The sequence below is a fragment of the Gilliamella apicola genome (genome assembly GCF_003202655.1).
GTDB classification, from domain to species: Bacteria; Pseudomonadota; Gammaproteobacteria; order Enterobacterales; family Orbaceae; genus Gilliamella; species Gilliamella apicola_R.
Genome location: NZ_QGLR01000009.1, coordinates 692060 through 749730, shown reverse-complemented (window position 1 = coordinate 749730; position 57671 = coordinate 692060). Strand labels below are relative to the sequence as shown.

At 33.4% G+C, this 57671-nt stretch carries 47 protein-coding genes, 1 tRNA gene, 1 other RNA gene and 1 pseudogene (2 of these 50 running past the window's edge); 20 read left to right on the top strand and 30 right to left on the bottom strand.

Features of this window, described 5'->3' with window-relative positions; genetic code table 11:
- Together DKK70_RS08080 and DKK70_RS08075 are read left to right on the top strand one after the other, a co-directional pair.
- Nucleotides 1–728: the 3' portion of an SDR family oxidoreductase gene (locus tag DKK70_RS08080; protein ID WP_110433507.1), read on the top strand. Its footprint begins 43 nt before the window's first position; the window shows 728 of its 771 coding nt (coding positions 44–771); the start codon falls outside the window, past its left edge; its stop codon occupies nt 726–728.
- A gap of 27 nt (nt 729–755) precedes the next feature.
- Entirely contained in the window at nt 756–1625 is an 870-nt protein-coding gene (locus tag DKK70_RS08075; protein ID WP_110433506.1) for a co-chaperone YbbN, read from the top strand.
- Between the two features lie 253 nt (nt 1626–1878).
- Here DKK70_RS08075 and map read toward each other — a convergent pair whose 3' ends face one another.
- Nucleotides 1879–2667, bottom strand: coding sequence for a type I methionyl aminopeptidase (map, locus tag DKK70_RS08070; protein WP_110433505.1), 789 nt, complete (start codon nt 2665–2667; stop codon nt 1879–1881).
- Nucleotides 2668–2878: 211 nt separating this feature from the next.
- Between map and rlmC the strand changes: the two genes are divergently transcribed.
- From rlmC to DKK70_RS08040, 6 genes and pseudogenes are all read left to right on the top strand, one after another.
- A complete protein-coding gene (gene rlmC / locus DKK70_RS08065) occupies nt 2879–4021 on the top strand; it encodes a 23S rRNA (uracil(747)-C(5))-methyltransferase RlmC (RefSeq protein ID WP_110433504.1) in 1143 nt (380 codons plus the stop codon).
- A 350-nt stretch (nt 4022–4371) separates the two neighbouring features.
- The gene (locus tag DKK70_RS08060; protein WP_110433503.1) at nt 4372–4662 is read left to right on the top strand and encodes a hypothetical protein; all 291 of its coding nucleotides are present in this window, start codon (nt 4372–4374) and stop codon (nt 4660–4662) included.
- 63 nt (nt 4663–4725) lie between these two features.
- Nucleotides 4726–4956 (top strand): annotated as a pseudogene (locus tag DKK70_RS17505) (ATP-binding cassette domain-containing protein); the annotation flags it as partial.
- Between the two features lie 44 nt (nt 4957–5000).
- Nucleotides 5001–5531, top strand: coding sequence for a HugZ family pyridoxamine 5'-phosphate oxidase (locus tag DKK70_RS08050; protein WP_110433501.1), 531 nt, complete (start codon nt 5001–5003; stop codon nt 5529–5531).
- A 208-nt stretch (nt 5532–5739) separates the two neighbouring features.
- Nucleotides 5740–7311, top strand: a complete 1572-nt coding sequence (gene gshA / locus DKK70_RS08045) for a glutamate--cysteine ligase (protein WP_110433500.1) — start codon at nt 5740–5742, stop codon at nt 7309–7311.
- The gene (locus tag DKK70_RS08040) at nt 7304–8092 is read left to right on the top strand and encodes an endonuclease/exonuclease/phosphatase family protein (protein WP_110433499.1); all 789 of its coding nucleotides are present in this window, start codon (nt 7304–7306) and stop codon (nt 8090–8092) included. The genes gshA and DKK70_RS08040 overlap by 8 nt, the downstream gene beginning before the upstream one ends.
- On the opposite strand, the gene DKK70_RS08035 is transcribed toward DKK70_RS08040, so the two are convergent.
- From DKK70_RS08035 to rnhA, 3 genes are all read right to left on the bottom strand, one after another.
- A complete protein-coding gene (locus tag DKK70_RS08035) occupies nt 8064–9149 on the bottom strand; it encodes a transglycosylase SLT domain-containing protein (protein ID WP_219999719.1) in 1086 nt (361 codons plus the stop codon). The two genes, DKK70_RS08040 and DKK70_RS08035, sit on opposite strands and share 29 nt — an antisense overlap.
- 216 nt (nt 9150–9365) lie before the next feature.
- Complete coding sequence (gene gloB / locus DKK70_RS08030) at nt 9366–10094, bottom strand: hydroxyacylglutathione hydrolase (RefSeq protein ID WP_110433497.1); 729 nt, start codon at nt 10092–10094, stop codon at nt 9366–9368.
- Between the two features lie 72 nt (nt 10095–10166).
- Nucleotides 10167–10640 (bottom strand): ribonuclease HI, encoded by a 474-nt coding sequence (gene rnhA / locus DKK70_RS08025; protein WP_110433496.1) that lies wholly within the window; start codon nt 10638–10640, stop codon nt 10167–10169.
- A 174-nt stretch (nt 10641–10814) separates the two neighbouring features.
- On the opposite strand from rnhA, the gene dnaQ reads away from it, so the two are divergent.
- Together dnaQ and DKK70_RS08015 are read left to right on the top strand one after the other, a co-directional pair.
- Nucleotides 10815–11546, top strand: a complete 732-nt coding sequence (gene dnaQ, locus DKK70_RS08020) for a DNA polymerase III subunit epsilon (protein WP_110433495.1) — start codon at nt 10815–10817, stop codon at nt 11544–11546.
- Nucleotides 11547–11659: 113 nt separating this feature from the next.
- Nucleotides 11660–11736, top strand: a tRNA-Asp gene (locus DKK70_RS08015).
- A gap of 293 nt (nt 11737–12029) precedes the next feature.
- On the opposite strand, the gene DKK70_RS08010 is transcribed toward DKK70_RS08015, so the two are convergent.
- The gene (locus DKK70_RS08010) at nt 12030–12314 is read right to left on the bottom strand and encodes a helix-turn-helix domain-containing protein (RefSeq protein ID WP_110433494.1); all 285 of its coding nucleotides are present in this window, start codon (nt 12312–12314) and stop codon (nt 12030–12032) included.
- 346 nt (nt 12315–12660) lie between these two features.
- Here DKK70_RS08010 and DKK70_RS08005 point away from each other — a divergent pair, with 346 nt between their 5' ends.
- Nucleotides 12661–13026 (top strand): YbaN family protein, encoded by a 366-nt coding sequence (locus tag DKK70_RS08005; RefSeq protein WP_110423482.1) that lies wholly within the window; start codon nt 12661–12663, stop codon nt 13024–13026.
- A gap of 76 nt (nt 13027–13102) precedes the next feature.
- Here the strand turns inward: DKK70_RS08005 and DKK70_RS08000 are convergent, their stop codons facing one another.
- Nucleotides 13103–14152 carry a dihydroorotate oxidase gene (locus tag DKK70_RS08000; protein WP_110433493.1) on the bottom strand — a complete coding sequence of 350 codons (1050 nt, stop codon included), beginning with the start codon at nt 14150–14152 and terminating at the stop codon, nt 13103–13105.
- Between the two features lie 519 nt (nt 14153–14671).
- On the opposite strand from DKK70_RS08000, the gene DKK70_RS07990 reads away from it, so the two are divergent.
- The 3 genes from DKK70_RS07990 to DKK70_RS07980 all read left to right on the top strand — a co-directional run bounded on the left by DKK70_RS07990 (nt 14672) and on the right by DKK70_RS07980 (nt 19974).
- Nucleotides 14672–17443, top strand: coding sequence for a flavocytochrome c (locus tag DKK70_RS07990; protein WP_110433491.1), 2772 nt, complete (start codon nt 14672–14674; stop codon nt 17441–17443).
- 30 nt (nt 17444–17473) lie between these two features.
- Entirely contained in the window at nt 17474–18436 is a 963-nt protein-coding gene (locus DKK70_RS07985) for an FAD:protein FMN transferase (protein WP_110433490.1), read from the top strand.
- 77 nt (nt 18437–18513) lie between these two features.
- A complete protein-coding gene (locus tag DKK70_RS07980; protein ID WP_110433489.1) occupies nt 18514–19974 on the top strand; it encodes a DASS family sodium-coupled anion symporter in 1461 nt (486 codons plus the stop codon).
- A 69-nt stretch (nt 19975–20043) separates the two neighbouring features.
- Here the strand turns inward: DKK70_RS07980 and DKK70_RS07975 are convergent, their stop codons facing one another.
- From DKK70_RS07975 to DKK70_RS07960, 4 genes are all read right to left on the bottom strand, one after another.
- Nucleotides 20044–21588: a Ppx/GppA phosphatase family protein gene (locus tag DKK70_RS07975; protein ID WP_445972078.1), complete on the bottom strand. Its 1545-nt coding sequence runs from the start codon at nt 21586–21588 to the stop codon at nt 20044–20046.
- Nucleotides 21579–23636, bottom strand: coding sequence for a polyphosphate kinase 1 (gene ppk1 / locus DKK70_RS07970; protein WP_110433488.1), 2058 nt, complete (start codon nt 23634–23636; stop codon nt 21579–21581). The genes DKK70_RS07975 and ppk1 overlap by 10 nt, the downstream gene beginning before the upstream one ends.
- A 113-nt stretch (nt 23637–23749) precedes the next feature.
- Complete coding sequence (pykF, locus tag DKK70_RS07965) at nt 23750–25162, bottom strand: pyruvate kinase PykF (protein ID WP_110433487.1); 1413 nt, start codon at nt 25160–25162, stop codon at nt 23750–23752.
- A 329-nt stretch (nt 25163–25491) separates the two neighbouring features.
- Complete coding sequence (locus tag DKK70_RS07960) at nt 25492–25911, bottom strand: META domain-containing protein (RefSeq protein WP_110433486.1); 420 nt, start codon at nt 25909–25911, stop codon at nt 25492–25494.
- A 73-nt stretch (nt 25912–25984) separates the two neighbouring features.
- Here DKK70_RS07960 and hrpA point away from each other — a divergent pair, with 73 nt between their 5' ends.
- Nucleotides 25985–29854, top strand: coding sequence for an ATP-dependent RNA helicase HrpA (gene hrpA / locus DKK70_RS07955; protein ID WP_110433485.1), 3870 nt, complete (start codon nt 25985–25987; stop codon nt 29852–29854).
- Nucleotides 29855–29899: 45 nt separating this feature from the next.
- On the opposite strand, the gene DKK70_RS07950 is transcribed toward hrpA, so the two are convergent.
- The 18 genes from DKK70_RS07950 to DKK70_RS07860 all read right to left on the bottom strand — a co-directional run bounded on the left by DKK70_RS07950 (nt 29900) and on the right by DKK70_RS07860 (nt 50970).
- On the bottom strand, nt 29900–30952 hold the full coding sequence (locus DKK70_RS07950; RefSeq protein ID WP_110433484.1) for a YdgH/BhsA/McbA-like domain containing protein: 1053 nt from the start codon (nt 30950–30952) through the stop codon (nt 29900–29902).
- A gap of 47 nt (nt 30953–30999) precedes the next feature.
- Nucleotides 31000–31713, bottom strand: coding sequence for a helix-turn-helix domain-containing protein (locus DKK70_RS07945; protein WP_110433483.1), 714 nt, complete (start codon nt 31711–31713; stop codon nt 31000–31002).
- Nucleotides 31714–34420: 2707 nt separating this feature from the next.
- A complete protein-coding gene (locus DKK70_RS07930; RefSeq protein WP_110433481.1) occupies nt 34421–36367 on the bottom strand; it encodes a peptidase U32 family protein in 1947 nt (648 codons plus the stop codon).
- A gap of 98 nt (nt 36368–36465) precedes the next feature.
- Nucleotides 36466–37335: a protease HtpX gene (gene htpX, locus DKK70_RS07925; protein ID WP_110433480.1), complete on the bottom strand. Its 870-nt coding sequence runs from the start codon at nt 37333–37335 to the stop codon at nt 36466–36468.
- A gap of 212 nt (nt 37336–37547) precedes the next feature.
- Nucleotides 37548–37643: signal recognition particle sRNA small type (gene ffs, locus DKK70_RS07920), an RNA gene on the bottom strand.
- Between the two features lie 142 nt (nt 37644–37785).
- On the bottom strand, nt 37786–38079 hold the full coding sequence (locus DKK70_RS07915; protein WP_034882129.1) for an integration host factor subunit alpha: 294 nt from the start codon (nt 38077–38079) through the stop codon (nt 37786–37788).
- A gap of 5 nt (nt 38080–38084) precedes the next feature.
- Entirely contained in the window at nt 38085–40472 is a 2388-nt protein-coding gene (gene pheT, locus DKK70_RS07910) for a phenylalanine--tRNA ligase subunit beta (protein WP_110433479.1), read from the bottom strand.
- Between the two features lie 16 nt (nt 40473–40488).
- Nucleotides 40489–41472: a phenylalanine--tRNA ligase subunit alpha gene (gene pheS / locus DKK70_RS07905; RefSeq protein ID WP_034882132.1), complete on the bottom strand. Its 984-nt coding sequence runs from the start codon at nt 41470–41472 to the stop codon at nt 40489–40491.
- An 81-nt stretch (nt 41473–41553) separates the two neighbouring features.
- Nucleotides 41554–41610 (bottom strand): pheST operon leader peptide PheM, encoded by a 57-nt coding sequence (pheM, locus tag DKK70_RS17500; RefSeq protein ID WP_122983220.1) that lies wholly within the window; start codon nt 41608–41610, stop codon nt 41554–41556.
- 67 nt (nt 41611–41677) lie between these two features.
- Nucleotides 41678–42031 carry a 50S ribosomal protein L20 gene (gene rplT / locus DKK70_RS07900; RefSeq protein WP_024496189.1) on the bottom strand — a complete coding sequence of 118 codons (354 nt, stop codon included), beginning with the start codon at nt 42029–42031 and terminating at the stop codon, nt 41678–41680.
- 31 nt (nt 42032–42062) lie between these two features.
- Nucleotides 42063–42260, bottom strand: a complete 198-nt coding sequence (rpmI, locus tag DKK70_RS07895) for a 50S ribosomal protein L35 (RefSeq protein WP_034882133.1) — start codon at nt 42258–42260, stop codon at nt 42063–42065.
- 83 nt (nt 42261–42343) lie between these two features.
- Entirely contained in the window at nt 42344–42883 is a 540-nt protein-coding gene (gene infC / locus DKK70_RS07890; protein ID WP_034882134.1) for a translation initiation factor IF-3, read from the bottom strand.
- Nucleotides 42884–42910: 27 nt separating this feature from the next.
- Entirely contained in the window at nt 42911–44836 is a 1926-nt protein-coding gene (thrS, locus tag DKK70_RS07885) for a threonine--tRNA ligase (protein WP_034882135.1), read from the bottom strand.
- A 291-nt stretch (nt 44837–45127) separates the two neighbouring features.
- Nucleotides 45128–46015, bottom strand: coding sequence for a carbohydrate kinase family protein (locus tag DKK70_RS07880; protein ID WP_110433478.1), 888 nt, complete (start codon nt 46013–46015; stop codon nt 45128–45130).
- Complete coding sequence (locus DKK70_RS07875; RefSeq protein ID WP_110433477.1) at nt 46008–47414, bottom strand: hypothetical protein; 1407 nt, start codon at nt 47412–47414, stop codon at nt 46008–46010. Before DKK70_RS07875 ends, DKK70_RS07880 begins: the two co-directional genes overlap by 8 nt.
- A 49-nt stretch (nt 47415–47463) precedes the next feature.
- Nucleotides 47464–48480, bottom strand: a complete 1017-nt coding sequence (locus DKK70_RS07870; protein WP_110433476.1) for an ABC transporter permease — start codon at nt 48478–48480, stop codon at nt 47464–47466.
- Between the two features lie 3 nt (nt 48481–48483).
- A complete protein-coding gene (locus DKK70_RS07865; RefSeq protein WP_110433475.1) occupies nt 48484–49974 on the bottom strand; it encodes a sugar ABC transporter ATP-binding protein in 1491 nt (496 codons plus the stop codon).
- A 51-nt stretch (nt 49975–50025) separates the two neighbouring features.
- Complete coding sequence (locus DKK70_RS07860) at nt 50026–50970, bottom strand: sugar ABC transporter substrate-binding protein (RefSeq protein ID WP_110433474.1); 945 nt, start codon at nt 50968–50970, stop codon at nt 50026–50028.
- Nucleotides 50971–51221: 251 nt separating this feature from the next.
- Between DKK70_RS07860 and DKK70_RS07855 the strand changes: the two genes are divergently transcribed.
- Together DKK70_RS07855 and DKK70_RS07850 are read left to right on the top strand one after the other, a co-directional pair.
- Nucleotides 51222–52316, top strand: a complete 1095-nt coding sequence (locus DKK70_RS07855; protein ID WP_110433473.1) for a GntR family transcriptional regulator — start codon at nt 51222–51224, stop codon at nt 52314–52316.
- A 317-nt stretch (nt 52317–52633) separates the two neighbouring features.
- Nucleotides 52634–53134 (top strand): hypothetical protein, encoded by a 501-nt coding sequence (locus tag DKK70_RS07850; RefSeq protein WP_110433472.1) that lies wholly within the window; start codon nt 52634–52636, stop codon nt 53132–53134.
- Between the two features lie 71 nt (nt 53135–53205).
- Here the strand turns inward: DKK70_RS07850 and recO are convergent, their stop codons facing one another.
- Nucleotides 53206–53898 carry a DNA repair protein RecO gene (recO, locus tag DKK70_RS07845; protein WP_110433471.1) on the bottom strand — a complete coding sequence of 231 codons (693 nt, stop codon included), beginning with the start codon at nt 53896–53898 and terminating at the stop codon, nt 53206–53208.
- A gap of 153 nt (nt 53899–54051) precedes the next feature.
- Between recO and DKK70_RS07840 the strand changes: the two genes are divergently transcribed.
- The 3 genes from DKK70_RS07840 to DKK70_RS07830 all read left to right on the top strand — a co-directional run bounded on the left by DKK70_RS07840 (nt 54052) and on the right by DKK70_RS07830 (nt 57505).
- A complete protein-coding gene (locus DKK70_RS07840; protein ID WP_110433470.1) occupies nt 54052–55680 on the top strand; it encodes a Na+/H+ antiporter in 1629 nt (542 codons plus the stop codon).
- Nucleotides 55681–56187 (top strand): ubiquinone anaerobic biosynthesis accessory factor UbiT, encoded by a 507-nt coding sequence (ubiT, locus tag DKK70_RS07835; RefSeq protein ID WP_181415947.1) that lies wholly within the window; start codon nt 55681–55683, stop codon nt 56185–56187. It abuts the gene before it with no gap.
- A gap of 256 nt (nt 56188–56443) precedes the next feature.
- Entirely contained in the window at nt 56444–57505 is a 1062-nt protein-coding gene (locus DKK70_RS07830) for an alpha/beta fold hydrolase (protein ID WP_110433469.1), read from the top strand.
- Nucleotides 57506–57658: 153 nt separating this feature from the next.
- Here the strand turns inward: DKK70_RS07830 and DKK70_RS07825 are convergent, their stop codons facing one another.
- On the bottom strand, nt 57659–57671 hold the 3' portion of the coding sequence (locus DKK70_RS07825) for a hypothetical protein (RefSeq protein WP_110433468.1). 467 nt of this gene lie beyond the right edge of the window; the window shows 13 of its 480 coding nt (coding positions 468–480); the start codon falls outside the window, past its right edge — the gene reads right to left on this strand; its stop codon occupies nt 57659–57661.

Below are 57671 nucleotides of genomic sequence, written 5' to 3'. Positions count from 1 at the left end.
TGATTTCAGCTATCGCATTGAAAAAACGAGGTTATCGTGTTATTGCTTCATGCCGTAAAGTAGAGGATCAAAAAAAATTAATTGAGCAAGGTTTTGAGACCGTTCTGTTAGATTTAGATAATCCCGACTCCATTATTCAAGCCTCGCAAGAAGTGTTAACTTTATGTGATGGTAAATTATATGCTTTATTTAATAATGCTGGATTTGGGGTATATGGTCGATTAAACACCATCAGCCGAGCACAATTAGAGTCACAGTTTTCAACCAATTTTTTTGGTGTTCACCAACTAACGCAACTACTGTTACCAGCAATGCTTGAGCAAAATGAAGGCCGAATCATTCAAACAAGCTCGATTGTTGGAATTGTGGCGACGCCGGGTAGAGGGGCTTATTCTGCCAGTAAATATGCCTTAGAAGCATGGTCAGATGTATTACGATTAGAATTAGCTAAAACGAATATAAAAGTTTGTTTAATTGAGCCGGGTCCTTTAAAAACCTACTTTTCAAATAATGTGAATCAGACTGAAAAAGAGAACATTGTAAAAAATCCACCGATTGCTAAACGCTTTACCTTAGCGCCAGAGGCAGTTTTGCCATATCTATATCATGCATTAGAACATGCTAAGCCGAAAATACGTTACAGGGTAACTAAAGTAACCAAATTAGCGGCTATCGCTAAACGTTTGCTTCCCGACCGATTAATGGATAAAATTTTACAAAATAAATAATCATTTAAAATATTTATAGGATAGATTATGTCAAATCAATTTATTTTTGATGTTAATGAGCAGAATATTCAAGAAATTATCGAAAAATCAATTAATAATCCGGTATTATTCTACTTTTGGTCAGCTAGAAGTCCTAATTATCAAGAAATGACCAATATACTAACCAAATTAGCCACCGAGCATCATGGACAATTTATTTTAGCTAGTGTGAATTGTGATGAGCAACAAATGCTGGTAGCACAATTTGGTATAAGAGGCGTTCCAACGGTCTATATGTTTCAAAATGGTCAACCTGTTGATGGTTTTCAAGGACTACAATCTGAAGAAAACATTAAAACATTTTTAGCCAAAATTTTACCGAATGAAGATGAATTAAAACTGGTTGAAGCGCAAAAATTATTTAATGAAGGGCAATATGCTCAAGCTCTACCATTATTAAAGCAAGCTTGGACTACCTTAACAGATCATTTAGGCAAACCAAGATCTGATATTGCTTTTATGTTAGCGAAAGCACAAATTGAACAAAAACAACTCTCTGATGCTAAAGAAGTATTGGCAACAATACCTTTACAAGATCAGGATTCAGCATTTCATGGTTTGCAAGCAGAGATTGAGTTACTTGAGCAAGCAGCAAATTCACCTGAGTTACAGCAATTACAAGCTGAATTAGCAAAACAGCCAGATAATGTGGAATTGATGATCCAACTATCATCACAACTAATGCAAGTAGGACGACACGAAGAAGCATTAGAGCTATTATTTAAACCGTTAACTAAAGATCTAAATGTTGGCGACGGACAAATTAAGAAAACGCTACTTGATCTGCTAGCAGCCCTAGGTACCAATAATGCATTGGCGAGTAACTATCGTCGTAAGCTTTATACACTATTATATTAAAATTTATGAAACCAAAGTATAAAAGATTTTTTTGGCGTTTTTTTTTGGGATTATTTTATATGTTAAGCGGAGGTATTTCTTCGCATCCTTTGTTTCGACAAAGTATTCAAACTTTGCAAGAAAAGATACATCGAAGTAAAGTTGATGAATTAAACCAAAAATTAGCGGAAAAAAATTCAAATCTAAGACATTTAGGTTAAGTTTTATAAAAAGGGAGATTCAACAATTGAAAGCATTGTTGAATCTTTTTTATTTAGTGTTCGATAACGCGAGGAAAGTTTTCATTACTGCGAAGAGTTAAAACCTCAACACCATTGTCTGTCACGAGAATAGTGTGCTCATATTGCGCAGAGAGTCCATGATCTTTGGTTTTAACTGTCCAACCATCTTTCATGGTACGTGTACGCCAATCACCGGTATTAACCATTGGTTCAATAGTAAAAGTCATACCTGGTTTTAAAATTACGCCACCATCATCAGCATCATAATGCAGTACTTGAGGTTCATCATGATATACCTCACCAATACCATGACCACAATATTCCCGTACTGAAGAGAATCCAAACTTATCGACATATTTTTGAATGGTTTTACCAATTTCTCTTAATCGAAGTCCTGGTTTAATAATTTTTATCGCTTCATATAAGCTTTCTTGAGTGACTTGGCAAAGTTTTTCGCCAGCAACGGTTGGTTTACCCGCGATGTACATTTTGGAAGTATCACCATGATATCCATCTTTAATTACGGTGACATCAATATTAAGAATGTCACCATCTTTTAATTTTTTATCAAAACTAGGGATACCATGACACACTACATCATTAATAGAGATGCAGCTGGTATGTTTAAAACCATGATAACCAATATTGGCAGGAATAGCTTTTTGAACATTCACAATATGTTCATAACAGATTTTATCGAGCTCACCAGTACTAATTCCTGGTTTAACATAGGGTTCGATCATCTCTAAAACTTCAGCAGCTAATTTGCCAGCGATACGCATTTTTTCAATTTCGGCGGGGGTTTTTAACTTAATAGACATTAATGTGTTCCTGTAATTTTCATGGTCATATCCTATCATATACCGCTATTTCGTCAAAGCATAGCGATGGATAATTCCTCATCATTAAAAGTTTAAGTTTTTCGAAAAAAAAGTTGAGTAATGGTTTTTTTGTGTATAAAAAAAGAAAACTAATACAGCTTGAAACCGTTTAATAATATAATAATCTATTATAAGAAAAGGTTTCAATAAGATGCAATGTAACTATTATCAAGAAAAAAAGTGTTTATCTTGTCATAAAATTAATCAAGCGTATCATTCTCAATTAACTGAAAAACAAAATTATTTATTGCAAACATTAGCAGAGTTTAATCCAAAGCAAGTAAATCCCCCTTATGCTAGCCCTGAATCAGGATTTCGCAATAAAGCTAAAATGGCGGTATTCGGCACAGTTGAAAAACCAATATTAGGTATTCAAAATGATAATGCGGTGATTGATTTGTGTGATTGCCCGTTGTATAGCGCCAATATGCAGCATATTCTAAAACTAGTGCGTACCTATATTCGTAAGCAAGGATTAGTTCCTTATAATATTAATAAGCGAAAAGGTGAATTAAAATTTGTCATCATCACCGAAAGTAGGATAGGTGATGAAAGTTATTTTATGTTGCGATTTGTTTTAAAATCTGAAAAATTTGTCGATAAAATTAAAAATAGTTACCAACTTTTACATGATAAAATAAATAATTTACAGGTTGTTACGATCAATATCCAACCAAATCATGCCGCTATATTAGAAGGAGATGAAGAACTGATTTTAACGGATAATCCTTTTTTAGCATTCCAATTAAATCAAGTACCTTTATATATTAAATCGAAAAGTTTTTTCCAAACCAATAGTTATATAGCCGAAAAACTCTATAAAACAGCCAGTGATTGGGTGGCGAACTTGAATGTAAATTCGATATGGGATCTTTTTTGTGGTGTTGGCGGTTTTGGTTTGCATTGTATACAACATGCTAGCAGTCATCACATCCAATTAACTGGAATTGAAATTAGCCCAGATGCGATTGAATGTGCTACTAAATCCGCTGCAAAACTTGGTTATGACAAACTTAATTTTAAATCACTAGATGCCACTAAGTATGTGACTAACGAACAAAGTATTCCAGATTTAGTCTTACTTAATCCGCCTCGACGTGGCGCAGGTAAGACCTTAATTCAATACTTGCAAACTATAAAACCTAATTATGTTTTATATTCCAGCTGTAACTTAACCTCAATGGCCGAAGATTTACGACTTTTGACCGACTATCAAATGATTAAAGTTCAATTGTTCGATATGTTCCCACATACTTCACATATGGAAGTTTTGGTACTATTGCAAGCAAAATAACTCGTCACTAATTTAGGTCAGTTTTTATTGAATTATGATTAAAAATATTATTCAGCAAAAAAACTGACCTACTTTTATGTTCCCCATCTAGTTAGCTTCAATTAAGTAAATATCGATTTTGGGATTCTCACTATTTCAATTGTTTGGCGCCAATCTAGCTATTATTAATTTTTTTCTTGCTCATAAGCTAGGTAGTCCATTACAAACTATATTAATTCAACAGCAACATTTAGAAGCAAATTATCGTTTTGCTTTGACTCGATTTGGTGAATCGTAAGAACCAATCGCACTATTCAAGTTTTCACCAATATCAACCAGTTAAATAATCAGAATTTATTCAAGATGAATTTTTGATTGAAGATTTGACTGTAAAAAACAGATGGAACCATTCTGTTAAAACTACCGAATTTTATCTTAATAAAGTCGATTCAGTTGTTTTATCTGGAACATCTGATATTGGTAAATCGACTTTTTTTAAAATAATATCAGATCTTTATCCCCATTATGATGGGGTTATAAAAGTAGCAAAAAGGAAAATTTTATTTTTATCACAGGATGCATATTTTCCTGTTGGCGGATTAGCTCATGCAACAAGTTATCCTGAACCATTATTGGAAAACGATTTAAATTTTATTAAATAACTGCTTTTAGATGTGGGGTTTTCTGCTGAATTTATCGATTGAAATTTACTTAACGATAATTTAAAAACACTTTCCGGTGGTGAAAAACCTCGTCTGATTATTGCAAGAATTTTAACGCATAAACCTGATTGGCTTTTTATGGATGAAGCAACTAATGTTTCAGATAAACAGCCCGAAAAGCAATTGCTGAAATTGTTAAAGACAAACCTACCGACAAGTAATTTTATTATAATTTCTCATACCGATATCGCGAACTATTTAGATAAATGTTATCAATTAAATTTATCACGATAAATATAAATTATTTAACTCAATAATCAATATAACAAGGAGTAATAATGGCTGAGTCTAAAAATGAGATTGTTGAAAATACAATAGAAAATTTACATGAAACAGTACACACAATAATATTATCCACGATAACTGAAGCAGGTGAGGTTGATACTAGTTATTCACCTTATTTCTTTGATGGTAATGATTATTATATTTTGATATCAGATTTAGCTCCGCATGGTCAGAATATTAAAGCTAATCCTAAAATATCTTTTTTAATTATTGATGACGAATGCAATACAAAAAACATTTATGCGCGTAGACGACTATCCTTTCATGCCACAACAGCCATTATTGCAAGAGATTCTGAGCTTTTTGATACCGTCATTGATCGGTTAGCCAAAAGGGTAAGTAAGATGGTTTATATGTTAGCAGAAATGAAAGATTTTAATTTATATAAAATATCACCAACAGTAGGTAGATTGGTTTTAGGTTTTGGAAAAACCTATATTGTTGATCATTTAAATAACCTTATTACACCGGTTGATGAAGACTATGTCGCTAATCAGAAAAGTGAACAAATGAGTAAACAATAGCATTTTTTAGTCTAGGCAAGTAAATAAACTAACCATTATTTATTAACTAGATAATGGTTTTGTTATTAGCGATTTTCAGATAATTAATTCTTTTTTGCCTATATATAGATGACTATTTTCTGGCAATTAGTGATGAAATGACCTATATAAACCATTAAACTATGCTAAAATTAAACTAATTTGAACTGAATTTAGGAAATATACAATTATGATTCCTGATGTTTCTAAAGCACTGAGTTGGTTAGAGAAGCACTACACTATTTTACAGGGTATTCAACGTGGGCTTGAACGTGAAACATTACGTATTTTGCCTGATGGTTCGCTATGCAAAACACCTTTTCCACAAAAAATTGGAGCGGCATTAACCCACCCATGGATCACCACTGATTTTGCTGAGTCCTTGTTGGAATTTATCACACCAGTTAATACCAATATTGATTATATGTTAACTTTTTTACGTGATTTACATCGCTATGCAAGTGTGAATATTGGTGATGAGCTAATGTGGCCATTAAGTATGCCATGTTTTGTGGCTAACGAAGACGATATTATCCTAGCTCAGTATGGAACGTCTAATGAGGGCCGTTTTAAAACTGTCTATCGTGAAGGTTTGAAAAATCGTTATGGTGCAATGATGCAAACTATTTCTGGTGTTCATTATAACTTTTCATTACCGATGGCATTTTGGCAAGCAAGAGATGGTGTAAAGAACAGTGAAGAGGGGAAAGCGGTTATCTCGGAAGGTTATTTTACCTTAATACGTAACTATTACCGTTTTGGTTGGGTTATTCCTTATCTATTTGGTGCATCACCTTCAATGTGTTCTTCGTTTATACAAGATCCTGAGAAAGCAAAAGCCTTTATTGAGCAAACCAATGGTAATTGTTATCTACCTTATGCGACATCTCTTCGTTTAAGTGATATTGGCTATACTAATAATGCACAAAAACAGTTAGGTATTACTTTTAACCATCTTGATACCTATGTTGAGGGATTAAAAAGAGCGACTAAAACCAAATCACCTGAATTTAGTAAATTGGGGATTAAGGTTGACGGTCATTATCGTCAATTGAATGATAATGTTTTACAAATTGAAAATGAATTTTATGCTCCGATTCGCCCTAAACGTGTGCCACGATCAGGTGAATCACCTTCGGATGCGTTGTTACGTGGAGGTATTGAGTATATTGAAGTTCGTGCACTTGATGTTAATCCGTTCTCACCAATCGGTATTACCGAAGAGCAGATTCGCTTTATCGATCTATTCTTAATTTGGTGTGCATTAGCACCAGCACCTGAGATGAGTAGTGGTGAATTAGAATGCGCAAAACTAAATTGGAATCGAGTTATTATGGAAGGGCGTAAGCCTGGTTTAGAAATCGGCATGGGCTGCGATAGTTATCGAGAGCCTTTAGCTAAAGTGGGTCATGATCTTTTTAAAGACTTATTACGTGTTGCCGATGTATTAGATCATCAAGATGACAAGCAACAATATCGCAAAGTTTGTGAAAGACTTGATGTTATGTTTGATCAACCAGAATTGACACTTTCAGCAAGAACATTAGAAGCTATAAGTGATTTAGGTACCGCTAAATTTGGCTTAGTTTTGGCTAATCAATATAAAAAGCAGCTTACTTCAGAACCTTTACAACTATTAACTGATGGCGATTTTGTTCAGCAAAGAACCTTGTCGATTGAAAAGCAGCAGAAGAAAGAACAAAATGACACTATGTCATTTGATGAATATTTGCAAAAGAAAATGAACGGCGTAAATGTTTAAAAATCGCGACTATACATTAAGATATCTTGGAAATAGTGATGTTGAGTTAATATTGCCTAATCATAAGGTGGTTCATAATGAACCATTAATTGATCAGACCACATTTTCGGTTTTGGTTTGGAATATCTTTAAACAGAAAAGGGCAAATTGTATTCATATTCTTGAACAATATGCCAATCAAGCAAAATTAATATTATTACAAGAAGCGCAAACTACACCGCAATTATTAAATTTTATCTCTGAACATAATAAGCTTGCAGATCATGTTCCTGCTTATTGTTTTAATGAAATTTTTGCTGGGGTAATGACGATTACCGACTCAGCACCAAGTAAGATTTTATCGTTTAGAGAAAAAGAACCTTTCATTCGTGTACCTAAATCGGCCTTAATTACCGTTTATCCAATTAAAAATTCAACTCAACAGCTGTTAGTTGCTAATATTCATGCTATTAACTTTAGTATTGGGGTAAAAATTTATCGCCAACAAATGTATATGCTATTGAATTATATAAAACAACATAATGGACCGGTTATTTTGGCTGGGGATTTCAATGCTTGGAGTCGACAACGATTGAATCTGCTTTATCATTTGGTTCGTTCGATAAAGCTTAAACCAGTAAATTTTGCTATTGATATTCGAAAGAGGTTTTTAGGAAGGCCGTTAGATTTTGTATTTTATCGAGGGTTAAAACTTGATGCGGCCAAAATTATCGATACCGCCGCATCAGATCATAATCCATTGTTTGTTAATTTTAAATTGGATTTGAATTTACCAACTTAATTTTTAACACATCGCCTTCTTTAACACGTCCATTTTTCAGTTTATTCCATTGTAGAAGATCGGTGATTTTTACCCGATAATTTTTGGCAATCGAATAAAGATTATCACCTGCTTTAACTTGGTAGGTGATTTGCTTTTTGCCATTTTTTAAGACAGTTTCGGTTTCCTTTGTGCTAACGGTACTGTACTGAATAGTCGTCGTAGTCGTTGATTTAATTTCAAATGGCATACTTTTATGTGGTACATCTTCTAAAAGCTCAGTAACTTTATTCGTAACTAGATTTTCTTTTTTTAATTTTTTAAATAGATTTTCTGCATGAGAATAAGGAACTAATAGATGGAAAGGACCACTTACTGTTTGTTGCAAATAACCGGCATTGTATGTCATTAAATCATTTAGCGATAATCCAGTATATTTAGCTATTTTAGCTAATGAGATATTTTTAGACATATCAATTCTGACTAAAGAATTTTGATAGTTACAATCGGGCAATTTGATACCATAGCGTTTATTATTTTTAACAATATCGATAATAGCTAATATTTTTGGTACATATTGCATGGTTTCTTGTGGTAATTCCAAAGACCAATAACTAGTTGGTAATCCTTTTTCCTTGTTTTTTTCTATGGCTCGTCGGACACGGCCTTCACCAGCATTATATGCCGCTAAAGTTAACAACCAGTCACCGTTAAAACGGTTATTGAGGTTTTGTAATAGCGAAATTGCAGAACCTGTTGACGCAATTAAATCACGACGACCATCAAAGGTATTGCTATTTATTAAGCCATATTCTTTTGCTGTAATCGGCACAAATTGCCATAAACCAGCAGCCTGAGCAGGTGAGGTAGCTAAAGGATCGTAGGCACTTTCAATCAATGGAATTAAAGCAAGTTCAACAGGTAGATTATTTTTTCGTAACTGATTGATGATGTAATATACATAAGGTTCAGAGCGCAAAGCAACGTTTTCAAATCTCTGTGGATTGCGTAGTAAACGTTCTCTCTCGGCAACAACACGACTGTTATTTGGCACACTGACATTAATTTGCGTCAGCATGTAATGCCAAGGATTTTGTGTCACTGAAGCGTAATTAACACCACCCCTTTTAACGCTTGAATTAAATATTGATTTAGAATTGTATGTTTTTGAGCCAGCAGTGTACCCTGAACCAGGATTCTGACACCCGACCAAAAAAGCACATAAAATTGTAAATATTAATAATTTTTTCATTAGTTTATAAGTTTGGACATTAATTTAAGCGAAATATTATACCTAAAAAATATCCTTTTGGCTCCTAAAAAAAACAAACAGTTCTAACTCATTGTTACAAATGAATTTATTCTGTAAAAATTTCTCTTCACAGCGTAAAAATAAGTTGATCTGCTTTTCTTGGGTTAAAATAGACGGCAAAGTGATGTTCTTTTTGCGAATAAACTTATCATACTCGAGAATAGCTTGATCATCAGGAACCATCATTTTGGCAAAGTCCAAATTAGCTAAAGTATATTCGTGTCCAGCACAAACAAGCGTATCATCAGGAAGTTGCTTTAATTTATTAAGCGAGCTCAGCATTAGCTTATAATTACTCGCAAAAATTCTACCACAACCAGCAGAAAACAAGCTATCACCACAAAATAGATATGGCTGACAATAATAAGCTAGATGTCCTAATGTGTGTCCCGGTACTGAAATAATATCAAATCGAAAATCGCTAATTGATATTTTAGCTAACTTATCTAGATAGTTAATCTGCAAATTAATTTCACTAGGCCCGTAAACTTCAATATCGGGATAAGATGCTTTAAGCTCGCTTACCCCGCCAGTATGATCGATATGGTGATGCGTAAGTAAAATTGCAAGGGGACAGAGGTGATGTTTTTTTAGATAACTAATAACGGGCGACGCCTCGCCTGGGTCGATAATGACAATTTGTTTATCGTTGTTTTCAAGCAACCAAATATAATTGTCTTTTAAAGCTGGGATCACATGTAATTTATACATAGTGTTAGCACCTTGTTAGTTATTTAAACAGTTAAATAGGTATCTAAAATGTTATCTTGAAATTTTATCTGCTCAATCCGTGGATGATGTTTCAAAAATGGTGTCATGTAAGCTTGGTGATTCTGCTTGCGTTTTAGCAATAATATCACAACGTTCGTTTTCAATGTGACCGGCATGACCTTTAACCCAAATCCATTCGATATGATGTGATTTAACTAGTTCATCTAAACGTTGCCATAAATCAACATTTTTAACTGGCTGTTTGTTTGCAGTTTTCCAACCATTCTTTTTCCAACCATGGATCCAATTCGTAATACCATTACGTAAATATTGACTGTCAGAATAAAGTTGAACTTCACACGCTTCTTTAAGCTGTTCTAAAGCAACAATTGCTGCTAATAATTCCATTCGATTATTGGTGGTTTTATAATAGCCATTAGATAATATTTTTTCTGTCTGTTTATATTTTAAAATCGCAGCATAACCACCCGGTCCAGGATTACCTAAACAAGAACCATCAGTAAAAATTTCTATTTTTTTTGCCATACTAAATAAACTTTTGCCTATTGAATAATAATTAGGATTGAATATTGATAAACCATCGGTGATGCTGCCTGACCACCGACTAAAGCACTGTGGGTATCAACATCAGCACGTTTTGGTGTTAGACTATACCACTAAATTGTTAATTTCCCAATTCTAGAAAAAGAAGAGTATAACGTGATAACACATTCAACACGTCAAATTGTATTAGATACAGAAACAACAGGTATGAACCAAGAAGGCAATAATCACTATGAGGGGCATAAGATTATTGAAATTGGTGCTGTTGAAGTATTAAATCGACGCTTAACTGGCAACCATTTCCATGTTTACATCAATCCAGAACGTTTAATTGATGAAGGAGCCTTTAAAGTTCATGGCATCAGTGATGAATTTGTTAAAGATAAACCAATATTTAAAAATATTGCTCATGATTTTATTAAATTCATTGATGGTGCCGAATTAGTCATTCACAACGCATCTTTCGACGTTGGATTTATGGATTATGAGTTTCGCCTTTGTGGGTTAAATTTCAAAACAGCCGATCATTGTATCGTTACCGATACATTAGCAATGGCGCGACGGTTATTCCCAGGTAAACGTAATAACTTAGATGCCCTTTGTGAACGTTATGAAATTGATAATTCACATCGTACCCTACATGGCGCTTTACTTGATGCCGAGATCTTAGCTGAAGTATATTTAGCTATGACTGGTGGACAAACCACGTTGGCTTTTAGTGCGGAAGATAACCCATCAGCAATATTAAATAACACCGTCAAAAAAATTGAGCGTAATGGAACTCGATTATCAGTGATTAAAGCGAATGAGACTGAGCTTTCTGCCCATGAATCAATTTTAGAGAAAATTGATAAAAAGAGTGGTGGGGCATTATGGAAAGTGCATTAATGATTGTTTTCTATGCAATTAAACATAATTTTAAAAAATTATATTGACGAAAATAAAAATAATCTTTAATATCACGCCTACTTTGATGCCGAGCATTGAAGAGTCTAAAAAGCGGAGCGGTAGTTCAGTTGGTTAGAATACCTGCCTGTCACGCAGGGGGTCGCGGGTTCGAGCCCCGTCCGTTCCGCCAATTCTTAAAAGTTTTACTCAATTTGTGTATAATACAAAAAATTATATAAAACCATCCATATAAAATTTATAACATTTCTTGATTAATTTTACTTCAACCTATTTATTGTTAATAAATACAAAATAAATTTCGTAACAACAAATTAATTTTTTATACCCTTTTTTTAGCTCTAATTTTTCACAAAAGGTGGGGCATATTTTGTTGAATATCCAGCTGGTTATTTAAAGAGCTTATTAGTTGAGATTTAGATATAAATTGATATAAAAAACGGAGATATATCTTAGTTGTAGGTTTTATTTTAGGCTAAAATTTAATTTCACATTACATGCATTAAAATATTTCAGAATTGCTTTAAAATTTGTATTTAAAGGTTTACCCTCAATACTTTTTATTCTGGCAAAAGAAACACCTAAACGCTTCGCTAACTCAGTTTGAGATAGCTGAGCATATTCTCTTGGTGAAAGTAATAATTGTATTAGTTTCCATTTCTCTTCAGCTTCATCATATGCCGCTCGGGCAACAGGATTGGCTAATGCTTTTTCCTTAAGTTCATCAAAGGTCGTATTGTGTTTTGTCATCGTCAATTATCTCCTATAACTGTATCCTTATTTATCGTATCTTAATCAATATTGCTCTGTTATTTAACTAATTCATGTAAACAAAGCTAATTCACGATTATTGATATAATAAATCTGAACCAACTAATTTTAATTTGAAATATAGGTGATATCACAACATGAAACTAGCTTAGCTGTGATATTTCGATTTAAATTTTCTATAGCCACTTATATTTAGTCTCTCTCTAAAAATGGGATTCGAGCCTCATTGTTCTATCATTTGATATTTAATTGTAACTTTCTCTATCTATTTATGTTATCTTCAACAATTATTTGTATAAGTTAAAGTTATTTTAATTGATTAGAAATGTTAAAAAAATCACTATTTATTTTTCTTGGTGGGATCTCTTTTGCTTTAGGTACGGTGGGAATTTTTGTTCCTCTGTTGCCTACAGTACCTTTTTATTTGCTTACTGCATATCTATGGTTAAATAGTTCTGATCGCCTTTATAACTATTTTACCCAAACGCGTTATTATCAAACTTATGTACAAAAAATGATTATCGAAAAAAAGATTTCAAAAACAGGATTAATAAAAATGTTAACCATGGTATTTATCATTTTATTAATTCCATTTATTTTATTTAATTCTTTGCATGTTAGGATTATTTTGTTAATCGTTTTTCTTGCTCATCTGATATTTGGTTCTTATTATTTTTTAAGGAAGAAATAGGGGGCATAAAAAATTACAGGGCAACAAAGTTACCCTGTAACAATATAAGCATGATAAATCACATTACTCATTTATCTTAAAGACTTTTTTTGATTTCGATTGCCAATAATGGATTCCACATAGCGCCAGTTGCACTCATAACAGCATCAGCCCCATTATTGATAAATTGGTGATAATGTTCACTGTTACTCACGCCACCCACACCGATAATGGCAAATTTTAAATCCATTTGTTTACGATATTTATTAAGTCGACTAACCATATCTAAACCCGCCCAACGAATTGCGTCACCACAGATTCCCCCTTCTTTGCGGTTTTCCCCCAATGCTGGATGTCCATTGGCATCTACAGGTTTTGCTGATAGGGTATTAATTGCACTTAACCCATCAATTATTTTGCCTACTCGAGTTAATAATGAAACAATTCTTTCATCATCAGGGAAGTAAGCTAATTTTAAGATGAGAGGGCGATCCGGTACCGCATTTTTGATTTCATTCACAATGCGTTCAACTCTATCTACATCAAAACAGAGTAGTTTACTTGCGCCTTCATTCGGGCAACTCAAATTGGCTTCTAAAATTGGCGCATTGGTTTCTCTGACTAATTTAGCAGCTAATGCATAATCCTGCTCAATCGCGCCATTACCTTGAGTACCTTGGAAGCTACCTATAACACATTGCCCAGTACCGGCTGCCTTGACTGCATCAGCCATATCAGGTTGCCAAATATCCGGAGCAAATGATGGGACACCAAATGAATTGGTTATGGATAACGGTTGACTATAATTAGTATCAGCTAAAACAGTGTCTAAATTGCATGTAAGTTTGCCTTTAGGGTGAACCGATAAGACATTAGGTAATGGATGGCATTTATGTAATTTAGTTCTAACTGTTTTATAGACACATAAATCGAATCCATAGGCAAAAGCAGCTTTAATATAATTTGCATTCAATAGCGGTCCGGCAGGCTGACCAAATGGAAGATTGACTTCAACATTTAAGAATTTGCTTGGTTTAGTAGAAACTTGTTCTGCCTTGTCTAATTCGGCAAAAAGGCCAAAAGGGCCTTTGGCATAATTATCTTCATAACTGATAGTTGGATTATAAAAAGGAATCAAAGGTTTCATGCTATCTCCTGTTTATGGCTGTACTTGAAGTGGTATTGATTAATAATTTGATATAAAATTGAGAGGTAAAATTTATAGATATAAAAAATCCTCCATAAAGGAGGATCCATATTCAAAATAAAAAGACAATTTAATTTTACTTTTGTTATTGGTTTTTTTGTTTGCACCACAAGCATAATCAAATTCTCTTTTCTAAATTTGATAAGCATTCTAGCTGAATAAAAATAAACTACAAGTGATAGATGTTAAAAAAATTGCAAGTAAATGAAATAGTTACAGTGTTTTTTTTTAGACTAGTATACCTCCCATAATAGGTTGACGATTTCAAAGTAATAAAAAATAGACAACCATTTAAAGCTGTATTAGCAAATTGCTTTATAAATTATTAATAAATATAAGGAATTTTTTGTCGAAAAAATGATATTTAGCGACTAATGAAACTTATGTAAGTGGAGAAGAAAAATTTCGGATGCTATGATCCATATTAACATTTAAATATTAATGATTAGGTATTGAAATATGAAAAACAAAGATATTTTTAAACCAGTACTGTTACCCAATGGTATTACTCTAAAAAATCGCATTATGATGGCACCAATGACCACATGTTCGGGATTTTATGAAGGTTCAGTCACTCATGACTTAATCGAATATTATCGAGCAAGAGCTGGTGAAATTGGCACAATAATTGTTGAATGTGGTTTTGTAGATAATAAGGGATTAGCTTTTCCAGGTGCTATTGGTTTAGATAATGACGATAAGATTGAAGGCCTTGCTAAGGTCGCCAAAGCTATTAAAGAGAAAGGCTCGAAAGCGGTTATTCAAGTCTATCACGGTGGTAGAATGGTTGACCCTAAACTCATCGGTGGCCAAAGTCCTGTAGGACCAAGTGCAATAGCGGCACCAAGACCCGGTGCAGCTACCCCTATAGAATTAACCGCTGAAGAAGTAGAGCAGATGATAGATAAGTTTGGTCAAGCGGTTCGCCGTGCTATTCAAGCTGGATTTGACGGAGTCGAAATTCATGGCGCTAACACTTATCTCATTCAACAATTTTATTCACCTAATTCAAACCAACGAAATGATAAGTGGGGAGGGAGTCGCGATAACCGAGCACTGTTTCCACTAGCAATCTTAGATATTACTCATGAGATGGTAAAACGCTACGCAAATCCTGAATTTATTGTCGGCTATCGTTTTTCACCAGAAGAGTTAGAAGTTCCCGGTATTCGTTTTGACGACTCTATGTATCTGCTTGAAAAGTTGGCTGAAAAAGGCTTAGATTACATTCACTTTTCAATGGGAGCAATCTTAAGACCATCAATCGTTGATACCCAAGATCCGACACCATTAATTAATAAATATGTGGCAATGCGTTCGGCAACCTTAGCTAAAATACCGGTTGTTGGTGTTGGTAATGTGGTAAATGAGAAAGATGTTGAAGCTGCGTTAGAGAATGGTTTTGATTTAGTAGCTGTTGGGCGAGCTTGTATTGCTTATCCTGATTGGACAGATCGTATTAAAAAAGGCGAACAACTTGAACTCTATATCAACAGTGATAAACGTGAAGAACTTAATATTCCTGAACCTTTATGGCATTTTTCATTGGTTGAAAGCTTAATTCGAGATGTAAATTTAAATGTTAAAAAATTCAAACCGGGTAATTATCAAGAAACTGTCAATGATGAATCTTATGATTATGTTATTAATGTTGAACTTGGTAAAGATTTCATTAAAGATATGCAATTAGTCAACCCGACTAATTATGATAGTGAAGTTTTAAATAACTTTTCGGAAATCAAACATCGCATCATTGATTCAAACAGTCCTCATGTGGATGCCATTTCAGGGGCAACATCACAATGTGAAGCTTTCAAAAAGGCCGTAACCAAGGCTATGACTCAATCTAACAAAGAAGCTATTATTGCCGAAGGTGGTGATCCTAATACTAAAGCCTATGATGTTGTGGTTGTCGGTAGTGGTGGTGCAGGTTTGGCCGCGGCTATTCAAGCTCACGATCTTGGTGCAAGTGTAGTTGTGGTTGAAAAGATGTCAGTTATTGGTGGAAATACTAATAAAGCTTCAGCAGGTATGAATGCCGCTGAAACAAAATTCCAAAAACTCAAAGGCATCGTGGATAGTAAAGATCTATTTTATAACGAAACCATGACCGGTGGTAAAAATAAAAATAATCCAGAATTATTACGATATTTCGTTGAAAATGCCCCTGATGCCATTGATTGGTTAGACAATAATGGGATTGAACTTAGTGGGATTACGACAACGGGTGGTATGAGTGTCGATCGTACGCATCGTCCAGCCAGTGGCGCAGCAGTTGGCGGTTATTTAATTAGTGGTTTAGTTAAAAATATTAATCGTCGAGGTATCGAAGTCATGCTTGATAGCAATGTGACTGAAATTATTACCGAAAATCATCAAGTTGTTGGTGTAAAAGTTACCGAAGAAGATGGTTCGATTCAAACCATTAAAGCTAAAGCCGTGATTATTGCAACTGGTGGATTTAGTGCTAACCGTGAAATGGTTGAAAAATATCGTCCTGACCTCAAAGGATTTGTCACGACTAATCACAAAGGCGCTACTGGTTCGGGGATCATGATCTTGGAAAAATTAGGTGCTGGCACGGTGGATATGAAAGAAATACAAATTCACCCAACAGTGGAACAAACGACTTCTTATTTAATCTCTGAATCAATTCGTGGCGGTGGTGCTATTTTGGTATCACAAATAGGCAAACGTTTTGTTAATGAATTAGATACTCGAGACAAAGTGTCGGCCGAAATTATCAAATTACCAGAACACTATTCTTATATTTTATTTGACCAACAAGTTCGGGATGAAAACAAGGCTGTTGAAGAATATGTTTCCCACGATCTCGTGGTACAAGCTGATTCGATCAATGAGTTAGCACAAAAACTCTCAATTGATGCAAATACGCTATCGAACACCATTGAACGCTATAATCAATTTGTTAATACCAAACAAGATGAAGATTATGGAAGAACAACGGGAATGCGTCATCCAATAAATAAAGCCCCTTACTATGCAATTAAGATTGCTCCTGGTGTTCATCATACTATGGGTGGTGTGACTATCAATACTCATACGCAGGTACTCGACACTGCTAAAAACGTTATCCAAGGTGTATTTGCCGCAGGTGAGGTTGTTGGTGGGGTTCATGGTGCTAATCGTATAGGTGGTAACGCCGTAGCGGATATCATCATTTTTGGTATGCAGGCTGGAAGGCAAGCTACAGACTATATCCATCAATAAATTGCCAAATATTTCTTGAGTCTATTTAACATGGTTAATTCACGTTATGAATATACTCAAGCGATGATGGGAACAACGGTATCATTAATGCTTTTTGAGCCAAATGATTTCGTTGTTCAACTTGTGTTTAAAACCATTAATCAGCTTGAAGATAGGTTGACTGTTAATCGACCAATATCCGAAGTGATGTTAATTAATAATGCAGCTGGAAAGCATCCGGTAAGGGTTAGTCATGCCGTTTATTCGCTTATCGAGCAAGCTTGTAAAATAAGCTTAATGCCAAACAGTTGTTTTAATGTCGCTATTGGTCCATTAGTTAAACTCTGGAAGATAGGTTTTAATGGTCATCAAGTACCCAATAGCGATCAAATAGTGAATAAAAGATCATTGATTGATCCTAATGATATTCAACTTGATGCTAAGTCATGTTCAGTCTTTTTGAAAAAAGAGGGAATGGAAATAGATCTAGGTGCGATAGCTAAAGGTTATATTGCTGATGTGATTAAAGAAGTTTTACGACAAAATGATATCCATCAAGCAATAATTAATTTGGGCGGGAATGTGTTAACAGTAGGTGAATCGCCGATTGATAGCCAAGGTTATTGGCATATTGGACTAAAAAAACCTTTTTCCTCAATTCAAAATGAACTAGTTGGTTTAATTAAAGTTAAAAATAAATCTATCGTTACTTCTGGAATTTATGAACGTTACTTTATTCAAAATCATCATCTTTATCATCACATTCTCGATTCTAAAACCGGTTATCCTTTAGATAACGAATTAGAAAGTGTGACGGTGATTTCTGATACCTCACTTGAGGGTGATATTTATTCAACACTTTTGTACGGTTTTGGTTCAATTAAAGGATGTGAGTATTTAAAAAAACATCGCAATCTGTCGGGTATTTTTTTATTGAAAAACAAAACAATAAAATTGGTAAACCCAGACAATTTTGCTTTTCAACTTCTTAATGAGACATATCAAATAAAATAAATATTTTCAATAAGATATGTTTATAACATTTCATTATGAATTTGAACAAATTAATTTTTAATTAAAAGGAAAATACTATGAATATAGCAAAGAAACCGCCAGTAAAATGGCTTCCACTTCTCATTATTGCGGGGATATCTGCATTATTGTGGCTTTTGGTATCCCCACCAGAGGGTATTAGTTTACAAGGTTGGCGAACCAGTATTATATTTGTTGCAACCATCGCCTGTATTGTGGCCGAAATTATGCCTATTGGTGCTATTGGTTTATTAGCCATTACGGTTTTTGCTGTATTAAGACCATCAGGTGCTGAAACAGCTACGGATGCAATCAAAATTTCTTTAAGTGAATTAAATAGTAGTTTAATTTGGCTTATTGTTATCGCCTTTATGATTGCTAGAGGATTTATCAAGACTGGTTTAAGCAAACGTATTGCTTATTTTTTAGTTAAAATTCTAGGAAAAAACACTTTAGGTTTAGCTTATGGACTATCAGTAACCGATGTGGCTTTAGCGCCAGCAATTCCGAGTACTACTGCTCGAGCTGGTGGGGTTATTTATCCAATAGCAGAAGCTTTAGCGATAAACTTCAAATCCAACCCGAAAGATGAATCAAGAAACCGGATTGGGACATTTTTGATGTTAACCATTAGTCACGTTAATGACATTACTTCAGCAATGTTTTTAACTGCTTTTACCGGAAATTTATTAGCAGCAAAATTAGTCACTTCATCTCTTGGGATCACCTTAGGGTGGGGACAATGGTTTATAGCAGCTATAGTTCCTTGTTTGGTTTCATTTATTGTTATTCCTTTAGTAATTTATTTCTTAACCAACCCAGAGTTAAAGAAAACCCCTGAAGCGCCAAAATTAGCTGCTGAAGAACTTAAAAAAATGGGGGCAATCACTATTAAAGAGATCATTATGGGCTCTACCGTGATTCTACTTTTAGCACTTTGGATCTTTGGTAAAAATGTCGGTATTGATTCAACTACAACAGCATTTATCGGTTTAACCATTTTAATCTTAACTGGTGTATTGAGCTGGGATGATATCAAAGGTGAAAAAGCTGCATGGGATACCTTAATTTGGTTCGCCGCACTGTTAATGATGGCTGGTCAAGTAAATAAACTTGGCGTAACTAAGTGGCTAGGCGATACCATCGGAAATGCAGTAAAAGGGCATTTGGGTGATAGTAGCTGGGTTTTAGTTATTGTAATTTTATGCATCGCTTATGTTTATTTGCATTACTTCTTCGCAAGTGGTAACGCGCATATTGCTGCATTGTTCCCTGTGTTTTTATCTGTAGCAATTGCATTAGGTGTTCCACAAATGATAGCTATTTTTGCTTTGGTAATTTGTACTAACTATTTCGGTTCAATTACGCAATTTGCTAATGCACGAAACCCATTACTTTTTGCTGAAGGTTTTGTACCAGTAAAAACTTGGTGGAAAGTTGGATTTATTTGTAGTGTGGTTAACCTAATTATTGTCTTTACCATCGGTATATTATGGTGGAAAATTATTGGATTAGGTTAATATATTCGATAACCAAAACCGCCAAAGTAATGGCGGTTTTTTAATTAATTGTTAGAATAATAAGTCAAATTAGAAGGTTTCAATTGATAACTTCCAATCATTAACCGCTTTCCAATATTTTTTTTCTTGTTCTAAATCTAATAAAATCAAACGATTATTTTCAACAAATTGTTTATTAATGGCTAACGTTACTTTGGTTGATTTTTCTTTGGATAAAATTAACTGAAAAGCATTTAAGTCTAAATCAGTATTGCGTTGGTTATTAATCAGGATTGATAACCTTAAAATTTGTAACATTGCCATAATATGTTTGAATTCAAACAAGCTAAAATAAGGGAATTCCTCGATGTTAATTGATTTACGATGATAACGAACTAAGGTGGATAACAACAGCTGCTGTTCTTCATTAAATCCGGGTAAATTACTATTTTTTAATATATAACTCGAATGTTTATGAATAGAGGAATAGTTTATTTTCAGACCAACTTCATGTAATTGAGCTGACCAATATAAGATTGACTCCACACTATGCGGTACCATCATTGAGGTTTGATCTTTCCATTGAGAGAAAAAATACTCTGCCGTTTTTACAACTTGTTTTGCATGACGTTCATCAATATTATAATGTTGTGATAGTGACTCGGCGGTGGTTTCTCGTATGTCACGATAATTTGGACCACCGATAAGTTCATACAATACACCTTCACGTAAAGCACAAGGACTAAATTGCAGTTGTTGCAAACCTAATGCATTAAAGACACCACTAAATATAGCAAGCCCACTGACAAAAACATTCTTTCTTTCATCAGATAAAGAAGGGTAGTCAATAGCATGAAAATCATTAAATTCTAAAACATAACTGATTAAGTCTTCTAAACGTTTTGGGGTAATAATCCCATCATTAACCCCAAGATCAAGTAAAATATTATAGATACTTTTGATGGTACCTGACGTGCCAAAAGCAGCAGTAATATTTTGTTTTTTAATTATATTAATTAAATTTTCGACTTGTTGTTCTGCGGCTAATTTTGCTTGTAGAAAGGAATCTTTATCGATTTTTTTTTGTGGAAAATAGTGTTTAGTATAGGTTACGCAACCCATTGGTCGACTGGCAACAAGTATTGGTTTTAGATTATTACCTTTACCTATTGCGATTTCAGTTGAACCACCACCAATATCAATAACAAATTTAGTATCATTTTCGTTGGTTGACTCGGCGGTCATTGTACCGAGATATATCAATCGTGCTTCTTCCTGTCCAGAAATTATTTCAATAGGATAGGGTAAAACTTTAGCCGCTTCATTCAAGAATTTGTGTCTATTGGTCGCAATACGTAGGGTATAAGTGGCGACAATTCTGACATTTTCTGGAGGAAATCCGTTTAATCGTTCGGCAAATAGCGCTAAACACTCTATTCCTCGCTGAATACTTGATTCACTCAATTCATTATATTCATTTAATCCAGTGGCTAAATGAATATTTTTTTTATTTTTATAGATGATTTGCCTAGCCCCATCTATATTACGGACTATAACCATGTGAAAACTATTAGAGCCTAAATCGACGACAGCATATTCATTGAATTTGTTCACGTTTAAAATCCTTAGACCGATGATTCCATCTGTTTTAAATAATCATAAATGGCATGTTGCGCCCTTACTTTTTTCTTATTACCTCGTTGAACATAATTATTCATATTATCTTTATCAATAATTCTAGCTTTTACATTATCGTTACATTGCAAATTAAAAATGTCATGAATAGTTGTTTTCAAAATGGGATCGAAAATTTTAACCCCCACTTCAATTCGGTTATCTAGGTTACGAGGCATCCAATCAGCTGATGAGATATAAGTATCTTTTTTACCATCGTTTTCAAAAATATAGACCCTAGCATGTTCTAAATATTGATCCACTATACTAGTAACATAGATATTTTCACTTAAATTAGGAATTTGTGGTACTAACACACAGGTTCCTCTGACAATCATCCTAATTTTGACACCAGCACAAGAGGCTCGATAAAGTTGATCTATCATCTCTTTATCTGTAATAGCATTAAGTTTTAAATAGATCCCAGAAGGTTTACCTAATTGGGCATTATTGATTTCACGCTCAATGAATTCATAAAAACGCTGGCGGGTGTTTTGCGGAGATACGAGTAGATGATTAAATGAAACTGGTTTGAAAGGATTTTCAATAAAGTTAAATACTTTGATCACTTCATCAGTAATAGCCGGATCGGCGGTTAACAATGAAAAGTCGGTATAAACGCGTGCGGTTTTTTCGTTGAAATTACCCGAACCTATATGGGCATAACGAACAATTCTATCGTCTTCTTTTCGATCAATTAAAAATAATTTAGCATGAATTTTCAATTTTGGTTGTGAGTAGATAACTTTTATACCACTTCGAATTAACCTTTTAGCCCATTTTATATTAGCTTCCTCATCAAATCGAGCTTGCAGTTCAACTACTACTGTCACTTTTTTACCATTATTGGCGGCATTTATTGCCGCATGAATAAAGCGAGAATCTTTAGCAACTCGATAAATATTCATACGAATATGAGTGACAGCAGGATCAAACGATGCTTGTCGCATAATCTCAAGCACATGACCAAATGAATAGTAAGGGTAATAGAGCAATACATCACGATCTTTGATGGTTGCAAAAGCATTGCGGAATTTTTTAAATCGATTATAAGCAAGACTAGGTAAACGTTTATTGAGTAAGTTTTTAACACCAAGATCGGGAAAATTAGCTAAATCTTTGAAGTTAGGATAACGACCGCCAGGCATGGCATCTTGTTCGGTTAATCTTAATTTATTTATCAATAATTCAAATAATGCTTTAGGCATATCTTTTTGATAAGTGAAGCGTACCGGTTGTGCCGTTAATCGTTGCTTTAAACCTTGAGACATGAGTTCAAGTAAGCTATCAAGTTCAGTATTTAATTCATATTCAGCATCACGATTAATATTAATCGAATAAGCATTTAATTCTACAGCATCAAAAAAAACTTTAAAAATATCCGCTAAACAATAACGTAAAATGTTATCTAAAAAGATGATTGATTTATTTTTGGTGGAAACTTCTGATGGCAATAGTACAAAACGCGGAGCATTATCGGTTGGCAGTTCGAGTAATGCATAACTAATTTTGTCTTTACAAATAATTTCAACGGCTAAATAAGCATGATCATCTTTTAAAAATTGAATTAATTCAGTATGACTATCGAGAAGAATAGGGGTGATGTACTGCCTCAAATTTTGTTTATAATAATTTTTTATCCAAGTTTCTTGGTAAGAGGTAAGTTGTCTTTCATTTATTAAAAAAATCTGATTCCTTGCCATTTCTAACAATAGCTCGTTATAGAGCTGATCAAACTGTAACTCAAGTTGAATGACTTTTTGAGTAACCTGACGTAACAAATGTTTAGCATTTGAGGTGGATTGAGCTTGTTCTTGCTCAATAAGGACATATTTTTTTAAATTTGCAAATTGGACTTTATAAAATTCGTCAAGATTACTTGAGTAAATGCCTAAAAAACGGATTCTTTCTATAAGAGGATTACTTTCATCAGCAGCCTCTTGTAACACCCGTTGATTAAATGACAACCAACTTAACTCTTTGGGTAAATATACTTTTTCTATTATCATTTTTTTATTATGTCCATTCCACTAATTTCATAGATAACAGAATAGCGGAAGTTAAAAAAAAAGCTAGCATATAGCTAGCTTTTTATTATTCATTTAAACAAAATTAAAAATGATTAAATGCGATGAACAGAAGTTGTGTTAGTTGTTCCGCTTGGAACTAATGCACCTGATACCATAACAATAGTATCACCTTGTTTCGCATTACAAATTTTAACTGCCATTTCTTTACCTAAACGGTAGAAATCGTCTGTTGAATTAATTGCATCAATTAAGATAGGCTCAACACCTTTAGATAATGCTAATTGATTAACAGTTTTTTGGCTTGAAGATAGTGCCAAAATACGAGCCGTTGGGAAATAATGGCGAAGTTCACGAGCTGATTTACCACTACGAGTTGCAACAACTATCAATGGCACATTTAATCGCTCAGCGATTTCTACTGCACCACAACATACAGCAGCAGTAATACGTAATGTTTCTTCTTTGGTTGTTAACTCTAATTTAGCTGGAATAGTACCATCAGTACGTTTACAAATAGTCGCCATTACATTAACTGCTTCAAATGGATATTTACCTTTAGCACTTTCACCAGATAACATAACTGCATCTGTACCATCAATGATAGCATTAGCAACGTCACCCGCTTCAGCACGAGTAGGGCGTGGATTTTTGATCATTGAATCTAACATTTGCGTTGCAGTAATAACAGGTTTTGATGCTTTGTTACATTTTTTGATCATCATTTTTTGAGCAAAAATCACTTCTTCAACCGCGATTTCTACACCTAAATCACCACGAGCAACCATGATACCGTCAGATGCTTCTAAAATTTCATCAAAATTATCTAAACCTTCTTGGTTTTCGATTTTAGAGATGATTTTAATTTCTTCACCGCCGTGAGCTTTAAGATGAGCACGGATATCTTCTACGTCAGAACGTTTACGGATAAATGATGCTGCAATAAAATCAACGCCTTGCTCGCAACCAAAAATTAAATCATTTTTATCTTTTTCAGCAAGTGCAGGTAATTTAATTGAAACGCCAGGTAGGTTAATACCTTTGTTTTCACCAAGGTCACCGTTATTTAATACTTTACAAATAACTTCGTTACCTTTGATTTCTTGAACGTCCATAGCGATTAAGCCATCATCCACTAACACACGGTTACCTGGTTTTAGATCTTGTGCAAAACCTTTATAAGTAACAGCTACACGTTCTGAGTTACCCACTACATTTTCATCAGTGGTAAAAGTGAAAGTTTGACCCGCGACAAGTGATACATCATTACCACCTTCAAGCTTAATAGTTCGGATTTCAGGCCCTTTAGTATCTAGCATAATAGCTGCTTTCAAGCCAGTTTCTTGCATTACTTCACGTAAGTTTTTAATTCGATTACCATGCTCTTCAAAATCACCATGAGAGAAGTTTAAACGCATTACATTCATGCCTGCATTTAATAATTTAGTTAACATCTCTTTTGATTCGGATTTTGGACCTATAGTACAAACAATTTTTGTCTTTTTCATAATATTATCTACTAGTTGTTAAAGTTAATGTTCAAATTTGAATAAATGGTTTTAATTAAAAATATTTAAACAAAAAAAACCAATGCTAGCGCATTGGTATAAAAGGGGGAAGAGTAACCTTTTTAAGTTACTCTTATAAAAAACCTTATTTAAAGAATTAATTAATTTCATCAAAAACGGCATCCTCAAAACTTTTTTTATTATAGTCTTATCGACATTTTAAATAAAGTTTTTTATCAAAAAACTAGACATCATTTGCTTAAGAAACAGTAAAATTTCAATCTTGTATAAAATTTCAGCTTAGAAGTTTTAAAATGTATTCAGTTAAATTACATCAGATCCTTAAGTTGGTAAATTAGTTCATTATCTTTATTTTTTAGTATTAGTTGTTCTTTATTTAAACTAACTGATGCTCCATTTTGAATTAATTGAGTAATAATAGTATCTAATTTATCCAATTGGTTATCTTCACAAACCAAGTGCGTTATATTAAATATAGGACTTATAATCGTATCATTAATTAATCTTACTTTGGTTGTAAAATAATTACACATTTGTCCTGAAATGTTCATGTTTTCACCAAATTCAAGTTCTGCGTGTTTATCGGGTGAAATATCTTGACCATTAGCTTTAATTAACACAAAGCGGTGGTGCATCAAATCTTCCGCTTTAACCTTATTGGATTGATCACAACCTGTCATTATCAGCGTTCCTGAAAGTAGTACAGCTGATAGTAAAGTCTTTTTCATCTTAACTCCTAATAAAAGGTTAAATTTGTTATAATGAATTTAATTAAAAATTGGATACGATTATTTTACTTTTATGTTAACTCAACAGCAAATTAAATCTTTAGAATCAATGACTTTCTTAGATAAATACAAAATAAGAAAGCTTTCAAATAAAACATCAAATTTTAACGATATTCAATCAGCTATCAATCAAGCTGTTGAACATTATCATGACCGATTAAAATCGTTACCTAATCATATTAATTTTCCTGAAAATTTACCCGTAGTCGATAAAAAACAGACGATATCCGAAGCAATAAAAAATAATCAAGTTGTGATTATTGCCGGAGAAACCGGTTCAGGAAAGACCACACAAATACCTAAAATATGCTTAGAATTAGGCTTAGGGATCAAAGGTCTTATTGGTCATACCCAACCGAGAAGATTAGCTGCTCGCTCGGTTGCAAATCGTATAGCAGAAGAATTAAAAACTGAAATAGGGCAATTAGTTGGTTATAAAGTTAGATTTTCAGATCATATCAGTGAAACTACCTTAGTTAAACTTATGACTGACGGGATTTTATTAGCAGAAATTCAGCAGGATAGATTATTACTTCAATATGATACGATTATTATTGATGAAGCTCATGAACGTAGTTTAAATATTGATTTTATTTTAGGATATTTGAAACAATTATTACCTAAACGCCCTGATTTAAAGGTCATTATAACCTCAGCGACAATAGATGTTGAACGTTTTTCTAACCATTTTAATCAGGCGCCCATTATTGAAGTATCCGGTAGAACCTATCCTGTTGAAGTCAGATACCGCCCAACTAGTTTTACTGAGGATTCGGAAAACGATAAAAATAATGATTTTCAACCTATTATTGATGCAATCGATGAATTATCAGCTGAAAGTGCCGGGGATATTTTAATTTTTCTAACAGGAGAGCGAGAAATACGTGATCTGGCTGATACATTAAGAAAATTAGAGCTCAAGCATACCGAAATTTTACCTTTATATGCGAGATTATCTGCATCTGAGCAAAATCGTATCTTTCAACCACACACTGCAAGGCGAATTGTTTTAGCAACAAATGTAGCCGAAACATCTTTAACGGTTCCTGGTATTAAATATGTTATCGACCCGGGTTTAGCCAGAATTAGTCGTTACAGCTATCGTACCAAAGTTCAACGATTACCGATTGAACCTATTTCTCAAGCGTCAGCCAATCAACGAAAAGGGCGTTGCGGTAGAACTTCCGATGGTATTTGTATCCGTCTATATGATGAACAAGACTTTTTATCTAGACCGGAATTCACTGACCCCGAAATTCTTCGAACCAATTTAGCTTCAGTTATATTACAAATGACATCATTGGGATTAGGTGATATAACCGCTTTTCCATTTGTTGAGTCTCCTGACTCTAGGTATATTCGTGATGGGGTACGATTATTAGAAGAATTAGGCGCTATATATAGTAAACATCATCATTATCATTTAACCGAAATAGGGCGGATTTTATCGCAATTACCCATTGATCCCAGATTAGCTAGAATGTTAGTTGAGGCAAGAAGATTAGGTTGTATAAAAGAAATAATGATCATTACGGCGGCATTATCTATACAAGATCCTAGAGAACGGCCTTTTGATAAACAACAAGCTTCAGATGAGAAACATCGTAGATTTGCAGATAAGGAATCTGATTTTATCTCACTGATTAATTTATGGAACTATGTAGCAAGTCAACAAGCTGAGTTGTCTGGTAATCAATTTAGACGATTATGTCAAAAAGAATATCTTAATTATCTTAGAATTCGTGAATGGCAAGATGTTTATACGCAAATTAGGCAAACAGTTAAACAACTCGCATTTCCTATTAATAGCCAATCAGCCGATTACCGATCGCTACATACGGCACTGTTAAGTGGCTTGTTATCACATGTTGGGATGAAAGAAGTTGAAAAGCATGAATATATTGGTGCACGAAATATTAAATTTGCTATTTTTCCAAATTCAGCCATTTTCAAAAATCAACCAAAATGGTGTATTGCTAGTGAACTTGTCGAAACCAGTCGATTGTGGGGCAGAACGGCGGCTAAAATTGAAGCAGAATGGATCGAACCGATAGCCAAACATCTCGTAAAATATAGTTATAGCGAGCCTAGGTGGTCTAAAAAACAGGGAACGACTATTGCTAATGAAAAGGTCACTTTATTTGGTTTACCAATTGTTGCCAGCCGCATAATTAATTATAGTAAAATTGATCCAATATTAAGTCGTTCGTTATTTATTCGCCATGCTTTAGTTGAGGGCGATTGGCAAACTAATCATAGTTTCTATAAACAAAATCAAAATTTAATTAATGAAGTAGAAGATCTTGAACATAAATCTCGCCGTCAAGATATTCTAATTGATGATGATGACCTATATGATTTTTATGATAAACGAATAGACAAATCCGTTATTTCTGCAAAGCATTTTGATACTTGGTGGAAAAACAAAAAAAATGTTGATCCTGATTTTTTGAATGTTGAAAAGAATATGCTGATTAAACAATCAGCACAACCAGTAAAACTTAATGATTATCCTGATTTTTGGTATCAGGATAATTTGAAATTACCATTAACTTATCAATTTGATATTGGTAATGAGCGTGACGGTGTAACAATTTCTATTCCGCTTAATGTCTTAAATCAAATAAAAAATAGAGGATTTGACTGGCAAGTTCCAGGTTTTCGCTATGATTTAATTATTGCTTTAATTAAATCTTTGCCTAAATCATTACGTAAAAGTTTAGTTCCAGCACCTAACTATGCGGATGCATTTTTAACTAGAGTCAATTCGATAGAGCATCCTTTACTTGAAACATTAGAAAATGAATTTAGAAAAATGACGGGAGTAAGAATCAAACCAACAGATTGGCAGTTAGATCAAATTCCCAATTACTTAAAGATGAATTTTAGTATTGTAGATCACAACCGTGAAATTGCTTTTGGTAAAGATCTGATGAAGCTTAAAGAACAACTTAAAAGCGAAGTTCAAAAGGCTTTATCATCATTGACGCAAAAAAAATCTTTACCAATAGAGCAAAGTAATATTACCGATTGGGATTTTGGAGTGCTACCAAGTATTTACGAAGAAAAACAGAATAATTACACGATCAAGGCTTATCCTGCAATCATTGACAACCAAAATTCGGTTAGCATTAAACTCGTTGATTCACTTGAAGAACAAAGGCGACTGACAATGCTTGGAATTAGACGATTGTTGATTTTAAATATTCCGTCACCGATAAAATATCTACATGAAAAGTTACCAAATAAATCTAAATTAGGTTTATATTTTAATTCGTTTGGTACGGTACTTAATCTCATTGATGATTGTATTGCATGCGGGGTAGATCATTTAATCGAAAAGAATAATCAGAAAGTGCATAATCAAGAGCAATTTCAACAACTGTTAATTTATACTAAAAATCATATCAATGAAACCGTAGTAGATATTGCAAAACAAGTAGAATCAATATTAACTCTTCATTTTAATATTAATAAGAAATTAAAAGGTCGAGTTGATTTATCCTTAGCATTTGCATTATCAGACATAAAACAGCAAGTTGGTGAATTAATTTATAAAGGTTTTGTTGCCAAAACAGGTTATGACAAATTGCATGACATTTATCGCTATTTATCGGCTATTGAAAAACGTTTGGAGAAACTTGGTACTAATGTTGCCAAAGATAGACAAGCGATGAGTGTAATAGAAGAAGTGAAAAGTGAATATCAAACTTGGGTGAATAATTTGCCAGAAAATCAAAAATCATTGAGCAAAGTTACTAATATAAGATGGATGATAGAAGAACTTAGAGTTAACCTATTTGCTCAGCAACTGGGAACACCTTTTCCAATTTCTGCAAAACGGATAAAACAACAAATCGAAATGGTATCTTCTGAATTGTGATAAAAAGTAGAGTTGTAAAAAAGGGCGTTTAGACGCCCATTTTTATTATTTATAAAGATCAACAAATACTGTGATATTTGGTCCTTTTGAATCGTGAGCAATTCGAGCTATGTGGTAATATTTTGCTCCGCCTTCAATAGCACGTTTTCCGGCCTGATAGGAAATTTCCTGATCAGTCACATAATATCCTCTGAATTTTATTGTATCAAAAGCAACCATCTTAGCAGCAGTTGCGTCATTAAGTTCCTGAATTTTCCGCCCATCAGACAAAGTTACCGTGTAACGATTAACTCTTTGAGGTTCAGTAACGACAGGATTGCTTGTTCCATTATCTGAAGGTGTTGCAACTTTAGCCGTTGTGGCTGTAGTTGAGGTTGTAGTTGTATTTTTTTCAATAACTTTATTGTTAAATTTATCTGCATAATATTTTTCATTGAATGCAGAAGGGGAATAATAACCAGGTTTTTCAACTTGCATTGCAGCTTCACCACCTTGAGCTAAGGCCAATTGACCAGCCTCAGAATCATAAGGGATTGCATTTTCAGGTTGTAACTTACGTTCTGGAGCATCTTTTTTAAACAAATAAGCAGCTATTTGTAAATTACTCCCTAATTCTGAGCGAGAATCGATATAGAAACCATATGCACCTTGAGCTGATGCTTCTTTAGCTATAGCTTGATTTATATCATAATCAGTTGGGAAGTAACCACGGATACGCACAATATTAAATGGTTCTAACCGAATAGCTTTTGATTTTGGATATTCATATACGCCTTCAAATTTACGTAAAGTTTCTGTTTTTTCGACAGCTTTAGGTGCATCTGATTTGTATAATTTTGCATAAACAATACGTAATGTATCATTAGAAGGACTAATATTAGTTGTTGTTATATAAAAAGAAGCCGCTCCCTCGTTATCTGCAGCTTTTGACATAGCCATAACGTAATCGCTATCTGTATAAAATGCACCACGAATAGTGATACTTTTAAAAGATTGCATACTGTTGGCTTGTTCTTCAGTTAATTGCTGGGCAGCAAAAGAACAAAAAGGCACAAGCGCGACAGTAGTTGCGATAATTGTTTTTTTTAAACTTGTCATATAAAAAACCTTACAATAAATTTTCCATTATTTTAGCACAAATAAATTCAATTTACTAAATCTATTAAAGCTTCCAAATTATTAATATATATATATTTCCCCTTAGCTGTTAAAATATTTTGCTCTTGCATTTTTGATAAATTACGGCTAACAGTTTCAATGGTTAATCCTAAGTAATTAGCTATTTCAGCTCGACTCATTGCTAATTTTATGCTTAAAGACGTATGTCCTCTTTGTTGATATCGAAGATAAAGAGAGTAAATAAAAGTGGCGAGACGTTCATCGGATTTTTTCTGAGAATAACATAGAACCAATTTTTGATAATTATAAATATCAGCACTTAGTAATTTCAATACTAAATCTCTAACATCTTTATGAGTATCAATCATGTTCATCAATTCATCATAATCGAGTTCACAGATTAAGGTATTGCTTAACGCTTGAATATTATTATTATGAATTTTTGTTGAAATAGCATCTAATCCAACAATATCTCCGGGTAAATAAAATCCATTAATTTGTTCATTATTTTCAGGTGTTGTTACAAAAGTTTTGAGAGCACCAGAGTGAACGATGAAAAATTTTTTTAATGGTGTTTTTGCTTTAACTATTATTTCTTCCTTGGAATAAGATTTTTTACGTTCTAAAACACTACTTAATGTATTGTTGAGTAACCTTGGAACACAAAGTCCGCTAATACTACATAACTCACAAGGAACAGAATAACTATTGGAACGTAATGTCTTATAAATACTATGCATATTATCCTAAATATAAACGCAATAAATTTGGGGGTGATAAGGGTACCATATATTGCGAAAAAACAAAAACTACCCATTTCTTGTTTATTTTATAATTCAATAAAAAGAAAAGGAATCGAAAATCACCTTTAAATTTATAACTTGTCATTAAAATAAGTTATTTAAATAATATAAATCAATTTATTGAAAAAAAATAGTGTTATACAGATTTAAAGTTGATTATTGAAGATAATTCATTTAATGAATTCTATTTAATATTTATTATTTAACATAATATACATTATGCGAACTAATATATATTTATAAGCAGCCAAAGTTATGATGCAAATTTAAATAACAAAAGTTTTTCATTGTTATCATAAAATGATATTGGTTCTTAATACCAAGCTGGGCATCGTTTAAAAAAAATAATATCAATAACTCTATACATCGATATTACATTATTTTTCTGTTGTTGTAGATTCTGTAATTGCAGCTTACTTAAACAAACTTACTCAAACCAATCGATAGTAAATTTTGCTCATATTGATAACAGTCATTTAATAATTAATAATGTGTGAATATGACATTTTAAAGTTCTACAGAGAGATACTCAATTATGTTATGATTTTTTAACCCAACACTTTTAATCAATTATAAAGGAATATTTTATGAATTATTATAAAGAGGTTTTCTTCTAAGTATTTTAATACATTAGGAGAAAATATTTTGAAGTTTAAACAGCAATATCGAAATAATTATGAAATTACATATAACGAAAAAGATAAACCAGTAAGATATTACCCTTATCTTCGTAATTATATATTTAAATGTTTTAGTACCAAACAAGAAAAAAGTGCTTATTTTCTTCATATAATTGAATATAAGCGCTATAAACTAAAAATTAGAACATCAAGAGGAAAAAATTTACCCAATCCGTATGATGATTATAGTTCAAACGCATATAAATTGTTAAAAAGCTGGAAACACAATTCAAAGAGAAAAAAACAGTATCATAATTGTTAATTTCTTTAATGCACATAATAATGTATTTTTATTATGTGCATTAATTTATAATAAACATTAGTTATTTTAGCTATTTAAGTAAAATATTATAAATACTCTATTGTTAGTATCCAAACCGAGTAGAAAATCATGTTTCTATTATTTAATTGCTAGCATATTATTTATTACTTTATGCGGTCTTTCTGTGTTATACATCTCTAACTTCTTTTCGATTATTTTTCTTAGTTGTTCAGATCTTTTCGATATGTTGGGTTCAATTATTCTATATAGCCGTATTGATAAGGATGACCTGGTTTAATTTAATCTAGGGGGACTCCATGTGATTATGTCGAGCTTATGAATCTGTTTGAGGTAAATTCTGCCCCATTATCAACGTGTATTTTTAATTAATAATAACCATAGTATTCGCTAGGTTGTCTAAATAACGGGTAACTCTACCTGCCGATAAAATAACGTTAAAGATTATAAATCGACGAAATTTTCATTACTATCACACATAAAATCCATTGACCAACATTCTCTTAGACTACTTGGTACTTATAATGGCTCTGAATAATGTTGTACAATTGTTTATTAAAGATAAAGCCGATAACCCCCTTTATGATTCCACGTATATCCCAGTTTCCTGATTTCCAAAATACTTATCTGTTCTTACGAGCTGAAGTAACACTATAGCTTTTTTATTGTTTCTTGCTGAAACCGAGAAGTTAAACTTAATTAGATATACATGTATTTGAGTTTTCGATTTCAGTTTCCAGTTGTTTTTAACAGCTTAATATCCGAAAAATGCATACTACTATATTTATCTCGCCATTTATAAAAATATATTGCCATAGTATATTGACGGTAAAGTTCTTTAACAGGAACACCTGCTTTAGCTTTTTTTAATAATATCTAGACTATTTTGGAGCCCTGATAATTTTTTTCATACTGAAATTCTCCTTAAAAATATTATCGAGAATTTGCCACTTTTTTATGTACTATTTTAAGAGATGGTTACACAATACATCTACTTGACTAAAAAATAAAACGCTATTTGTTCAGAACAAAATTCAAGATGGTGTTCTAATTCTTTTTTGAATAAACTTCGATATTCAACTGTTTTTTATCTTCTTCCTATGTAATTTATTATCAATAATAGTTAAATAAATATATAATTATCATCTAATTAGATAAATTAAATTTCTGTATATAATGCAATTTTTAACCTTTTATTATTTTTTAAACTAGCAAAAACATACAATATTATTGTCACTAAATTTATTATTTGCATAAATTTACCTTATGACAAATGTTGTAAAATTGTTAATTCCCCCATTAAAGCTAGCGACATTATTAAAGCATAAAATTTTAAACAAAATGTCTCAGTGGATATTAAGTATGGAGGGATAATTAGGAATAAATTTAAAAGGCAGTATTTGCCTTTATTTATTAATTCCAATACCGCATATTGGTCAATATGATAAAACAATAAAATGAAAAATATAATTATAATGGTTCTATTCCCTTGTTAAGTTACTATAAGAAGGAATATTACCGCCCTTTCCTTTTTAAAATAAATTAATATAAATCAATATGTTGTAGTTAGAATAATGTATATTATGTTAAATATATCACATTATTACGAACTAAGACCTAATTTATTATTCATCTAAATATTCATCAATAATTACTTTTTAATAACAACATTTTAATAACAAAATCAATTATTTTTTACCAATAAAATCAGTTCGCTACCTGGAGGCGATTGTTTAAAAATATGTGTTTTAATCTTACCCCAAACTTGCATTTCACAAGCCTTACAATTAAATTTTAGGATTAACTCTTCATTATTATTCTGAACCAATTTCATTGGAGTTACTTTGGTTTTAACTCCTTGAATGCCTTTTGCTTGTTTGGGACATAAATTAAACGCAAATCTAAGACAATGCTTGGTTGTCATTAAAGGCACATCATCTTTAACTTCATGCGCTTCAAAGGCACTATCAATCAATTTCACGCCATGTGTAGCATAAAATTCACGAGCTTTATGATTATAAACATTAGCCAAAAAGCTTAATTGCTGTTCTGGATATGTTGGCGCTGGGTAAACTTCTGGTTTACGGTTATTTCTACAATAATGATTTAATCGTTCTAATGTTAATTTATCAATAATATCTCGTCTTAATTGGTTTAATTGACTGCTCGGAATAAAATAGATACTTTTTAAATTAATAATGATTTCCGATAGATAATATGATGTTTGGCCTAACTTAGATAAACTGTCTCTAATAGTATTAAGTGCTTTATCTTGTTGTTTGGCGAGTTCAAATTGGCCTTTTAGTTCAATATTAACGCAACAACCCTCTTCGCTTGTTGCGAATAATTGTATACTATTTGCGCTATTTTTAAGCTCAAACTTCACACCGATTCGGCGAGAACTTGATTCTTTTAATAAAATTTGTTGCCAATTATGATCCAAATTACGATTAATTTGATAAGGTAATTTTATGGAATGTAAGGCATTAGGTATTTCATTAGGAAATACTCGATAAAGATTATTAGCAATTTTTTCTACTTTATCTGCTCTAAAACCTAAAATTTCTCGTTTAATTAATACATTTAAACCATCACCATTGATTAACGTATTTTCTGATTTGATATCAATTGATTGTTTAGCAATTTTTATGATTTCACCTATAGGTAAACCAATAAATTTAGGAGAATCAAAAGCACCAATGTTGGGTTGTCTACCACGAACAAAATAATCGGTAGATCCTCGATGAAATGTTCTATTTGGATCAGGAGTAAAAAAGTGTTCAGTTTTGCCACTTGATGCTGCTATAAAATCTGTGTTCTTTTCTAAAATTTCATCCAATTTTTTACGATAAAATGCGGTAATATTTTTCACATAACTTAAATCTTTATACCGACCTTCAATCTTAAAAGATCTTACTCCTGCTTGTATTAGCTGGATTAAGTTGTCAGATTGGTTATTGTCTTTCATTGATAAAAGATGTTTTTCATATGCTACAATTCGACCTTGATCGTCTTTCAATGTAAATGGTAATCGACAAGCTTGAGAACAATCACCTCGATTAGCACTTCTACCTGTTTGAGCATGAGAAATATAACATTGACCAGAAAAGGCAACACATAGTGCTCCATGAATAAAAAATTCAATATTGGCATCAATTTGTTGATGGATGTTTGCTATTTCGCTTAAATTTAGTTCTCTAGCTAAAACTATTTGAGAAAAACCAACATCTGAGAGAAATTTAGCTTTTTCCGGCGTTCGAATATCCATTTGGGTACTAGCATGTAGATCGATTGGTGGAATATCCATGGCTAATATGCCCATATCTTGAACTATTAAAGCATCTACACCGGCATTATATAGCTGCCAAATTAGTTGTCTTGCAGCTTCAAGTTCATTGTCATGAAGGATGGTATTTAAAGTGACGAAAACTTTGACATAAAAATGATGAGCAAATTCAACCAATTTAGCAATATCATCTATTGAATTACCTGCATTATGACGAGCACCAAAATGAGGACCGCCGATATAAATAGCATCAGCTCCATGTAATATAGCCTCTTTTGCAATTTCTATATTTTTTGCTGGACTAAGTAATTCTAGTTTATTGTTAGTGATATGTTGCCGATACATATAAAATTCTCTGGAAATATAGCATTAGATGATAATTACAATATAAAAATGGCAAATAGGATAAATATTTGCCATTAGTGTTTTTTTAATCAAATTTTTTAATCAATGTAAGATTGATTACGTAGTGCTTCAATACGTTTATCTAAAGGTGGATGTGATAAAAATAATTCAGAGAACTTAGCTTTCTTTTCACCATTGATACAAAATGCCAATATTGAGGCCTCTTCGTTGGGTTCATGGCTTATTTTTAGTTTCTCTAATGCGGCAATCATTTTAGCTGCGCCCACCAATTTGGCTGAACCTGCATCGGCATGAAATTCTCGATAACGTGAAAACCACATAGCAATAATACTTGCCAAAATACCAAATATTGTCTCAAAAATCATAACGATAACATAATAGGCCAAAGTTGATAGTCCTTCACTTTTCTCTTCCAATACTTTTGTTACCATTGAAGCAATTATTCGTGAAATGAAAATAACAAAAGTATTAAGTACACCTTGTAAAAGTGTCATAGTCACCATATCACCATTAGCTACATGACTCATTTCATGCCCTATTACGGCTTCAGCTTCGTCTTGGGTCATCGCTGACAATAGACCAGAACTTACTGCCACCAATGAATTATTTTTTGTTGCTCCTGTTGCAAATGCATTAATATCATTAGCTTGATAAATTGCAATTTCTGGGGTTTTTATTTTAAGTATATTAGCTTGACGACTAACAATATCCACTAACCATTGTTCTTGAGCGTTGCGAGGATCTGTAATTATTTTCCCACCTACAGCCCGTAGAGCCATTGTTTTGGATAAAAGTAGAGAAATAAAAGAACCACCAAAACCAAAAATAGCTGCAAATATGAGTAATCCTAATGTACTATGAGCATTGACCCCAAAAATACTTAAAATTATACCAAATACAAACATAACAGCTAAGTTAGTTAGGATGAATAATCCAACTCGCATCATAAATAATTCCTCAATACTTTTTTCTAAAATAAATAATTTTACTTAATAAAATAAATAAAATTTAAAATATGATCGCAAAAATGTTTCGTTACTACAACCTCTTTGATAGGAAATTTTTAAAGGATAATTTAAATGACTATTGAATAGCCAACACCACAATGGGGAGCAGTAACTTAATGTTAGGATTCAGGTTTTAACTTTTTTGGAGGAGACCCTATCAGCCACATCCCACACACATATTTTTTACTTTGGCTGCTTCCTTCCGGACCTGACCTGATGAGCAAAAAAATGTTGCAAGAGGACCCATAGAGCCTCCATTGAAGAGGCAGTATTATGCTTTAATTAGCAATTTATTACAATACTTTTTTATAAAAAAAATTAACCTTTCTGTCGTGTAATAACAACAGAAAGGCTATTACTTACGAAACGAAATTTAAGAACTAATTTAATTTATAAAGTTAAATTTTTCTCGATTCGTTCTCTAAATTTAATACCAGGTCTAAATGTCACAACTCGTCGAGCTGAGATATCAACACTTTCCCCGGTTTTCGGATTACGACCTGGTCGTGAATTTTTATCACGAACAGCAAAATTGCCAAATCCAGAAAGTTTAACAGGCTCACCTTTTTCTAAAGCAACTCGAATTTCTTCGAAAAAAAGTTCAACTAGGACTTTAGCTTCTTGACGATCAATATCAAATTTATCGGCAAGTCGATCTGCAATATCAGCTTTAGTTAATGTCATAATTATTATTCTCTTAATTGGGCATTAAAACGATTTTGTAAAGCAATAATACATTTGCTTACAATGTTTGTTATATCTTCTTCTTCCAGTGTACGTGATTTGTCTTGTAAAATCAAACTGATAGCAAGGCTTTTCTGGTTTTTTTCGATATTTTCACCTTGATAGACATCAAATAAATTAACTTTTATAAGCTGTTCACCACCAGCACGCTTACACTCAGTAATAATATCTGCTGCTGGTATTGTATTTGATACGACTACAGCTATATCACGCTTGTTAGACGGATATTTAGATAATTCATGAGCAACAGGAACTCTTTTGCCATTAATTTTATCTAAATTTATTTCAAAAACAAGCGTTTTACTATTTAAAGATAATTTTTTTTCAATTTCTGGATGTAAAACGCCAAAATTGCCGATAAGATCGTCATTTATGTAAATTGCTGCACTTTGGCCTGGATGTAATGCCTCAAGTTCTGATTTTCTATATTCGACTGTATCATTACAACCTAAAAGAGAGAATAGTAATTCTAAATCCCCTTTTAAGTCGTAAAAATCGATATGTTGTTTAGGTAATGTCCAGTGTTCTTCATAGAGGCTACCAGTCACAACACCGGAAAGCATCAATTCTTGGCGAACACCAAATTCACATGAGCTGTCAGGGATAAAACGCAAACCCGTTTCAAATAATCTCATTCGAGATTGTTGGCGGTTTTGGTTGTATAACACTGCATCTAATAATCCAGACCATAAGGACAGACGCATAACCGACATTTCACTCGAAATTGGGTTTGGTAATGTAATTTGTGCTTGTTGTGGATGTAATGCTTGTTGAACTTTAGGATCAACAAAACTATAAGTCACAGCCTCTTGATAACCTTTATCAACGAATAAATTTTTTACTCTAGATAAAGGAATTATACTTTCTGGTTTTGGCTTCATTACAGATTCAATCTTCAAATTTACATTAGGAATGTTGTTATAGCCATAAATCCGAGCGACTTCTTCAACTAAATCTTCTTCAATTTGTAAATCAAATCGCCAACTAGGTGATTTCACCGTCCAAACGTTTTCGTTATAAGAAACTTCACAACCTAATCTAACTAAAATATCGGTAATTTTTTGAGTTTCAATTGAATAACCAATAATTCGATCTATTTTATTTCTACGTAATTGAATTGTAGCTTGAGTAGGAAGTTGTTGTTGGTTGGTAACTTCAATGATTGGACCAACATCACCACCACAGATATCAACAATCAATTGAGTTGCTCTTTCGATTGCAGTTGATTGTAAATAAGGATCAACACCTCGTTCATATCGATGAGAGGCTTCAGTATGTAAGCCATATTCACGTGCTTTTCCTGTTATAGCTAAAGGAGAAAAGAATGCTGATTCAAGGAAGATATCTTTAGTTGTATTAGTAACACCTGATTTTTCCCCACCCATAATACCAGCTATAGCTAAAACTTTTTGATGATCGGCAATTACTAATGTTTCTTCATTAAGTTCAACTTCATTACCATTGAGTAACACAAGTTTTTCTGCTTGATTCGCATAACGAACAACTATGCCCTTTTCTATCTCGGCTAAATCAAACGCATGCATTGGGTGACCAAGTTCTAATAAGACGTAGTTAGTAATATCGACAATTGCGTCGATAGAACGAATACCACCACGACGTAATTTTTCTCTCATCCACAGTGGCGTGGTTGCATCAACATTGATATTTTTAATGATTCGGCCTAAATACCGAGGGGCAGCTTTAGCTTCATTAACTTGTATTGACAAAGTATCTTGAATAGTAGGCGTAACTTCTTGAGTTTTCAATTCTTTAACTGGAATATTATTCACAGCAGAAATATCTCTTGCAACACCAATGATGCCGAAACAATCAGCACGATTTGGTGTTACACTAATATCAATCATTACATCATCTAAATTTAAATATTGTCGTATATCTTGTCCTAAAGGGGCATCCTCTGGTAATTCAATAATTCCATTATGATCGTCGGAAATGCCTAACTCAGAATAAGAACACAACATCCCTTCCGATGGTTCACCTCGAAGTTTTGCTGCTTTGATTTTAAAATCACCAGGTAATACAGCGCCAACTGTGGCACAAGCTACGGTTAAACCTTGACGACAATTAGGTGCACCACAAACAATATCCAATAATTCTGGTTTACCAATATCTACTTTGGTCACTCGTAATTTGTCAGCATTAGGATGTTGTTTACATTCAACAACTTTACCCACTACTACACCGGTAAAATCACCAGCAACTTTTTCAATATCATCTACTTCTAAACCAGCCATAGTTAACTGGTCAGCAAGTTTTTCGCTACTTATTTCTGGATTGATCCATTCACGTAGCCAACTTTCACTAAATTTCATGTTTTGATCTCCAGAATTAATTAAATTGTTTTAAAAAACGTAAATCATTTTCAAAGAAAGAACGTAAATCAGTGACACCGTAACGCAACATGGTCAATCTCTCTATTCCCATTCCAAATGCGAAACCACTATACACTTCAGGATCTATCCCTACATTGCGTAATACATTAGGATGAACCATACCGCAACCTAAGACTTCTAACCATTTACCATTTTTAGCCTTAATATCCACCTCTGCAGAAGGTTCCGTAAAAGGGAAATATGCTGGTCTAAATCTGATTTCCATATTATCTTCAAAGAAACAATGAAGGAAATCATGTAACAAGCCTTTCAAATGGGTAAAACTGATATCTTTATCAACCAATAAACCTTCCATTTGATGGAACATTGGCGTGTGGGTCTGATCGTAATCATTACGATAAGTTCTTCCTGGGGCAATGATCCGGATTGGTGGTTTTTGATTTTCCATAGTTCGGATTTGAACTGTTGAAGTTTGGGTACGTAATAAACGTTTTGCATCAAACCAGAAGGTATCATGATCAGCACGAGCAGGATGGTGTGCTGGGATATTTAATGCATCAAAATTATGATAATCATCTTCAATCTCTGGTCCAGTCTCAACCACAAAACCTAGTTCACCAAAAAATTCCACTAAACGATTAATTGTTTTAGTAACCGGATGTAATCCACCTAATTCAAGTGATTTGCCTGGAAGTGTGATATCAATAGTTTCATTTGCTAGTTTTGCATTAAGAGCTTGACGCTCTAAGAAATTACGCTTTTGATTTAATAATTCAATAACTTGTTGTTTAGCATCATTAATCTTCTGACCTACAGCTGGTCGCTCATCGGCGGAAACATCACGTAAAGAAGCCATTTGCATGGTAAAATAGCCTTTCTTACCAAAATATTCTACACGAATCTGCTCGATGGTATTAATATCGTTAGCACTTTCAATAGCAGATTTGGCATTGTTTACCAGTTCAACTAATTGAGACATACAGTTCTCCTGCTTATTATTTATTACATAAAAAAAGCCTCTTCTGAGGCTTTTATAATTATTTTTCGTTTTTCATTTGCCTCATGAACGAATAGCAATACTGAAGCTAAAAAAGAAACGAAAGATAACTAGATTCATAATCAACTCTTAAATAATTAAGATTATAAAACATAAAAGCCGAGATAACTCGGCTCTTATAAAGCTATTAAAGTGCAGCTTTTGCTTTTTCAACTAATGCAGCAAATGCATTTTTATCAAATACTGCAATGTCTGCAAGGATCTTACGATCGATTTCAATTGAAGCTTTCTTTAAACCATTAATGAAACGGCTATAAGAAAGACCACATTGACGAGCAGCAGCATTGATACGTACAATCCATAATTGACGGAATTGACGTTTACGTTGACGACGGTCACGGTAAGCATATTGTCCTGCTTTAATTACTGCTTGGAAAGCAACACGATATACACGTGAACGAGCACCATAATACCCTTTTGCTTGTTTTAAAATTTTCTTGTGACGTGCACGAGCAATAACACCACGTTTAACACGAGCCATAAACTATATCCTCTAAATAATTAATCAATATTTAAGCGTATGGAACACACGCCACTACTAAACCTAAATCGCCTTTTGACACAGTAGTCAAACCACGTAAATGACGTTTACGTTTAGTTGATTTTTTAGTTAGGATATGGCTCTTGTTAGCTTGTTTATGCTTAAAGCCACCAGAAGCTGTTTTTTTAAAGCGCTTTGCTGCGCCTCTTACAGTTTTAATTTTAGGCATTTTATAATTCCCACTTCGCATTGTTAATAAAAATAAAATAATGGTGTAATTTTTAGAAAACTAAAGATTAACTTGCAAAACCATTACTTCTTCTTCGGCGCTAACACCATAATCATTTGACGGCCTTCAATCTTAGTTGGATAAGATTCAATTACCGCCAAATCAGCTAAGTCTTCTTTAATGCGATCAAGCATTTCAGTACCTAACTGTTGGTGAGCCATTTCACGTCCACGAAAACGCAACGTAACTTTAGCTTTATCGCCATCTTCAAGAAAGCGTATCAGGCTGCGGAGTTTTACCTGATAGTCGCCTTCGTCTGTACCAGGTCGGAATTTAATTTCCTTAACCTGAACAACCTTTTGCTTCTTCTTCTGTTCTTTTGTTGCTTTACTCTTTTCATAGAGGAACTTGCCATAATCCATAATTCGACAAACAGGTGGCTCTGCATTAGGACTTATTTCAACTAAATCTAACGTTGCTTCTTCAGCTTGCTTTAAAGCTTCATCTAAGCTAACAATACCGAGCTGTTCACCATCGACGCCGGTTAACCTCACCTCGCGAGCGGTAATCTCATCGTTGATTTTATGCGCGCGTGTTGACTGAATTCGTTTACTGACTTTAATATCTCATTCCTCCAAAGTAATTTATCATTAATTCATCTGTTCTAATGAACGACTATGAATTTCATTAAGCAATAATTCTATAACATGTTTCACTTCAAAGCTACCAAGATCTTTACCTTGGCGAGTTCTAACTGAAATTGTTCCTGATTCCATCTCTTTGTCTCCACAAACAAACATATAAGGAACACGTTTTAGAGTATGCTCGCGAATTTTAAACCCAATTTTCTCATTTCTCAAGTCTGCTTTTGCTCTAATACCGATTTTTTGTAGTTGTTCGGTTAATTGTTTGGCATAATCAGCTTGATTATCGGTGATATTAATAACAGCAACTTGTAATGGTGCTAACCAAGTTGGGAAGAAACCAGCACAATCTTCTGTTAAAATTCCCATAAAACGTTCCATAGAACCTAAAATTGCTCGGTGAATCATAACCGGAACATGACGTTCATTATCTTCACCAACATATGTTGCATCTAAACGTTCGGGCAACATAAAGTCGAGTTGAATAGTACCACATTGCCATGCACGACCTAAGCAATCATGAAGCGTAAATTCGATTTTTGGTCCATAAAAAGCACCTTCACCAGGTAAATACTCAAATTCAATGCCATTTTCAGTTAAACATTCAGCTAAATCTTTCTCAGCTAAATCCCAAGTTTCATCTTTACCAATGCGTTTTTCTGGGCGAGTAGATAATTTAACGGTGATGTCTTTGAAACCAAATGTGCTATAAGTATCATAAACCATTTTGATACAGTTATTAACTTCACTTCGAATTTGACCTTCAGTACAGAAGATATGTGCATCATCTTGAGTAAAACCTCTAACTCGCATTAAACCATGCAAAGATCCAGAAGGTTCATTACGATGACAACTACCAAATTCCGCCATACGTAATGGTAAATCACGATATGATTTTAGGCCTTGATTAAAAATCTGTACATGGCCCGGACAGTTCATTGGTTTAATGCAGTATTCACGATTTTCTGATGAAGTAACAAACATTAACTCTTTATAGTTACCCCAATGCCCTGTTTTTTCCCATAATACGCGATCCATCATAAATGGACCTTTCACTTCTTGATAATCGTATTCTTTTAGTTTGGTACGCACAAAAACTTCAAGTTCACGGAAAATAATCCAACCATCATTATGCCAAAATACCATACCAGGTGCTTCTTCCTGCATATGATACAGATCAAGCTGTTTACCAATTTTACGATGGTCGCGTTTAGCCGCTTCTTCTAAAAATTGTAAGTAGCTATCAAGTTGTTTCTTATCCGCCCATGCAGTACCATAAATACGTTGTAACATTTTATTATCACTATTACCACGCCAATATGCTCCAGCGATTTTTTGCAATTTAAAATGGTGACAAAAACGCATATTAGGTACATGTGGCCCGCGGCACATATCAATATATTCTTCGTGATGATAAAGTGCCGGCGTAGAATCTTTAGGAATATTTTCATCTAAAATAGCAATTTTATATGGTTCATGACGTTCCCAGAATACTTCTCTAGCGCGTTCCCAACTTACTACTTCTTTTTTTACTTCATAATCTTTTTTGGCCAATTCATGCATACGTTTTTCTAAAGCATCAAGATCTTCCTGCGTTAAAGAGTGATCTAAATCAACGTCATAATAAAAGCCATTATCAATTGTTGGTCCTATAGCCATCTGCGTATTTGGCCATAATTGCTTAATAGCATGACCTAATAAATGTGCACATGAATGACGAATAATTTCAAGCCCATCTTCATCTTTTGCGGTAATAATAGCTAAGGTAGCATCTTGATCAATCACATCACACGCATCTTTACGCTCGCCATTAACACGACCAGCAATACAAGCTTTAGCAAGCCCTGCTCCAATACTTTGAGCAACTTCTAATACAGAAACCGGTTTATCGAATTGACGTTGACTTCCGTCAGGAAGAGTAATAATTGGCATAATAAATCCTTATAACAGTGGTGCGCCACACGAAAGCGCACATGCGTACATAAATAAATAGACGGAGTATACTATCACTTATCATCAGGATTTAAAATAGGTTTAAACTTGATTTAAAATTAGACTTAATTGATCTTATTATTGGATGTTATTTTCAGGGCAATATAATTGTCAAAATGAATTTATTTTGAAAGTTAAATCAATATTAATTGAATCTATATTTTAGAAATTAAATAAAGAAGTTAAATAGCCTAGCTTTAGTGGTTTAACATAAGGCTAGGCCTATAGAAATTATAATTCAGCTAAATAACTTTCTGGTATAATTGGCATAGGACCACTTTGAGTACAAACGTAAGCAGCCATATGATTTGCTTTACTATTAATTTCTTTTAATTCCTTACCTTTTAAATATAGCACACTACTAATAGCCATAAATGAATCACCAGCACCAACAGTATCAATCGCAGTGATTTTCTCTGCTGGATGATAGTTTTGCTCGCTTTTTGTGATTAGGTGACTGCCATCACTACCACAAGTATAAATTAATAACTCAAGTTGATAATGCTGGTTAAGATAATCAAAAAGTACTTTTGGTTCAGAATTTATTTTTAACAAATCGGCAATAATTGGTAATTCTTCATCATTTAACTTTAAGATATTGGCATGTTCAATACACAAAAGTAAAGTCGAGTTATTATAATGGTTTTGACGCAAATTAATATCAACAATGAGTTTGGTTCTTGGTGATCGATAAGTGATAATTTTTTTCAGTAACTCATGATTATGTTGATTGCGTTGAATTAAACTACCAAAATAAATTGCATCTAAATCATCTTGTTTAATAAGTTCTAATAGCTGCTCAGTTAACTGAATATCATCCCAAGCAACAGGATTAACAATATCATAAGTTGGTTTCCCTGCTGAATCCAATTTGACTAATACCGTTCCTGTTGGATAACTTTTTGATATTTGAAGTTGTTGGGGAATTTGTAGTTTTTCAAGTTGATTGCTTAATTCCTTACCATTTTCGTCATCACCAATGGCAGAAACCAAAATTGCGTTTGCTCCAGCTGATTTCGCATGATAACAAAAATTGGCAGCTGCCCCGCCAATTTTTTTTCCGTTAGGTAAACAATCCCATAAAAACTCACCTATTGCGACAACTTTTATGTCATTCATCTTCAATTAGTCCTTGTTTGACATCAATGTTTTTTTCCATACTGTCAGCTTGCTTTTGCCAATCATCAAATTGACCATATGCCGTATATATAGTTGATCCGGTTGGTAATTCAGGGTATTCATTTTCACCATTTGTCCCCCAATTCACCCAACCTGAATCTTTACGTTGCACAATTTGATAACGTCCGACAATATTGCTCGTATACCAGACCATAGCATACCCTGATTCCGGATTAATTTCAGCCGTTTTATTTGCCGCAAGTGGAAAAATAGTCTGTTCAGGTACACTGTTAACATCGACCTCTTTGGCGAATAATACGGCTTTATTTCGATCGCTGTTATGAACTACATGATGTGCTTTACGTAAAATCGTTTTAACATGTGCTTTTATTTCTTCATCACTCAAGATACCTTCTTTAACACAAAATAGCCGCCAAAAGAAATCCCAAGATACTGCATTGATGTTATCGCCTATTGATTCACGATAGCGTCTTGCATTTGGAGAAAGTTTATCAAGCGGTTGAGATAAAATTCGATTCACTTCATCAGCTAGAATGTTAGCATACAGATCTCCCTGCCGATAATAAGTACCACCATAACTAGCAAAGCGAGAGAATACCACATTATTTTGGCCACTCTCATACTCATCACCAACAGTAATCTTATTTATCACTGGCATACCATCAACAGAAGTTTCAAAATCATCAACATGATAAGTACGTCTAAACCATGGTGATTGATAGAAAAACTCCCACACAATTGAAAATGATTTATTGTGTAAAGCTGGATCTAAGCCATTTGGAATTTTACCATTGAAACGATAGCGACAATAGATAGGGCCTTCAACTTCGGTTTGACAATCTACAACTGTGTGTTCAGGGGGATTAATTAAGCCATTTGCTGGCGTAAAAAACGGTCCATAAAATCCACCAATAGCATTAGAACAATCTTTAATTAAATTACGCCCTTCTGCTTTAGCTGCAAAATAACGAATTCCCCATTTTCCATATGAAGTACCGTCAGCAGTTCCACGACATAATTCTAAAACATAATGCCCAGTATCTAGTCTTTTAATTCCATCTTTCAATGTAGTATCTAATTGTGTTATACCCTTTAAATTATTCAATTGGGCTTGCGAATCTAAATATAAAGTATAATTTTCAACTAATTGATTTAAATTGGTTACTATAAAAGCGATTGAACAGGCAGTGATTAACCGATTGGTTTCATCATAGACCACATCAAATAGTTGATGTGGCACAATATCGCCTTTTTCATCGACGAGTTTTACTTGAGTAGGATCAATTGGCTGTTGTTTAAAAAAAAGACGGGTGATTACCGGTTCATTTTGTCGACTAATGCCATCTGGATTATTTAACATCAAAGTACATTTTTTCATTTTACTGTCCTATTAATTAAATTATTTATTATTCAAATGATTAAATAATTTATTTTGCTCTTTTTCGTTTCAACATATCGACATAAACGGCTAAAAAAATTATCACGCCTTTCGCTACCAATTGCCAAAATGAATTAACACCCAATAAATTCAAACCATTATTAATAACACCGATAACGATGACGCCTAAAATGGTGCCACTAATACGACCTATACCACCAGACATAGAAATACCACCTAACACACAAGCGGCTATCGCGTCCATTTCATAACCTTGTGCTACAGAAGGTTGCCCTGAATACATTCTTGCCGCAAGAACGATTCCTGCGAAAGCCGCTAAAAAGCCAGCGATGGTGTAAACAGTGATTTCAACACGCTTAATTGCTATACCTGATAGTCTTGCTGCTTCACGATTGCCACCCAGAGCATAAATATAAGTACCTAAACGAGTTCGATTAACCAGAACTAACATAATGATGATAAAAAACAACATATAGATCACTGGGTAGGGAATCATTCCCAAATAACCAGTACCAATACTGGTAAAACTTTCATCAAAAATACGAATTGATTGGCCACCGCTATATATAAAACCAACTCCTCGAGCGATCATCATCATAGCTAATGTAACGATAAAAGGTGGAATACCTGTGTAAGCAATAGCAATACCATTAGCTGCACCACAAAGTGTGCCAATAAACAATCCTAAAAAAATTGCTGGGATAATGCCCATTTCACCTATTGATATGAATCCAACAGTAAGCGTGCCAGCCATAGCAACAATCGATCCTACTGATAAATCAATGCCGCCTAATATGATAATCAACGTCATTCCTAATGCTAAGCACATATTGGTAGAGATTTGTCTTAACACCGATAACATATTTTCTTGAGTAAGAAAAACAGGAGTGGTAAATGTTAAAATGGCACTTATCAATAAAAGCGCAATTAGTATACCTATATTGTGCGTAATAAAATTTTTGAAACTCCTAATAATGATATTTTGGGTTATTGCAGAGTGATGATTGCAGCTATCATCTGATTGTTTAATAGATTGGCTAACCATTCTTTAAGCTCTCCCTGTTGCTAATTTCATAATCTTTTCCTGAGTAAGTTCATGACGTGATAGTTCACCTTGGATTTGACCATTAGCGACGACACAAACTCTGTCACACATATTAATAATTTCGGGTAATTCAGAGGAAATCATGATAATGGCAATACCATTGGCACATAATTCATCAATAATTTGATAGATTTCAGCTTTAGCACCGATATCAATTCCTCGAGTCGGTTCGTCTAAAATGATGATTTTAGGTTTAGTCGCTAACCATTTAGCTATCACCACTTTTTGTTGGTTGCCACCACTTAACTGCCCAACAATTTTGTCAGCACTTGGCGTTTTGATATTCAGTTTTTTGATATAGTATTGAATAATTTCCTTCTGCTTTTGTTGATTCACAAAGCAACCATGCATAAATTGTTTTAATACTGTAATTGTTAGATTAAACGCGATACTATTACCTAATATAAGCCCCTGTTTTTTCCTGTCTTCAGGTATCAATGCGATGCCGATATCAATTGCATTTTGAGGAGATTGGATGTTAACTAACTTATTATCAAAATAAATTTCACCACTGTCATATTGGTCTGCACCAAAAATTGCCTGCATGATTTCACTTCTTCCAGCCCCCATCAGACCAGAAAAGCCCAAAATTTCACCTTTTTTTAATTTGAAATTAACATTATGAAAAACGCCTTTTTTTGACAGATTTTTAACTTCTAATAGACATTCTCCATCTGATTGATAATGGCGTTGATAATAATTATTTAAATTACGCCCCACCATCATTTTGACTAACTCATCAATATTCGTTTCTTTTGTATTGACTGTATCAACATAACTACCATCACGTATCACTGTAATTCGGTCCGTGATGGTAAATAGTTCATCCATACGATGGGAAATATAGATGATACTAACGTTATGTTCAGTTAGTCTTTTAATCATAACAAAAAGTTGTTCTACTTCTTTATCGGTTAAAGAAGAAGTTGGTTCATCCATGATTAAAATGCGGACATTAAAGGAAATCGCTTTAACGATTTCAATAAGCTGTTGTTGAGCTATGGTTAACTCATTTACAGGGCGTAATACATCAATAGTTAGCCCCATACTCTCCATCATAGTTTTGGCTTTGGTGATCATCTGTCGATGATCTTTAAAACCTAACCTCGTTTTTGGTTCTCGTCCCAAAAATATATTTTCATACACGCTAATATAAGGAACTAAGACAATTTCTTGATGAATGACATTAATTCCTCTGGATTGCGCATCTTTGATACCATTGATTATCTCAGTTTTTCCATTAATTTTAATTTCACCGGCATCGGGTTTATAGATGCCGCCGATAATTTTAATTAATGTTGATTTGCCAGCGCCATTCTCACCTAATAATCCATGTACCTCACATGGTTTTAAATTAAAATGCATATCTTTCAGAGCATGAACACCAGCAAATTTCTTTTCTATATGAGATAGTTGTAATACAACTTGTTCCATATCTATATCACCTTATTGATTGCAATAGCTATAACCGGGTTAAGCAGATTATTATTGCCAAACTTTTACGCCATTTTTTTCAATCATTTCTTTGGTGATAGGAAAAGTTGGTACTAAGATTTCTTTCGCGACCGGTTCTCCTGCTAATACTTTTTTGCCGACTTTATAGGTTTCTTTCGCTAATTGAATAGGTGCTTGGGCAACAGTTAAGGTTAAGTCACCGTCACTGAAAGCTTTTTTACCGTCTGGAGAACCATCAACTGTGTAGACTTTGACATTTTTCAGTTTATTCGAAGCTTTCAATGCAACAACTACACCTAAAGCCGAAGGATCGTTAACTGCAAAAAATGCTTGTAAATCTGGGTGAGCTTGAATGATATCTTCAGCAATTGGCATCGTCACTTCTAATGCACATTTACCATTTTGCTGGGATACCACATTAAATTTACTTTTATTGTCACCTAATCCAGCATAAAAACCATCAGCTCTTAACACACTAGCACGATTAAAAGGACAATCGATCACAGCAATTTTGGCGCCATTAGGAAAATCTTTAGCCATCTGTTCACCATTAATTTTACCGGCTAAGAAATTATCAGACGCCACTGTACTAACAACTAAATCATCATCACTAATCGGATTATCAATAACTACCACAGGGATCTGTTTTTGTTTAGCTGCCAGTAAACCTTGTCTGATCCCCTCAGAATCCACCGCAATTAAATAAATAATATCTACTTTTTGATTAATCACATCTTCCATCATAGATATTTGTTTAGCTTGGTCATATTGGGGATCAATGAGTATATAGTGATCACCATTTTGTTTAGCTATTTCAGAAAACGTATCAGAGATAGCTGTGAAAAAAGAGTTGTTTAAAGTTGAAGTGATAAAAGCAAACTTAATAGGCTTATTTTCATCAGCATTTACAAGTTGAAAACAACCTGTAAAAAATATAATTGTAATTGTTAAGCATGTTGCTATGAATTTTTTCATAAAGACACCTCAGATAATTAAATGATTTATAGAAATAATTTACTAATTATGTAAAAGCATCAAAAATATCTACCAAATATTTTGCGCAAATTCAGTCTAATTATCTGCAATAATCTAAACAATATTAATCTATAATTTTTGTGATTTATGATATCAATGTCACTTTTTTTTAAAAGCTGTAAAATTTAATTTATCAAGTTTGCAGGTTATGTCATACTAAACATATTATTAAAAGTCTAATAGGTAGCAACATGGCAAATAAGAGTGAGCAGATATATCAAGAAATAGTATTGCAGATCAAAAATGGAGTTTTAAACTGCAATAGTGCTCTCCCCTCTTCATCTGATTTAAGCTTGATATATAAAACATCGAGACCAACAATAAGCAAAGTGTTTTCAAAACTAAAAAATGAAGGTTTTATCGAAGGTAAGCAAGGTGGTAAGTTCTATGTTAAACCACCTAAAGATCAACAAGTAAGTAAATATATTTTTGGTATTTTGGCCCCAAGATTGGAACAAGATGAGAGTAGAATGATTCTTGATAGTTTGTATTCAGAGATTGCTAGTTTGGCTAATGACTATCAATTTTCTCTTTTATGGGCTGGAATGTTGACTAAAAGCCAAGATATTCAATCGATTTTAAATGACGTGGAAAAAGTCATCATTAATTATACTAAGAATAACATTAACGGCATATTTTTTACTCCTTTAGAATTTCATCCTTACGCCAATATCATAAATCAAAAAATAACGGATTATCTATCACTTTATAAGATACCTTGCATATTATTAGAGAGAGACTACTGTGTTTTTCCTTGTCGTGGTAATGCTGACTTAGTCAGTATTGATAATATTGCCGCCGGTTACATTGTCACAAACCATTTCATTCAACAGAAAAATACGCGAATTGCTTTTCTCTCAAAAAGTGATTCGGCTAATACCATTGCTTTAAGAATAATAGGATATAAACAAGCACTATATGATGCAGGTATTACAAAAATTAATGATTGGATAATTCAAGTGCCACAAATAGATGAAACAGTCATCAATCATTTAGCAAAATTAAACATCAAGCACGTTGTTTGTGGTAACGACTTTACAGCAATGCAATTGATCTCATTGAATCAAAGAATAAATCCAAAACAAAAATTATTTACGATCAGCTTTGATGATGCTGATTATGCTGGTCATCTATCTACCCCGCTGTCTACTTATAAACAACCGTTAGCAAGTATAGCTTTGACTGCGGTAGAAACTTTAATCCAAAGAAGAAATAATCCAACCTTACCGACTCGTACTATATACGTAAATGGTGAATTAGTTATCCGAGCATCAAGTGGAGCATGATAAAAAGCTAAATGATTAACTGATAAAAGACATCCAAAGAAATTAATATATAAAATTAAAAATAATTAATGGACATATTTAGAAAAGGAAATATTACTGAATAAATTTTACAACATATATAATTTATTAGTGATTGGTTTAATCAGTTTAATTTTAAGGTGATGTTAACAATCAATCAATACAAAGCCTCAAATTATAGATGAATAGGAACACAATGGGGTGACGGAGTCGAATCTCATGTTCGTGAAGTTGAATTAGCGTGTCTTAAGGATACACCAATAGATGTTGCGGTAATTCACTATTCTAATAAAGCATTTATGAATGGAAAAGCAGTTCAAGAACTCAAGCTCAATAGCGATGTTGGTATGTCAATAATGGATGATAACAATAATAAATGGTTGCTTTTCAAACAGGCTGATGAAATCAATATGCTTGGTGAAGTGGGCAAAAAATATCAACTTTATTATATCAATTATTCAAGAAATACTTATGAAGTTGTAGCAACTGTTAATGGATTAGATGTTATCAACGGAAAAGCAGGTTCATTGAACAATAATGGTTATATCTTAAGGCCATTTAGGACGCTATCAATTAAAAGGTTTCCAAAAAATGATAGTGAAGTTGCTGCATTTACTTTTTCGCAAGCATCAAAAGTTTATGCAAATCATACCGATGAAGTTTCAGCAAACAATATTGGAGTAATTGGTACAGCAATCTTCCTATTGGAAACTAGTTATGAACATAAGGAATTATCAAACCCAAACGCTTTTCCTGTCGATAGTCACGATAGTAAACATGCTAAACCGCCAAGATACTAAATATGAATTACTAAATGATAGTTTGTAGAATATTCCACTAATAGTTATTGGTGGGATAGCTAAATCAAAAACTAAATTTTTAGAAATAACTCCCTGCTTTTAAAAGGTTTCGAACCAACATAAGGTTTTAAAGCCATTCGAGTAAAGCGCTTTGCGGCTTTGAGTGTATCGGTGTTATGAAACTGCCTATTACCTAAGGCTAAAACTTGCTCGCCAGTAAAACTGGTACTATTTTGTAACAAACTACTAATAAAACCTTTTTCTGACTGATATTGATAATGCATGGTTTTAACAATATCATCGCCCGTTGCACTGCAATGAAAAAAATCAACGTGATACCCCAAATAATCAAGTAAAGCCAATTCAAATGCTCGCAGTACGTTTTCAGCAGGAACTTGTTGTGCTAATTGCTGTATACTCGTCAGATAATCATCAAATAACGTGGTAATTTCGGTTTCGGCAACTAGCACTCGATGTAATAACTCATTTAAATAGAAAGCACTATATAAAAAAACAGAAACTAGCGGCAAGGTAAGCGATATAGCTTCTACTTGGCGTAAAGTTTTTATTTCACCTTTTCCGGAATATTGAACTATTAATGGTGTAAAAGGTTGTAAAATACCTTTTAGTGCCGATCGCTTACGCCTAGCACCTTTTGCTAAGATGGTTACCTTTCCGCCATCTTCAACGAATAAATCGACTAATAAACTACTTTCACTATATGTTCTGGTATGAAGTACAAATGCTCTTCGCCAATTTTCCATCTACACTGCCTGTCAATTAAATTATTAGTTTTTTTGATCAAAAATAGAGGTTGGTTAAAATTTGAATAATTTTGTGTAATTTTAACCTGAATTTATATTAAAAATCCTATATAATAGATAGTTATATATGGGATAACTAAAAAAAGAGTCGCTATGGAACTATTTTCAACAATATTACTGATTGTATTAATTGTATCACTTTCTGGTGTCATTATAAAAATGTTACCAATACAAATCCCATTACCACTAATGCAAATATTACTAGGTAGTATTCTTGCTGCTCTAGGCATTTATTTGGAGTTTAATTCAGATTTATTTCTTGTTTTATTCATTCCCCCTCTACTTTTTGCTGATGGTCGAAAAACTTCAGTAAAAGACTTTGTACATAACGTAAGAGAAATTGTTGGATTAGCCCTTGTTCTTGTCGTTATCTCCATTGTTGCTTTGTGGTATTTTCTCCATTGGATGTTACCAGATATTTCAATGGCAGCCGTATTTGCCTTAGCGGCAGTATTATCACCTACTGATGCCGTTGCACTAAGTGGTATTGTTGGTAAAGGAAGAATTGAAAAAGAGAAGATGGAAATCATTGAAGGTGAAGCCTTAATGAATGACGCTTCTGGTCTGGTTTCCTTAAAATTTGCACTTGCAATTGCTGCTGGTGCATTTGAATTCAACTTATTACAAATCAGTATATCTTTCTTTGTGGTTGCTATCGGTGGTTTAGCTGTTGGGGTTATATTCACTTGGTTATATGCGCGTATTTTACGTAAAATAAACCAACTAACCAATAATGACCCTGCAATCCAAATTGTACTGTTATTCCTACTACCATTTGCAGCTTACATCATTGCTGAAGAGTGTCACTGTTCAGGCATTTTGGCCGCAGTAAGTGCAGGTATGACAGTTAATCATTCAGGAATGATGCGTAATGCACCTCTAACAACGCGCTTACAATCAGATAGTGCCTGGTCAATGTTAACTTTCGTATTTAACGGTTTTGTCTTCGTTTTATTAGGTATTCAATTACCAAGTATTTTGACTAATACATTTGCTGAAAATCAAACCGATACATCCATTGAATTATGGCAACTATGTCTAATTGTATTATTCGTTTTTGTAGTATTAATGGGGACTCGATTTGCTTGGCTTTGGGCAATGAAAAAGATGCCTGCAATGCCTTTTGGTACTAAACGTTCATTAGCATTTAGTTCATATACAACACGTGATCTTTGGATCTCAACTTTTGCTGGAGTTCGCGGAGCAATCACACTAGCTGGGGTATTATCTATTCCAATAACCATTGCTGGGCGCTATCAATTAGTATTTATCGCCGCGGGTATCATCTTGATATCTTTAATATCCGCTATTATTATATTACCTATCTTATTACGCGGTAGTGTGATTTTGGATAATTCCGAGCAAGAAAACGAGATTTTAACTGTTAAAGGACAAATGGCCGAAGAAGCTATTGTTAGTCTAGAAAAAATGCAGTCTAGTCTTTTACAAGAAACGTCTGAAGCAGGTTTAGATCAAGAAATTATTCATGAAGTTGGTTCTCGGGTTATTGGTTCATTGAGACGCCGAACTGGTCTTAAAGATTTGGAACAAAAAGCACTTGAGGCTGAAAATCTTGAAAGACGTATGCGTTTAGTAGCAATTGGTGCGGAACGTACAGCATTGCTGCAAATGAAAATTCGTGATGAAGTTAGTGAGGAGGTTTATGAGCATCTAAATACTGATTTAGATATTTATGAGAAGATGATCTCTGGAGATGCCTAAATGATTGGCAATAAACACCAATTTCTTGGCACAATTCATTCACAATTTGTCGAGAAAGCGCCAAAAATGTTGGGGATGACACTACGCTGTATCCCCTTCAACTTAAAAAAACGAACTATCGAACAATTATTACAATTACAATTCAAACACTCACTTGAAGATGGTGACTTAGATTTTTTAGAAAATCGTTGGCTTAAAATTCAAGTTACAGATCTTCAGTTGGTTTGGTTTGTCAGTTTGATTGATAACAAACTTGTGGTTAGTCGCGAGGAAATACCAGATGTGAGCTTCATCGGTAATGCTAATGATTTAATTATGATTGCGACTAGACGACAAGATCCTGATACCTTATTCTTCCAACGTCGATTAATTGTTGAAGGTGATACTGAATTAGGTCTTTATGTAAAAAACTTAATGGACTCAATTGAAATAGAAGCTATGCCTAAATTCTTAAGATTAACTCTGGAAAAGTTAGCTGACATTATTGAAAGTGCACCTAAAAACTAAATAGCTAGATCAAATCTATATAAGAAAGAGAATAATATATTCTCTTTTTTAATAACGAAAACATCTAGATTTAAGCTTGATAAATTTATTTCTGAATTTAATTATTTAATGTATATAAACGGACTTTTTATTGGATAACAGCCGTTTCTGTTATGCTTGCTAACGTTGATTAGAATACTACAACGTTGATATTACCTTCCTTATCTATCTCTTACACAAATGTTTCATAACATAATTATGATGGAGAGCGTCACTTATGAATACTATGAAAAAAGTACTACTATTTTTTATTTTTCTAACATTTGCTGTACCAGGATTTTGTAACGAATTTTACAACCAATATGAAGGTGATTATATTATTAAGAATTTTAAATTTAATGATGGTAATACCATTGAAAATTTAAAAATTCATTATGTTACAATCGGCAATCCCAAAGGAAAACCCGTATTAGTTTTACATGGTACGGCTAGTAATGGGGCTTCAATGCTTAATGACACTTTTGGCCATGTCTTATTTGATAAAGGTATGCCATTAGATGCTGAAAAATATTTTATTATATTACCTGACGCAATTGGCACAGGTAAATCATCAAAACCTTCAGATGGCATGAAAGGTAACTTTCCTCATTATGATTATTCAGACATGGTTAACGCACAATATCAACTTTTGAAAAATGGATTAGGTATAAATCATCTTGAACTTATTATTGGTAATTCGATGGGTGGCATGAATACTTGGTTATGGATCACTAAGTACCCGGACTATATGACCGCGGCAATTCCAATGGCAGCAACCCCTGCCCCAATGTCTAGCCGAAATTGGATTATGAGAAAAATGATCATTAATTCAATTAAAGATGATCCTGATTGGAACAACGGTTTTTATAGCCAACAACCAGAAAAATTCCAAACTATCTATAATTATTACGATATAGCAACTAATGGTGGTGATATTGCTTGGCAAAATAGAGCCTACAATACTGAAAAAACAGAAGAAATATTGTCAAATAAGTTAAAAGAACGAATTAATATGGATGCCAATGATTTTTTATATCAATGGGATGCCGCAAGAAACTTTGATCCAACACCAGATTTAACTAAGATTAAGGCGTTTATTTTAATTATTAACTCAGAAGATGATGAAAGAAATCCGCCAAATACTGGTGTGATGCAAAAAGCGTTGAAAGATATTGTAGCAGCCAAATATTATCTTATCCCAGCCAGTGACAAAACCAGTGGTCATGGCACAACAATGAATGCTAAATTATGGATAGAAGAGTTAAAAATATTTCAAAAAGAACTTGATGCTTATTATTAATTTAAGTTTGTTACATAAGTAACTATAAAACGGAGAAGAGGATATTCTTCATCCTCTCCCCCCAAATTTTTCTACTTTTTGTAATTATTTTTTCAATCTGAAAAAAACAAAAAACATTTGAGGTTTTTAATTTAGAATTGATCCACTTTGCAATTATTCCATTTTT

Coding starts and splice junctions, on each gene's coding strand:
- DKK70_RS08075 (WP_110433506.1), top strand. CDS start 756: ATGTCAAATCAATTTATTTTTGATGTTAATGAGCAGAATATTCAAGAA.
- map (WP_110433505.1), bottom strand. CDS start 2,667: ATGTCTATTAAGTTAAAAACCCCCGCCGAAATTGAAAAAATGCGTATC.
- rlmC (WP_110433504.1), top strand. CDS start 2,879: ATGCAATGTAACTATTATCAAGAAAAAAAGTGTTTATCTTGTCATAAA.
- DKK70_RS08050 (WP_110433501.1), top strand. CDS start 5,001: ATGGCTGAGTCTAAAAATGAGATTGTTGAAAATACAATAGAAAATTTA.
- gshA (WP_110433500.1), top strand. CDS start 5,740: ATGATTCCTGATGTTTCTAAAGCACTGAGTTGGTTAGAGAAGCACTAC.
- DKK70_RS08040 (WP_110433499.1), top strand. CDS start 7,304: ATGTTTAAAAATCGCGACTATACATTAAGATATCTTGGAAATAGTGAT.
- DKK70_RS08035 (WP_219999719.1), bottom strand. CDS start 9,149: ATGCTGACGCAAATTAATGTCAGTGTGCCAAATAACAGTCGTGTTGTT.
- gloB (WP_110433497.1), bottom strand. CDS start 10,094: ATGTATAAATTACATGTGATCCCAGCTTTAAAAGACAATTATATTTGG.
- rnhA (WP_110433496.1), bottom strand. CDS start 10,640: ATGGCAAAAAAAATAGAAATTTTTACTGATGGTTCTTGTTTAGGTAAT.
- DKK70_RS08010 (WP_110433494.1), bottom strand. CDS start 12,314: ATGACAAAACACAATACGACCTTTGATGAACTTAAGGAAAAAGCATTA.
- DKK70_RS08005 (WP_110423482.1), top strand. CDS start 12,661: ATGTTAAAAAAATCACTATTTATTTTTCTTGGTGGGATCTCTTTTGCT.
- DKK70_RS08000 (WP_110433493.1), bottom strand. CDS start 14,152: ATGAAACCTTTGATTCCTTTTTATAATCCAACTATCAGTTATGAAGAT.
- DKK70_RS07990 (WP_110433491.1), top strand. CDS start 14,672: ATGAAAAACAAAGATATTTTTAAACCAGTACTGTTACCCAATGGTATT.
- DKK70_RS07985 (WP_110433490.1), top strand. CDS start 17,474: ATGGTTAATTCACGTTATGAATATACTCAAGCGATGATGGGAACAACG.
- DKK70_RS07980 (WP_110433489.1), top strand. CDS start 18,514: ATGAATATAGCAAAGAAACCGCCAGTAAAATGGCTTCCACTTCTCATT.
- ppk1 (WP_110433488.1), bottom strand. CDS start 23,636: ATGATAATAGAAAAAGTATATTTACCCAAAGAGTTAAGTTGGTTGTCA.
- pykF (WP_110433487.1), bottom strand. CDS start 25,162: ATGAAAAAGACAAAAATTGTTTGTACTATAGGTCCAAAATCCGAATCA.
- DKK70_RS07960 (WP_110433486.1), bottom strand. CDS start 25,911: ATGAAAAAGACTTTACTATCAGCTGTACTACTTTCAGGAACGCTGATA.
- hrpA (WP_110433485.1), top strand. CDS start 25,985: ATGTTAACTCAACAGCAAATTAAATCTTTAGAATCAATGACTTTCTTA.
- DKK70_RS07950 (WP_110433484.1), bottom strand. CDS start 30,952: ATGACAAGTTTAAAAAAAACAATTATCGCAACTACTGTCGCGCTTGTG.
- DKK70_RS07945 (WP_110433483.1), bottom strand. CDS start 31,713: ATGCATAGTATTTATAAGACATTACGTTCCAATAGTTATTCTGTTCCT.
- DKK70_RS07930 (WP_110433481.1), bottom strand. CDS start 36,367: ATGTATCGGCAACATATCACTAACAATAAACTAGAATTACTTAGTCCA.
- htpX (WP_110433480.1), bottom strand. CDS start 37,335: ATGATGCGAGTTGGATTATTCATCCTAACTAACTTAGCTGTTATGTTT.
- DKK70_RS07915 (WP_034882129.1), bottom strand. CDS start 38,079: ATGACATTAACTAAAGCTGATATTGCAGATCGACTTGCCGATAAATTT.
- pheT (WP_110433479.1), bottom strand. CDS start 40,472: ATGAAATTTAGTGAAAGTTGGCTACGTGAATGGATCAATCCAGAAATA.
- pheS (WP_034882132.1), bottom strand. CDS start 41,472: ATGTCTCAATTAGTTGAACTGGTAAACAATGCCAAATCTGCTATTGAA.
- rplT (WP_024496189.1), bottom strand. CDS start 42,031: ATGGCTCGTGTTAAACGTGGTGTTATTGCTCGTGCACGTCACAAGAAA.
- rpmI (WP_034882133.1), bottom strand. CDS start 42,260: ATGCCTAAAATTAAAACTGTAAGAGGCGCAGCAAAGCGCTTTAAAAAA.
- thrS (WP_034882135.1), bottom strand. CDS start 44,836: ATGCCAATTATTACTCTTCCTGACGGAAGTCAACGTCAATTCGATAAA.
- DKK70_RS07880 (WP_110433478.1), bottom strand. CDS start 46,015: ATGAATGACATAAAAGTTGTCGCAATAGGTGAGTTTTTATGGGATTGT.
- DKK70_RS07875 (WP_110433477.1), bottom strand. CDS start 47,414: ATGAAAAAATGTACTTTGATGTTAAATAATCCAGATGGCATTAGTCGA.
- DKK70_RS07870 (WP_110433476.1), bottom strand. CDS start 48,480: ATGGTTAGCCAATCTATTAAACAATCAGATGATAGCTGCAATCATCAC.
- DKK70_RS07865 (WP_110433475.1), bottom strand. CDS start 49,974: ATGGAACAAGTTGTATTACAACTATCTCATATAGAAAAGAAATTTGCT.
- DKK70_RS07860 (WP_110433474.1), bottom strand. CDS start 50,970: ATGAAAAAATTCATAGCAACATGCTTAACAATTACAATTATATTTTTT.
- DKK70_RS07855 (WP_110433473.1), top strand. CDS start 51,222: ATGGCAAATAAGAGTGAGCAGATATATCAAGAAATAGTATTGCAGATC.
- DKK70_RS07850 (WP_110433472.1), top strand. CDS start 52,634: ATGAATGGAAAAGCAGTTCAAGAACTCAAGCTCAATAGCGATGTTGGT.
- recO (WP_110433471.1), bottom strand. CDS start 53,898: ATGGAAAATTGGCGAAGAGCATTTGTACTTCATACCAGAACATATAGT.
- DKK70_RS07840 (WP_110433470.1), top strand. CDS start 54,052: ATGGAACTATTTTCAACAATATTACTGATTGTATTAATTGTATCACTT.
- ubiT (WP_181415947.1), top strand. CDS start 55,681: ATGATTGGCAATAAACACCAATTTCTTGGCACAATTCATTCACAATTT.
- DKK70_RS07830 (WP_110433469.1), top strand. CDS start 56,444: ATGAATACTATGAAAAAAGTACTACTATTTTTTATTTTTCTAACATTT.